Source organism: Hoylesella timonensis S9-PR14 (assembly GCF_000762405.1).
GTDB classification, from domain to species: Bacteria; Bacteroidota; Bacteroidia; order Bacteroidales; family Bacteroidaceae; genus Prevotella; species Prevotella timonensis_A.
The window spans coordinates 1-57,671 of sequence record NZ_JRPQ01000279.1 but is presented as its reverse complement, the minus strand read 5'-3'; the positions used below and the strand labels follow the sequence as shown (position 1 = coordinate 57,671).

Genomic DNA, 57,671 nt, shown 5'->3' with positions numbered 1-57,671 from the left:
TAAGCCTATCTTTTTCATATTAATTGTTATTGATGTTTTTGAGCTGATACATAGCCTCTAAGAGTTGGATTTCATGGATGCTTTTTTGCTGACGTGCCTCATTCACAGCATTCACATCACGCAACATTTCATTGATGGTTTGAATGCCATTTTGAACCTTTGTGACGGATACGTTATGAATATTTTCGCGCAAACGGATGATTTCATCATCCTGATTGAGTTTTTCACGCAAATCTTCGACAACACTTTGCTCTTTTTCATTTTGTAGATGAATATTGAATAAGAAGGTTTCACGCTCTTGATCAATCATAGACTTCTTGGTCTCTATGCTTCTCAAATCATTCTTACGCGTATAGAAAGGAGAGATTTTCCAAGAGAGCGTAATACCTCCAGCCAACATTGCAGGTTTCATCATATCCAATACTTTGTTGTGATACATGCCCATCGCAAAAGCACTTAATTGAGGTAAGAGACGAGCGGTCAACGACTTTCGCTGTGTATCGAGCAAGTTTTGCTGTGCCGCATAATAAGATAGTTCAGGACGCAGCACACCTTGAGACTTGGAAATAGGTAGCGGGACTGGCTTTTCCAATGTCGTTTTCTCATCAAGAGCTTTACCAATAAACAAACCAAGCATCTGGATATAGGATTTCCGAGATGTGCGCAAGCTACTTTCCTGTTGAGCTGCCCGCAACTGTTCTACCTTTACTGCATCCACATCCGACTGATTAGCAAGTCCTCCATTCATCAAGGACTGAACCGTATTCAAACTTAAAGTCAAATCGTTTTGCAACAACTTCAACTGTTTGCTTTGTTCATCTATCATCAAAATGCCAAAATACAATTGATTGACACGCTGGTTAATTTCGTACAAGCGCACATCCAATTGTTTCTTATCTGCCTCTGCTTGAGCCTTTATGAGTTTTCTTTGTGCTGAAATAGCACCTCCGTCATAAATCAATTCGCTGATTTGAATACTTCCATTCAGCAGGTAATTCTTCATATCTCCCATCCCCATAGCATCTGTCTTGGGCGATGAGTTGGTAGGATCGGTAAAACCATTGGCACCAAAACTGAATTTTACTTCTGGTAAAAAGGCTTTCATCGCATTAGATAATGTATATGCTTCACTCTTTTCAAGCAGACCATATTGCTTAATGAGTGGGTATTGCTGTCGTGCCATGTCATGACACTGGTCGATATCCAATTGTGCTAAACATGGAGAAATCAGAATAGATAAAATAAAGACTAAAATTTTCCTTTTCATCTTTGACTTACTTTTATTGATTGCAAAATTACATATAAAACAGTTGATAATGCTTACCTATCAGGTTTAAATTATGTCCTTTTTGTACAGTTATTATAAATAAACATGGTAAAATAGGTTATTATTATTATCTTTGTGTCATATTTATATTTAAAAGATGAAACTCAAACAACCGCATCATATCAGTTTTGACAATTTTGAAGATATACTCAAAAACCATGTTGACTCATCCTCACAACCTCCCTATACAGGTCGAACATTCGCCATGGTTAAAAATGTTATCCCTGCACTAAAGAAATCAGGATTTGCTAATAATCTCCTCCAATTTTCTGACATTCGCTTGGGTTACATCAAAGAAGGTGAAATAGAAGGAATTATTAATTTGCGTCATTATCATTTAACCAAAGGCAACATTGTTTGTTTAACGCCTAATACCATACTTGAATTGACAAAAGTAAGTCCAAACTTTAATTTAATGGGCTTAATGCTGAACTCTGAGCAACTGGCTATTTGGCACAAAGAACCATTACCCACTTTTCTTATAAATCAGATGAGCGAAATCGTTCTAAAGCCTGATTCTAAAGATTTAAAGATTTTCTTCCAATTATTCAACCTTCTTTGGAATACGGCACATCTTTATGGTGATGATTGTAAAATGGTTTCAGACCTCATGAGCTGTATCCTCCACCATGTACAATATATCATCAGTGCATATAGCAAAGAAAACAACAGGACGGAAAAGCGAGAAAAAAAGATTTTCCAAACGTTTATTCTACTCGTCAATCAATCTAATGGAATAAAACGTAAACTATCGTATTACGCATCGTGCATGAACCTTACACAACGTTATTTGGGAACTGTCGTCAAACAAGTAAGTGGTATCACTGCAAAGGAGTGGATAGACCGCTCTACTATTCAACGCATCAAAGTTATGTTACGTCACAGCGACAAACAAATAGCTCAAATCTCTTATGAACTTGGATTTCCTAATGAAAGTTTCTTCTGCAAATATTTTAAGCGTATCACAGGCACTACACCAAAAATATATCGAGACGAGACAGTATGACAGTTATTCAATTACGCACAATATCTTTCTTGAAAATAAGCCTTATAATGAACACACCTAATAACCTTATGTTAAATTTTATTCTACAAAATACTTGGGTGACGCACCATATTTATTGGTCTTGGGCTGACTATCCAGCAAACAAAGTACAAATGTGACAAGAACAGTTATGAGTGCAACGGAAAGTGTGGTCATAAAAACAGGGTCTTGGTAAACGTTCGTCAAATGTGTTGCGCTGGAATTAATGTTCACCAACGCCTCGCCAATCCCGCTACCATATATATATAAGGTGTAAATCGTTATTGATAGATAGTTAACAATCGCCCACCATTTACTGGATCCATGGTCTTGTAAGCGTCGCACGGTGATGGCGAGCGCAAAAAACATCATGCCCAAGTCGAAAATAGCAGCGAGCATTAGTGGAAAGAAAGCTTTCCACACATTGGTCAAGAAGAAATAACAAACGGTATACGCCAACATGAACCACCAAAAACTCGAACGGCGTGTTCGCCCTGTAAAGTCGAAAATGCGCTGGCATCCCTCTTTTACAGCTTCAGGAAAGGTAGGTTGTGGTCGTACTAATAATTTATTCATCATAGGTTATAGATTTTTGGATAACAAAGGTTTAGGTGTTTTCTAATAGGTCGGGACGTAAGCGTTTGGTTCGTTCCAACGCCTGTTCCATTTCCCAACTCTTGATAACAGCCTCGTTACCGCTCAATAATACTTCTGGAACTTTCCAGCCCTTGTAGTCGGCAGGACGTGTATAAATAGGTGCGGAGAGCATGTTGTCTTGAAATGAATCGCTCAATGCACTTTGCTCATCCCCTATCACTCCAGGAATAAGGCGCACAATGGTATCGGTCATTACAGCTGCAGCCAGTTCTCCACCCGTGAGCACATAGTCGCCAATGCTTATCTCTCGCGTAATGAGATGGTCGCGTATGCGCTGGTCAATGCCCTTGTAATGTCCGCAAAGTATAATGATATTGCCTTTCAGAGACAAGTCGTTAGCCACCGATTGTGTAAATTTTTCGCCATCGGGAGAGGTAAAGATTACCTCATCGTAGTCTCTCTCCGCCTTCAAAGCCGAGATACAACGGTCTATAGGCTCACATTGCATCACCATACCAGCAAAACCTCCGTATGGATAATCGTCAACTCGTCGCCATTTGTCTGTGGTATAATCGCGCAACTGATGCAAACAAATCTCCGCAAGACCTTTCTTTTGTGCACGTGCTAAAATGGACTCGTTCACAAAGCCCTCAAGCATCTCGGGCAGAATGGTAATAATGTCTATTCTCATAGTTATACAAAAGTAGACAAAAAAGATTAATATTTCTATGCTCTATCTCTTAAATAATGTGAAAGATTTTGTATCTTTGCCGTTGGAAAAGTAAAGTTTCAAATCAAGACATTCAGTCTGTTAATCATCCTTTACCAACTCGTTCACTAAAAATTATAAATAAAATAACAACAATGAAAAAGAACTGTTTAACAACATTACTACTGGCAGGATTCAGTTTATTGGCTACAGCACAAAACATTCAGCTGCACTATGATTGGGGGCAGCAGCTCTACAACGACCTAAGTAGCAGACCTGCAGCAACCGCTACCATTGAAATGTTCAAGCCCGACAAATGGGGAAGCACCTATATGTTTACCGACCTCGACTTACAATCCGATGGTATGACGGGAGCATATTGGGAAATATCGCGCGAGTTCAACATCTCTACTAACAAACAATGGGCTATCCATACTGAATATAATGGCGGATTATCGTCAGGCAGAACGAACAACTCGTATTTTGCTTCGCGCTTTCAACACGCCGCATTACTGGGTGGTGCATGGAATTGGCACAATGGAAATTTCTCCAGAACGTTTTCTGTACAGGTGCTGTATAAATACTTTTTCAAAAACAATCATTTGGGACAGGCGTCCATCAACAGCTTTCAGCTCACCGAAGTATGGGGCATGAATCTTGCAAAAGGGCTACTTACGTTCAGTGGCTTCTGCGATGTGTGGTATCACCCAAATGCCAATGGTAAGCTCATCTTCCTGTCCGAACCCCAATTGTGGCTGAACCTAAACACCTTAAAAGGTTGGAACGATATCAACCTAAGTATTGGTGGAGAGGTTGAGCTAAGCAACAATTTTGTTTGGAATGCCAAAGGACAAAACAATAAGTTCTATGCTATTCCAACCTTAGCTGTCAAGTGGACATTTTAGCCTATAACAACAGCACAGCTATCTCATCCATACCGCTCTACAAACTCATCTTCGGATATGATAGAAATGCCTAAGTCTTTGGCTTTTTTGTTTTTACCAGAAGTGGAATTGACATCATTATTGATAAGATAGGTGGTAGACTTACTCACACTACCTGTTACCTTGCCGCCCTGACTTTCGATGTAACTTTTCAGTTCGGCACGGTTTTTATAATGATGTACATCGCCCGTTATCACAAAAGTCATGCCTTGACAACGAGCACCTTGTGGCTGCAATGACGGTTCTTCGATTTGAACTTCATTCAACAAATCATTGACGATTCGTTGATTTGCTTCGTCTTGAAACCAAGTAACAAGCGACGCAGATTTTTCTGGACCAATGCCTGGAATGTGGGCAAAAGCCTCTAAAGAGCTGGCGGTGGTGGCAACACTTATCAATTCTGCTAAAGGATAAGTCTCTAACAGTCGTTTGCAAACATCTACACCGCATAAAGGAATGGATAGCGCATACAGGAAATGGCGTGCTTCTACTATCCTCGACTTCTCTACAGACTGCATTATGTTGCGCATAGACTTCTCACCAAAGCCTTCTAACAATGCCAATTCAGCAGCATGTGCCGACAAACGATAAATATCCGCATAAGTTTCTATCCAACCAAGATTGATGAATTTGTCCAACGTTTGCTCAGAGATTCCGTCTATATTCATTCCCGCCTTGGACACAAAACGGTCGAACTTTTTGATTTGTTTTGCAGGACATGCCTCGTTGGTGCAGTGTAAAGTAAGCGTACCACTCACAACACTCTCCCTCACCACAGCTTCATGATGACACACTGGACAACTCTTCGGTATATCGAATGTACCAACCGACTGGATGACACGTATCACCTTTGGGATAATTTTATTGGCTTTGATGACCGACAGCGTACTACCAGGACCCCCTATCCCCAAACGTTTACACTCGCTAATGTTGCAGAGCGAGGCGCGTTGCACGGTTGTTCCCTCTAATTCCACGGGAACGAACACTGCCACTGGCGAAATGGTGGAGGCAGCACACGACCACTCTATATGGCGAAGTGTCGTTGTCGCAGCTTCGTCTTGCCACTTAAAAGCCAATCCAGCACGTGTGGCGTGATGCCCTGTTATCGACCCTGTTGCAGCAAAAGAAATATCATCGAACACCACTACCAATCCATCAACAGGGAAAGGATTTCTTTTTTGGGTTACTTTCTCAGTCCAACGCTCAATCACCTGTTCAACCACAGGCAGGGAAGGTTCATTGATGCGCTCTCGTTCCACAGGATGAAAACCTTGTTGTTCAAGCCAATCCATTTGCTCGCCCCATGTTTTGATTTCTTGCTCTACAAAGACCAATGTAAACGGAATCCATTGTATGTGGCGTCGTTCCACCTCCTTGACATCCTTCAACGTAAGAGAACCAGAGGCTAAATTGCGAGGATTGGCATACGCATCGTCAGATTCAAGATTAAAAATTTCAAAATCGGCATACGAAATGACAGCCTCACCGCGTATTACCGTATGACCTTGGAACGGTATGGTGGCAGGCATGCCGCCAATCGCCTTTGCTAAATGCGTGATGTTGGTACCAATATGTCCATTTCCTCGTGTTACTACCTTGGACAATCTTCCGTCATCGTAAGTAGCAACTAAGGTCAGACCGTCTAATTTCCACGACAACCAAACAGGCTTTCCTTCTGCCCACTTCACCAAGTCAGCAGGCTGTTTTGTCTTTGCGAGAGAGAGTGCAGGAAACTCATGTGCCTCTTTTTTACCATTCATTGCGCCATCAGAAACTTGATTGGTAGGACTATCAGGCAGTACTACCCCACTCGACATTTCCAATTGCTTCAGCTCATCGAACAGGGCATCCCACTCATAGTCGGTCATTAGTTCAGGCTTACCACCATAATAATTATCTGATGCGAGGTTGAGCTTGTCAACCAATTTGCGCATGCGCTGCTGAATATCCATATAAGTTTCGTGTTTTATAAGTTTCTTTGCTGACGAGTCATACACAAATAAGTGAACACGGCAAAGCGCATCAACCATACTGGCGGAGTCGCAACCATGCAAACTCGTCTCTTCTCCATTTGCAAAGATAGCAAATTATTTTGTACCTTTGCCAACATGGAGATAATCGTTTCAAAGGAAATAGAACAAGTGTGCCCTGATTTTGTAGGCGCCTGTGTTGAAGCTACGGTGAAAAATTCAGCGTACAGCGAAGACTTATGGCAAGAAATTCATCATAAAGCCCAGCTATACAAAGACACACTGAATACAGAATCACTCAAAGAAATGAGTGGCATACAAGCTACGCGGAAAGTATATCGACGATGTGGCAAAGACCCCTCACGTTATCGACCAGCAGCCGAAGCTCTTATTAGACGGATATTACAGGATAAGCCGCTATATCAAATTAACACCCTCGTAGACTTAATCAATTTGGCGAGCATTGCATACGGCTACAGCATTGGCGGATTTGACGCCGACCAGTTCAAGGGAGATACGCTGACGTTAGGAATAGGGAAAGAAGGAGAGCCATACGAGGGCATTGGGCGAGGAGTGATAAACATTGCTGGACTTCCTGTGTACCGTGATGCCTTGGGAGGTGTGGGTACACCAACCTCAGACCATGAACGAACAAAAATCACACTCAGCACTACACATCTCGTCGTACTTATCAATGGCTATGACGGCAGCGAGGAGCAAGTGCGTGCCAATGCGACATATATACAAGAGTTGCTCAAACGATTTTCTCTTTCCTCTGACAGTAGTTACTATCTGTACAAATAGCATAGAAAGCAAGAAAGTGATGCTTTTTGCTGCATCACTTTCTCGCAAAATCGTCAAACTGTCAACTTGTTGGCCCATCAGTCGTACGATGAAACCAACTTGGCAATATGTTTTAGGCTGGCTCTAAACATGAGCTTTGGTCATTTTAGAGCCAACCTTTAAATTCCAGCATTCTAATCCGTTGCCATTACTCATCATCTGGATGAATATCTGTTGCTTTCAACATCTGGGCAACTTCGTTGTTAATGCGTGCAATAAATTCATCTACACGGAGGGTAGCCTGTTCGCCTCCTCCACGTTCACGCATGGATACAAGCCCATCTGCAGCCTCTTTTTCACCGACAATGACCATATATGGAACACGTTTGAGTTCGTTATCACGAATCTTGCGACCTATCTTCTCATTACGGTCATCAATGGTTGCACGTACTTGTTGCGCTGCAAACTGCTTTGCAACCTGTCGTGCATAGGCATTATACTTTTCAGAAATTGGCAGAATGGCAACCTGATCTGGCGTGAGCCACAATGGGAAGTGTCCTGCGGTATGTTCTATCAAGACAGCCGTAAAGCGTTCTAAAGAGCCAAACGGAGCACGATGCACCATCACTGGCGTACGCTTACTGTTATCTTCGTCTGTATATTCAAGTTTGAAACGCTGTGGAAGATTATAATCAACCTGAATAGTACCCAACTGCCAACGACGCCCAATGGCATCTTTCACCATGAAGTCGAGCTTAGGTCCATAAAAGGCAGCCTCACCATATTCTACTTTTGCGTCCAAACCCTTTTCCTTGCAGGCATCAATAATGGCTTGCTCGCTCTCAGCCCAAACTTCATCAGAACCGATATATTTCTCTTTATCCTTAGGATCTCGCAAACTGATTTGAGCCTCAAAGTTATCGAAGTTAAAGATTTTGAACACAGCTTGGATAATATCCATGACGCGTAAAAACTCATTTTTTACTTGGTCAGGACGACAAAAGATATGTGCATCATCCTGTGTAAACGAGCGCACACGTGTCAATCCATGCAACTCTCCGCTCTTTTCGTATCGATAAACGGTACCAAACTCAGCAATGCGCAATGGCAAATCTTTGTAAGAGCGTGGCTTATAAGCAAACACCTCACAGTGGTGAGGACAGTTCATCGGCTTGAGCATGTATTCTTCATCCTCTTCGGGGGTGTGGATGGGCTGGAAAGAATCTTTGCCATAGTGGGCATAGTGTCCACTGGTGACATAGAGATTCTTGCTACCTATATGGGGCGTAATTACCTCTTGGTAGCCATATCTACGCTGGATATTTCGAAGCATATCTTGCAGGCGTAAGCGTAATTCTGTACCTTTGGGCAACCAGATAGGCAATCCTTTTCCCACACGTTCTGAGAACATGAAGAGTTCCATTTCTTTTCCTATCTTTCGGTGGTCACGCTTCTTGGCTTCTTCCAACATGGTAAGATATTCATCCAGCATTTTTTTCTTGGGGAAAGTAATTCCATAAATACGTGTCATCTGTTCACGTTTTGCATCACCTCGCCAAAAAGCTCCTGCTACACTGGTAATTTTTACAGCTTTGATAAGTCCCGTGGATAACAAGTGAGGTCCACGACATAGGTCTGTAAAATGACCTTGGGTGTAGGTGGAAATAGTACCGTCTTCCAAATCTTGGTCAATATGCTCGCATTTGTAATCTTGTCCATCTTCTTGAAACTCCTTCAAAGCATCTGCCTTCGATATGTTTCGTCTGACCACTGGCTCATTTTTCTTAGCCAGTTCCATCATTTTTGCTTCAATTTTAGGAAAGTCTGTTTCGCTTATCGTCGTTCCTTCCTTGGGCATTACATCATAGAAGAATCCGTTTTCAATAGCAGGACCAAACCCAAACTGTATACCTGGGTAAAGTTCTTGTAACGCCTCTGCCAATAAGTGAGCCGAAGTATGCCAGAAAGTATGCTTACCTTCCTCGTCCTCGAATTTGTATAAGGCAATAGTAGCATCATTGTTAATTGGGCGATTAAGCTCTACTGTCTCACCATTTACACCGCAAGATACAACGTTGCGAGCGAGAGCCGGTGAGATGCTCTCGGCGATTTGTAACCCCGTGACACCCTGTTCATATTCTCGAACAGAACCGTCAGGAAATGTGATTTTAACCATAACAAATTAGTTTTTTATCTGAATCAACTACAAAAGTAATATTTTCTTTCGAGTTGAGGTCATATTTTTCTAAATTCCATATAATTTTCAAATTATTTGGACGCTCGATTTTTCTTCATCAAGCTATACGCATCATAGATTCCAAGTTCGCCAGCTTTACTTAAATTCGCCATACCTGCCGCTCGATCACCTTTCTTCATGTGTACGATTCCCAAGTTATAATAAGCCTCTGCCAACCTATTGTCAAGGGCAATAGCTTTGGTATAATCTTTGATTGCCAATTGGTCATCATTCCGAGTGGCATACAAATTAGCTCGATTATAATATAGATAGGCGTTTTGAGGATCCAATTTAATGGCGTGATTCAAATCGTCTAAGGTCTTGGCTGCTTTCAACTGCGTATCTACACCTTTAGAAGCGTTAAAATCATTCATCATAAACTGGCACACCGCACGTTGCCAAAAAGTAACGACAGAGGTACTGTCCTCGCTGATACAGACTGTCAAATCTTGGATAGCAGCATCATAATTTTGTGTTACCGTGTAGGCTACAGCTCGCTGAAACAATAAGCTCTTCACAGATTTTATGTTTTTAGCATCTTGTATCTGGGCAGACAACTGATCGATGTTTGCAAAATACATCTTCGATTGCTCTGCCGTGAGTTGCTTCGGGCGACAAGTCAACATGAGTTTGTGTTGAGGATGATGCTGCAAATTGAACTCCTCCAGGTCTTTATAAAATGCTTGATACGAACTTATGCCATTCTGATAAGGCAGATATGATACCTCGTACATCGGCATCAGTTCTACTTCTACTTTTCGATGTTGTATCTGTCCGCGATATTCGCTATCATACTCATGCTCAACAGTATTCTCATCGGCAACGACAATTTGGTTGTATTTCTCTGGATCTATCTCGCTTCGCTTGCGCATCTCTTTGAGTTTGTTTCTACTCCAGCGCTTTTGTACACCCACGTGTTTATTCATCTGCGCCTTGAAGATACGAAATTCGTCAAGCTCCGCCTTGGCTATCATTCCTAATCGTCGATAGCAATGTGCCCGATAAGATAAACCTGTCCAGAAGTTAGGAAATTGCTCTATCACCGCCGAATAGTCTCGTATAGCGGCTCGAAGATTTCCTGTCCTATCCAACAACAATGCTCTGTTGAAAATTGCCATGACATTTTTGGGCTCCAGTTTAATGACAAAATCAAAGTCTTCAATGGCACGATTATCGTCGCCCAACTGCATACGCAGCAGACCTCTATTATAATGAGCTAAAAAATCTTGTGGATTCAAGTCCAGTGCCATGTCATAATCGCTCATAGCTCCTCGCAAATTGTTGTAATTCAAGCGCGCCAAGGCTCTATTGACATAGTTATTCGCCTGATTCGGCTTGAGATGAATGGCTTGTGATAATTCCTTGTCTGCCTCTTTCCACTGCTGACGTGCCAGACTGATGTAGGCTCGCATGGTCCAAGTGCTACCATCGTATGGATCAACCTTTAAGCTCTTATCCAGCCACTTGGCAGCCGAAGTGGTGTCCTTTTGATGCAAATAGATTTCTGCCTTTAAGGTATAGGCATTGGCATTCTGTGACCATTTATGAATAATCGTATCCGTTTGCAACTGTGCCTTGGCATACTGCTTATCGTTCATCAAACAAATGGCTCGATTCAACCAATAATTTTGCTGTTGAGGTTGTAACCTTATGGCGTGGTTATAATCGTTAATAGCATCCTCAAAGCGTTCTTGCTTGATGCGAGTAATGGCTCTTAAATCAAAAAACTGGTGAATATAAGGATTCAATTCGATAGCTTTAGAGATGTCGGACTCGGCACCTGTAAAATCATCTAAATAGAATTTCGCCACAGCTCTGTACTGCCATGGCTCGTAAAGATAAGGCTTGAGCGAAATAATCTGATTGAAATATTGTATCGAAAGCACATAGTCTTCATAATGAAGGGCCACCTGACCATTCCTTAACAGCTTGTCAACATTGTATTGTGCTTTTGCTGCAAGGGATAGACAAGCCAAGAAGATGAGGACCTTGATGCGATACATACATTCTATTTGCGTACAGGCTTGGTACGATAATGACATTCGTACTTGCCCTGTGTCATCGCTTTTAATTTATTCTTGATAAGTTGTTTGCGAAACGGACTTACTCTATCCACAAACATTTTACCTTCCAAATGGTCGAACTCGTGCTGCATCACACGGGCTAAATAACCCTCCACCCATTCATCATGCGGCTGAAAATCTGAATCCATGTATTGCACACGAATGCGTGTATGGCGTGTTACCGACTCATGGATGCCTGGGATAGATAGACACCCTTCTTCCATGGACGATACAGGAGAGTCTTCGTCAATCTCGATAATATGAGGGTTGATGTAGGCACGCCTAAAGTCTTTGTACTCGGGTAATTCGTCAGACAATACATTTAAGTCGATTACAACGACCCGAATCGACTTGCCTATCTGTGGGGCAGCTAAGCCTACGCCATCCGAAGCGTCCATGGTTTCAAACATATCTGCGATGAGTTGCTGCAGATTTTCATACGCTGGGGTAATATCTTGTGCTACTTTACGCAACACGGGCTGTCCATATATATATATAGGTAATATCATTATTTCTTTATTAAATAAGAATCTAAGACAAACATTCGTTATTTACGTCTCGATTCCATATAGCTCTGCAAAATAATAGTAGCCGAAACTTCGTCTACCAAAGCTTTGTTTTGACGGGCTTTCTTTCCAATACCACTTTGCAAAATTGCTTGATGTGCCAACACTGATGTAAAGCGTTCGTCGTAAAATTCGATAGGAATTTGCGGCATCGCCTTACGCCATCGGTTGACAAACTGCTGAACCCTGGCAAAGTTTTCGCTCGGTTTTCCATTCGTCTGCATCGGTTTGCCTATCACAATCCGTTCCACCTCCTCTTGCGCTACATAGGTCTTGAGAAAGTCGAAAAGTGCAGATGTAGCAACAGTTGCCAACCCATTTGCAATAATTTGCAATGAATCGGTAACTGCTATGCCCGTACGTTTCTTTCCGTAATCTATCGAAAGGATACGCATGGTGAAAAGATACCAAGAGCGACATTCTTATGCCACCTCTTCTGAAACGAAGAGATGGCAGACTGTCGCCTCATGGTTGATTATTTCTTATACAGCAACCAAGCGTCAGGATACTGCTGACGGAACTGATTACGAGAGCGTACTGCAGAGGCTTTGTCAGCATGTGTAGAAGCGACTACACGATACATGTTGCGTCCTGCGTTGTAAGCAATCTGAGCTGCATAGCCAGCTGCATTCAATGTGCGCTGCAAACTTTCGGCGTTAGCCTTCAAGCCAAACGAGCCAACTACTACACTAAAGGCGCTCAAGCCATTACCGCTAACCACCGTAACGTCTTCTGTGCGGAACGTTGCGTTATCTACATTGTCCTGAACAGTTGTCTCTGTTACAGGAGCTGGCGTCAGAGGTGTTACTGTAGGCACTTCTGCCTCAGTCTCAGTCTTTGCCTGTTCTTGAGCTTGCGCCCTCTCATACATCTTCTTATAAGCACTCTCGCTCGACTTACATCCAGTCAGTGCAAGTGCTGCACATAATCCTGCGCATAAAACAATTCTTTTCTTCATCATCTTGTTGTCGATATTATTAATTAAACTTTTTTGATTCTATACATTTATCTATCAAGGGCGAAATTACAAAATATCTGTCAAAAAGAATGAATTGTACTCACTAAAGTTTGTTAAATCAATAGAATACAAACTTTTTAACACAAAAAACATCGTTACACGGTTGCTCGTTTGTAAAAAAAATCGTATATTTGCGTTATGACATTTGGAAGAGTATCCAATGCTAAAAAAGTTAACAAACAATATTCACATTAAAATTTAGAAACATGAGAACAGTTAGTTGTATTGGCGCATTCTTAGGAGGCGTCCTTGTAGGAGGATTAGTAGGCTTGTTGGTTGCACCACAAAAGGGACAAGATACTCGTAATAAAATCAGTGACACGATTGACGATTTTTGCAAAAAGCACGATCTCAAATTGTCTAAGAAAGACGTAGATGATTTGGTAGATGACATCAAGGATGCTGCTGCTGATATCGTAGATTAAACATTATTATATGTTTTCAAACGACAGAAACGTAGAAACCATTAGCCAACTGGTTGATGTATGCAAACATTACATCGGGCTTCAGACAGAGTATGTCAAGCTCGATGTAATTGAAAAGGTGGTTCGTCTTATTACCGTTCTCACACTGGCACTCTCATTAACCATTGTATTGGTATTAGCGCTCATATATGTTTCGTTTGCCGCTGCTTATGCACTCGAACCCCATGTAGGGCTTCCTTTTGCCTTCCTCATCATTGCGGGCTGTTATTTATTCACTTTTGTGCTGTTTTTCCTGTTCCGCAAACAATGGATTCAGCGGCCAATTGTCAAGTTCTTGGCAAGTTTATTGATGGAGAATTAGTGATGACAAAGAATAATTATGATACACCTCAGACGAAATATACGTCTTTGTCAGAGATTCGAGAGCGCAAGCAAGCACTATTGGATAACATCAGAAACGATGATTCACAGATGAAAGCTCTATGGGATCAGCTATTTGGTACGTCACCATCTTCATTGACCACCAATTTGCCATCCAAGCGATTTTCAGGATTGTTGAGCACAGGAGCTGGTGTTTTTGACGGTATAGTGTTAGGCTGGAAACTATATAGAAAATTTAAAAAGAGGAGATAAACTCTCTCTTCACTTCGCAAAAAAAGATAACTTTGATAGAAGGTTGTCTTTTTTTTATCCGCCCCCACTGTTGATTTCTTATAACAGGAACACTGACAGAATGTCTCCAAAAACCACAGTACAAATCCGTTACGCTCCATAAACGTGTAAAACAATATATACTTTACACAGAACATAAACCCACAATCCTTTCATTTGAAGACTGAGATTTTTACAAGGAAGAACACCCACAAAACTGCATCTGTAAAATTAGTGACACACTCCATGGAAGGATAATAAATGCCGAATTTTCTTTACAAAGTGTCTCTCATAACTCGCGTGAAAACAACCAACGGCAAAGTTGGTCGCAAATATGCGAATTTTGAGAAACATTCGTAATTCATTGTTATTTAGACTGTTACACTTCATCCTTCTCTTTTCATTCGCATTTTTACCATTTTTTGGCGATTGAAGCATTGAGATAAGCTCGCTATTTGCATGCTTTAAGGGCGCTGAAGCATGTGAATAACACCTCTAATACATGTTTCCAAGAGGGTAAACTCAATGTTTTAGCTTCAATCGATGTTTTATTTGTTAAAATCAACACATTTTTGCATGTCGTTTGCCTATTGATTTTTTCTATTTTGAAGATTTTTAATGGCCGTTTTTTGGTAAAATGATAGGACAAAAACAAGAATGCCACCACCACTTAACTCATTGAGTTCATCATTGAAAAAACATGAGTCAATGCCATTAAGGCTTACAAATATCACCTCTATCTCCAAGCATCAACTAAGCAACAAACTCCATTTGCAGAATTGGTGCTTACAGAACAGCCTATACAAGGGCGATTACAGAGTTTGCAATACCCAAAAAAGAGTGTTGCAACAAAAGAGACTAAAGCGCCCTACCCCAAAGGATTGTGCAGGAGTGTTGATGCGCCTTCTATTCCTTTTCTGACAGAAACCGCTCAATCAGCACACGATCTGCCTCGGTCCAGTTGAGTGATTCCAGTTGGTCGAGGGGTAGCCATTTGTCATCCAGATGCTCCAATAATTTGTAATCCTCATCGCCTCCTTTGCAGAGATAGGCTGTAATAGAGACCTTGAAATCAAGATAAGCATGCGTCACCTCTCCAATTTTTCGTCCTACAAATACATCCCAATCCATTTCTTCTTTAATTTCTCTGACCAATGCCTCGTGATCTGATTCGCCTTCTTCTACCTTTCCACCAGGGAATTCCCAGTGTTCGGAAAGATAAGAATATTGTGAACGACCTCTTTGCATACATAGATAGCGCTTGCCACGTTGGACGACAGCAGCCACTACACGCGTAACTTCTGTTTTCATGTGATTCATATTATTATGATTCAAATTTACAAATAATTATTGATAATGTTGTATATTTGCAGAAGATTCGCTTCGCCTCAACATAGAAAGTAAACTTTCTCTGTCTTCGGCTTGCGCAATCTTTACAGAAGATAGGCTGCGCCTCAACAAAGCAAACAAGCTTTCTTTGTTTTCGGCTTGCACAATCTTTGCATAAAATAGGCTGCACCTCAGCAATTCAAACAAGTTTGATTGCCTTCGGTTTGCACTATTTTTGCAAAAAATTAGTACTAATAATAGAAGAAAATGGCAATAGTTATAGGCATTGACGTGGGGATTAGCACCACCAAGATTGTAGGTATCAATGACGACGGAACAGTAGTAGCTCCTATTCGCATCAAGGCTACCGACCCCGTGACGTCGCTCTATGGTGCATTTGGTAAGTATTTGCATGACAACAATATACAACTGAACGATGTTGAACAGGTGATGTTGACAGGTGTGGGCGCTGCCTATGTCGACAATTCTGTTTACGGTTTGCCGACAGCCAAGGCAGAAGAGTTTATCTGCAACGGTTTGGGAGCCCGATTTGAGACCGACTTGGAGGACATGATTGTTGTGAGCATGGGTACAGGAACCAGTCTTATACAATGTAAGGGCAATGACATTAGACACATAGGCGGAATGGGTATTGGGGGTGGAACCCTCATCGGCTTGTCACGCATCATGTTGAAAACGGATGATATCCGACAAATTTCCTCACTTGCCATGCGAGGCGACGCCTCAAATATTGATGTTCGTATCGGAGATATCAGTCCTGAACCGCTCCCCAATCTACCTAAGACGGCTACTGCTTCGCTCTTTGGAAATGCCAAGAGCAACGCTACGCGTGAGGACATTGCATTGGGCATCATCACCATGGTGTTACAGACCATTGGCAGCAGCACGATTTTAGCATCTTTGGGGTCGGGTATCAAAGATTATGTACTCATTGGTAACCTTACTTTACTCCCTCAATGTAAAATGGTATTCAGTGGGTTAGAGAAAATGTATGGCGTGAACTTTATCAATCCCAAATACAGTGAATTCTGTACAGCCATTGGGGCTGCGCTGTTTTATCTAAACGAAAAAGAGAAATAGACAAGTGCGCAGCTTTCTTCAATGGGATAAGGTTGTCACCACAAAGAATGATTCTTGGCGTTTGCAGTAGTGCTTTTGACGAAGCATGGACGAACGCTCATTTCATTTTTAACTGACCTGAGATTGACAGAAGTCGTCTCCCAACATATATCCCTCTTGATATAACCGCTCCAGTTTGGCTGTATCTTTTTCCATACGTCCTACCTTCACTGGGTCTTGTGGACGTATGCAGACAATTTGTCCAGCCGCTTCCAACTGGTCGACTAACTCCAACTGTTCGTTATATGCCGCTACTCTACGACTAAGAGCCACACGTAGACGCGGATATTTCTTGTAAATGAAATGGGGAATCTTTCTATCTCGCTCAGTACTACGATAGCCTTTTTGACGCGTTAGAATAACAACATTTTTATGATGACCTGTCGCCATGGAGCGAATCACAGGGATAGAATCTGTGATTCCGCCATCAAGCATGGGGATTTGGTCTATCTCTACAATCTTACTTACAAAGGGTAAACTACTCGAAGCGCGCACAATATCCAATGCTCGTTGCTTATTATGTTGTTCTCTCAGGTAAGCTGGTAAACCCGTTAAACAATTCGTTGTGACCATTTCAAAGGTAGAGGGAGACGAGAAATAAGTATCAAAATCGAATGGTACGTATTCGTTTGGAAATTTATCGTACAAGAGTTTTTGATCAAAAATACATCCTTGAGTCACCAAATGACGCAATCCTATGTAATCATATTTGGACAACAAATCGATATTAGAAAAGCGTGCGCGACGTGGTTGTCTACTGATATAAGACATACCATTACAAGCTCCCGCCGACACAGCAACGACATAGCGAAAATACAAATCATGCTTCATAAAGGCATCTAAGACACCACAGGTAAACACTCCACGCATCCCTCCTCCTTCGAGTACTAATCCTGTATTTCTATCAATTTGCATAAATTACTTATTAATTGAGACAAAGTTATATATTTTTCATCAGTTTTTATTATCTTTGCATGAAATAGTGGAAACCAAGCACAAACAGATTTGAACTGTTCACCTTGGAATCACATCTATATCATCATAATGATTGCTGCTAACTGACTATGACAGACACATTTACAAACAGTATTCAGCATGATTAGAAACGATTAATTCTATAAAATATTATTATATGTTCGACAAACAAACTTATATAAGACGCCGCACACAACTTAAAAAAGAAGTTGGTCATGGCATCATCATTCTCTTTGGTAACAACAACTCTCCTGCTAATGGTCCGTACAATGGGTATCATCCTTTTAGGCAAGACTCCTCTTTTTTGTACTATTTTGGACAAAATAGAGACGGATTGGTGGGGGTTATTGATATCGATAACGATCAAGAAAAACTGATTGGAGACGATATAGACATTGAAGATATCGTTTGGTTCGGGTCAGTTGATAGTGTTAAAGATATGGCAGCGCAGGTTGGAATAGAGCAGACAGCGCCCATGAAGGAACTCGCTACTATCTGTAAGCGTGCGCAGGAGAAGCAACAAAAGATACATTTTCTCCCACCGTATCGGCATGACATCAAACTCCAAATATACGACTTGTTGGGCATTCATCCCAATCAACAGCAAGAAAAGGCGTCCCTCGACCTTATTCATGCGGTTGTCAAGATGCGCTCTGTCAAGGAGGAACAAGAAATAGAAGAGCTGGAACGTGCTGCCAAGATAGGCTATCTCATGCATACCACAGCAATGCGCATTACCAAACCGGGTGTAACAGAAAAGTTTGTGGGTGGACAAGTGGACGGCATTGCCAACTCGTACGGAGCCATGGTGAGCTTCCCAACTATCTTTACTCAACATGGAGAGATTATGCATGGCAGTCCTTCGCTCAACTTACTGGAATCTGGAAGGTTGGCATTGTGTGATGCTGGGGCTGAAACAGTGAACAATTATTGTTCTGACAACACCCGAACATATCCCGTTAGTGGCAAATTTACCCAACGACAATTAGAGATTTACAGCATTGTAGAGGCTTGCCACGACCACGCACTCGAAGTTGCAAAACCAGGAGTGAAATACATGGACGTACATTTCTCTGTATGCAAACTCATGACGGAGCGACTTAAAGAAATAGGACTCATGAAAGGTGACACCGAAGAGGCTGTCAGGGCTGGTGCTCATGCCATGTTCTTACCTCACGGACTGGGACACATGATGGGAATGGATGTTCACGACATGGAGGCTTTGGGACAAATCTATGTGGGATTTGACGATGAAACTCGTCCCAATCTCGAACAGTTTGGCACCAATGCCTTGCGCATGGGACGCCGCTTGGAAGAAGGCTTCGTGGTAACAGACGAACCGGGCATCTACTTTATTCCTGCCCTCATTGATGAGTGGAGAGCATCTGGACACTGTAAAGAGTTCTTGAATTTTGAACTTTTGGAAACCTACAAAGACTTTGGAGGTATTCGTATTGAAGACGATATCCTAATTACCAAAAACGGATGTCGTTTCATTGGTGAACAGCGCATACCCTACCATCCGAAGGATGTAGAAGCATTTATGGCTAACAATTCAACTAAATAATTTATTAAAACTATTCAAAAACATGAAGAAAATTTTGATGTTCGCCCTCTTGGCCATCATGGCAACGGGCGCACAAGCAGCGAAGAAAAAGACTGCCCCAAAAAACAACCAGCCAGTATTTACTGTTGTAAAGCAAAACAAGATTACAAGTATTAAAGACCAAAACCGTAGCGGTACGTGTTGGGCTTACTCTACACTGAGTTTCTTGGAAAGTGAAATCTTGAAAAAAACGGGGAAAACTTACAACTTGAGCGAAATGTTCGTAGCTCATAAAACATACGAAGACCGAGCAGAAAAGGCTGTACGTATGCATGGTGATGTTAGTTTTGCACAGGGAGGTAGTACCTACGACCCCATTTATTGTTGGCAACGCTATGGCATGGTACCCGAAACAGCGATGCCATTGCCTGGTACAATGACAGGTGACTCATTGGCAAACTTCAGCGAGTTCTTCGCTGTCTTGACGCCTTATGTAGAAGCCATTGCCAAGAGCAAGCAGAAAAAACTTTCTCCAGCATGGAAAAAAGGAATGATGGGCATTCTTGATGCTTACCTTGGCAAAACTCCTGACACATTTACATACGAAGGAAAAACCTATACGCCACAATCGTTTGCAGCAAGCTTAGGCTTGGATATGAACGATTATGTACACTTCACCAGCTACACACATCATCCTTTCTGGACACAATTTGCTGTTGAAGTACAAGACAACTGGCGTTGGCCTTTGAGTTGGAACGTTCCTATTGAAGAGATTTGCAACATCATTGATAACGCCATCAACAATGGTTATACCGTAGCATGGGGCGGAGATGTTTCTGAAGATGGATTTACACGCAATGGTTTAGGTATTGCTTACGATTTGAAGAAAGCACGCGATTTGTCTGGAACAGATGCTGACCGCTGGGTGAAGATGTCCAAATCCTCAAAGAAAGCCAAAGCAGATTCATTGGGTATCAATGCGCCTGAAGTTGTTCCTACACAGGAGATGCGCCAAGAAGCATTCGATAATTGGGAAACAACCGATGACCACGGCATGCACATCTTTGGTATTGCCAAGGACCAAAACGGTAAAGAATATTACATGGTAAAGAACTCTTGGGGCGAAAGTGGCAAGTACAAAGGTATTTGGTACATGACAAAAGCTTTTGTAGCTTACAAGACGATGGATTTCATGGTGAACAAGAATGCTGTTCCTGCAAATATCCGTAAGAAATTAAATATCTAAATAACGCTTCAAGTTGATCTTGAAACCACGATAAGAAAAACCGTTTTTCTATACAGGAAAAACGGTCTTTCTTTTTTATACCTTAGCCCTTTGAAGAAAACAAATAAGCACTGCGCTCATCAGCTTTCCAAAACATACCTTCACGATGCAGATAGATGAAGACTGCATCAGGCACCTCCATTAACAAAACAGAAGAAAGCGACATTTTCTTATTACCTTACTAAAAGTGTAATTTTCAAAAGAAAATCGACCGCCAAAGGCGGTATTTATGAGCGGGCTCTTTGAAAGGGCCCGCTCAAAATAAAACTATCGGAAAGACTCGAAAGGCTGCGCCGCTACACACCCGTAGGAGCGATTGGTGCGTTGCAACGATACGGAACCTTGGGAAAAGAACATGCTGTATGCCTGCATCGGATCGTCGTCGGAGACGGTACTGGACGACCAATAGAAACCGGCGGAAGAGAATGCCTGAATACAGCCATTCTCGTCGTAATTGCCCAACGCAGGGAGGAAGAAGTAATTATTAATTTCACTATCAGTTGGCTTGCCATCAGTTACAGAATTATTAGCAGATACATATGCACCTCTCGTCGTCCGCTGGTCAACACCATTGGGATCTGCCTTCTTTAAGTCGGCAAGCGTCTTACCGGCACCATTAGCGATGACGCTGAGCTTCTTAAGCCATATACCACCTGTGCAATTCTTCTTACCTAAAGCCTCCCAATGGGTGGTATTATCCCAATGGGCATCACCCTTCAGAATGTACCAAGCCATTTCGTTGGCATTGGGAAGCTGCTTGAAGAGGTCATGGGAAGCCTCGAAAGGACCAACACCTTCGTGATACCAACGATCACCAGCGTCATCCTTAGACTGAGGATAAAAGGGTGGACACATATCTTTTTCTGTTGGCTGCCAACAGTCAGAAACAGAAGTGTCCCACTCGTGGCCATACCAACAGTTCTTGGCAGCATCCCACATATAATAATTGTAACCGCTGTAAAAATAGGCAGAACCAAGACATACGGGAATATCACAAATCTTATTGGCACCAAAGGTATGATTTTCTTTATAATATTTGGTAATTTTCTTTTCCTCATTTGTCTTAGTGTCGAAGACAGTATAATCCACTTTCAAGGAATAGGTGCCGGGAGCTATAACTGCATAAAGCGAGTTCTCAATACTTTTCGCTCCTGTAGTTTTATTAGCAAGCATAAGACCATCAGTTCCTACTTTGAGCGTAATTTTATTTGTCTCATTCGTACCCTTGGAAAGACCATTTTGAGTAAGTTCATAAGTACCAGCAATATTGCTACCAGACTTTATCACTATGCTCTTGATCTTATAGGCATTGCGCTCATCCTGAGTAGGTATATAGGGAAGGAAGCAAAGATAGGATGCCTTGTGCGCCAAGTCGAAACTATAGCCGCTCTCGCCTTGATTTGTAGTTTTCTTTGCCGTTGCCACACCGCAATCACCGGCGGCACCAAAATGCTGGATGTTGTTAAAGCCTTCCAGGGTCTGATTGTTGGCGATAACAACTTTCTTTTCACTGGCACCAGAGTTAGTACCATAATAGTACACATTGCATTCCTGTTTGGTGTAAGAACCATCTACCAAGAATGTTGTGCGAGCTATAGCATCAGTGATAGTACTCTTACCCTTACGTAACTGATTATTATCGTCCTCTACATAAATCACGTCTTTAGGTTCCCAAAGGAAGGTTCCTTTTTCACCGATGCCTTGACGCTTCATAGTGATGCGAGTGAGAAAGCCAGGGACTTCTGTTGAAATTTCAGGAGTACCAATCTGTTCACGCTCCATAGGAGCCTCTGTTACGATACCTCCTGTAAAGGCAGTAAGCTGACCATTACTATTACTATTATTATTACTATCAGCACTCTCTTCGTTAGAACAGCTGCACATCAGCACAGATGCAGCAACGAAAACAGCAAATGAGATAAATAATTTTATTTTCATCTGTTTCAATTATTTATAAATTTAATTCAGTAAAAATGGTTATCTAATTCATGGGGATCTCTTTCTGTTCGTCTTCTTCAAGAAGACCATCGTAATCAGCTGTCCCGGCGCCACCACCAATTGGGCTTGCGGCACAAAGCGAATACTCTACTGCAATGCAAACGATCTTAGGACAAATGTAAGCCGACTTTCTACGTGCGGCAGTGATTTCTGTTTTACTCATAACGATACAATAAATTTTTATTTGACTTTTAATTTCTGAATATACAACCATACAAGGATGGCAAAGAATTACCTTCCAAAAAGAGACACAAAGCTTCGCTACGCACTAAAACATAATGCGCAGAAAGAGGTATAGTATAAGAGAAGATATACCTTATATATTTATGAGAGAGAGAGAGAGAGAGAGTACAAAATTATTTGGAACTACCAAATAATTTGCGTTAAAAGAAAGAAGAAAATTGTTCTTTCTTTGAAGCACCCCTTGCATCAAAGAATATTTGGTACAATAGGGTAAGTAGCTATGTGAAAAATCTATTCTCACTCTATATGATGTTTAATTTTCTGCAAAGATTGCGCAAGCCGAACACAAAGAAAGCTTGTTTTCTTTGTTGAGGCGCAGCCTATCTTCTGCAAAGATTGCGCAAGCCGAACACAAAGAAAGTTTACTTTCTTTGTTGAGGCGAAACCAATCGCCTGCAAATATAATATATCTTTTCGTTCATTGCAAATTTTTAAAGAAAAAAAATAATTTATTGACCTATTTTTCCAACCAAACATAGACAGGCAACTAATTTCTTCTATAAAAACATGAACCGAAAAACACAAAGCAGAAAGGTTAGATTGAATAAGAATACGCATTACCAGACACTTTTTTAAGAATTGCTGGGGAAGGATACAAATTATTTGTGACATTTACGATGCATTATGGTAAATTATTTGTAACTTTACACACAAATAAGTCTTCATCTTTATGAAGGCCATCACTCGTATGACCGCATGCGAGTACGACTCGACAAAAATTAAAAACAATATAAATGCATTTCAAATGGAATTATGTACCACCTACATCAGAAGAAACAAAGGCAGCTAAGGAGTTAGGAGATAAATTAAATATCAACACCATACTCGCTTTGTTGCTTATCCGCCGAGGCATTACTACCGAGTCTGCGGCAAAAAGGTTCTTTCGTCCACAACTGGCAGACCTCATTAATCCTTTCTTGATGAAAGATATGGACGTGGCGGTAGACAGACTCAACGATGCTATGGGGCGCAAAGAACGCATTTTGGTGTATGGCGATTACGACGTAGATGGGTGTACATCTGTAGCTTTGGTGTACAAGTTTCTCCAACAGTTCTACTCTAATATAGACTATTACATCCCAGATCGATACGACGAGGGTTATGGTGTCAGCAAAAAGAGTTTAGAATATGCACGAGAAACAGGTGTTAAACTGATTATTATTTTAGATTGTGGAATTAAAGCAACGGACGAGATTGCGTATGCAAAGAGTTTAGGTATTGACTTTATCATTTGCGATCATCACGTACCAGACGAAGTAATGCCGCCTGCTGTGGCTATTCTCAATCCCAAAAGACCCGATGACACCTACCCCTTTAAGCATCTCTCTGGATGTGGAGTGGGCTTTAAGCTCATGCAGGCGTTTGCCAAAAACAACAACATTCCCTTCTCTCGACTCATCCCACTGCTTGACTTTTGTGCAGTAAGTATATCGGCTGACATTGTACCTGTGGTAGATGAAAATCGTATCTTGGCTTTTCATGGATTGAAACAACTCAACCAAAACCCGAGTGTCGGTCTGAAAGCCATTATAGACATCTGCAATTTAGGCAACAGAGACATCTCCATGAGCGATATTGTCTTCAAGATAGGACCGCGCATCAATGCCTCTGGACGCATGGAGAATGGAAAAGAAAGCGTTGACTTGCTGGTGGAAAAGGATATTGCGAGTGCTATACGACAAGCCAAACACATTGACGAATATAACGAGCAACGAAAAGATATCGATAAGCAGATGACCGAAGAAGCTAACCTTATCGTCTCTAAATTAGAAAACCAAAAGCATCATTCTTCTATTGTTCTCTATGATGAGAATTGGAAGAAGGGCGTTATTGGGATTGTAGCTTCACGGTTGACAGAAATTTATTTTCGACCTACCGTCGTTCTTACACGTGATGGAGAGTTTGCAACAGGGTCTGCACGCAGCGTAACAGGCTTCGATGTCTATGCAGCTATTAAGAGTTGTCGTGACTTGCTGGTGAACTTTGGAGGACACACCTATGCAGCAGGACTGACCTTACGTTGGGACGACATCAAAACATTCCGCACTCGTTTTCAAAAATATGTAGATGAACACATTCTTCCCGAACAGACTGAACCAATTATTGATATTGATGCTATCATTGATTTTAAGGATATCACCAAGCGTCTACATCAAGAATTAAAGAAATTCTCACCTTTTGGACCTGGCAATCCAAAGCCCATATTTAGTACAATCGGTGTGTACGACTATGGTACAAGTAAGGTGGTAGGACGTGAACAAGAGCATATCAAACTGGAACTGGTTGACTCCAAATCGAGCAATGTTGTCAATGGCATTGCCTTTGGACAGAGTGCATCGGCACGATATATTAAATCCAAACGCAGTTTTGACATTGCTTATACCCTGGAGGACAACGTCTTTAAGCGCAACGCCGTGCAGTTGCAGATAGAAGATATACGACCTACCGAAGGAGAAGATTATCAAACATGACGCCATGCCTGTTCATGACAAATACTTAAGCATTCTGCAACAATACTGGGGATACAAAGATTTCCGCGGTATTCAGCGTGAAATCATTGAGAGCATTGGTCAACAACGTGACACCTTAGGTCTTATGCCCACAGGTGGAGGCAAGTCTATCACCTTTCAAGTGCCAGCTTTAGCACAGCCAGGGATATGCTTGGTCATCACGCCGCTCATTGCCTTGATGAAAGACCAAGTGCAACATCTCAAAGAAAAGGGAATTACAGCGGCAGCGATCTTTTCGGGCATGACAAGAAGAGAGATTCTCAAAACCTTAGACAACTGCATCTTTGGTGACATCAAACTCTTATATATCTCTCCCGAACGTATAGGTTCGGAGCTTTTCTTGATGAAACTTCGTCGAATGAACGTCAGTTTCATTACCGTTGATGAGGCGCATTGTATCAGTCAATGGGGGTATGATTTTCGTCCAGCATACCTGAACATTGCCGATATACGAAAAGAAAAGCCAGCAGCTCCCCTATTGGCACTCACTGCAACAGCCACACCCGAGGTAGTTGAGGACATTCAACAACAATTAGGATTCAAAGAGAAGAATGTCTTCCAAATGAGTTTTGAACGTTCAAACCTCACATACGTGGTGCGAACAGCACAAGACAAGAATCAAGAAATCCTACATATCCTGCAATCACTCCCTGGCTGTGCCATTATTTATGTACGGAGTAGAAAACGCACAAAAGAGGTTGCAACACTGCTCAACGCTTGTGATATTCCTACCACTTATTATCATGCAGGGTTAGAACACAGCGTGAAAGATGAACGGCAGCGTGCATGGCAAACGGATCAGATACGGGTCATGGTGGCTACCAATGCTTTTGGAATGGGCATTGATAAGCCAGATGTGCGTGTGGTGATACATATTGACTGTCCCGACTCATTAGAAGCTTACTTTCAAGAGGCAGGACGTGCAGGGCGTGATGGACAACGTTCCTACGCTGTCTTGTTGTATAACACCAGTGATAAGCATAAACTCAACAAACGAATCGAAGACAATTTTCCTGAAAAAGACTATATTAAAGATGTGTATCAGCACTTAGCTTATTATTTTGAAATAGGCTTAGGAAGCGGAAGTGGGCACACCTTTACTTTCGACATTGGGAAGTTTTGTGCCATCTTCCATTATTTTCCCATCCCTATGAACTCAGCTTTGCTCATTCTGTCACGTGCGGGCTACATAGAATATGATACAGATCCTGACTCCAATGCTCGAGTAATGTTTCTTCTCGACAGAAACGAATTATACAAACTCAATCAGGTTTCCCCACTACAAGAAAAGGTAATCACCAGTCTGTTACGTACATACGGGGGACTTTTCACTGACTATGTGTACATTGACGAGGCACTTTTGGCTCAACAAGCGGGCATCACCCGCGAACAGTTGTACCTCATCTTAAAAGGATTAACGCAAAGAAGAATCCTCCACTTTATTCCTCAACGAAAGATGCCCTTTATCACTTATGCGAAAGACCGCGAGGCAATTGAAAACATGGTGATACCAAAAGCGGTCTACGAAGAGCGTAAAGAACAGTTTTCCAAGCGCATCAAGTCTGTGATTCGTTATGCGGAAAACAATGAAGTATGTCGAAGCAAACAGCTATTGCGCTATTTTGGTGATGTACAAGCAAAAGACTGTTTGAGATGCGATGTTTGTTTGGAACAAGGTTTACAGCAAAATAGCACCATCACAACAAACGAAATCAAACAAACTATTCTTCATGGACTGGAAGATAAGGAAAGACATCATATCACTGAGCTTGATAAATTAGCGTTTCCTGAAAAGCTCTTAGATCAAGTTTTAGAACAGTTGGTTGCTGAAGAAATCATCGTCTTGGAGGGAAGCTATATTTATCTCGCCAACAAGGGATAAAAGCCAAAATAAATAGAGTTAACTTCTTTATTTCTTAATGAATACTGTCTATGTTGTCAACTCATTGACAAAACCATAGAAAACAAACATTGCGAGGTCATTCGGTACTCAAATTACGACCAAAAGAATCAACCTTTTGTTGTAGAAGCATCATCCACAATAGATACGATCTCCGACAAAGAAGTTAAGATATAAGTTGGAAGGGTTTCATCGTACTGCTTTTCTATCCATCCCTCACCTTTGAGCCAAGCCGTTTGGCACCCCAACTTCGAAGCTGGTTCTACATCTTTATAAAAGCTATCACCAATCACCAACACTTCTTCAGCAGGCAGTTGGAGTGCATCAAGTGCCATCTTAAAGATGCGTACATCAGGTTTGCGTATGTTTACCGTAGCCGATTCTATCACGGTTTCGAATATATCGCTCAACGAAAACTCTTGCAACACCGCATTCATGTTACCATAAAAATTCGTTACCAACCCCATTGGAAATCTTTCTTTCAAACACTGTAACATCTTCCGATGTTGCTCTATGATCTGCGTCACATGTTGATAAATTTCCGATAACAACAACTCTTGGGTGTGTAGCAGTTCCGCTTCGTCCACATTCCACACTCCCATCATGCACAGTTGTTCCAATTCCAATCGTAACTTCACTTCTATTGTCCTGCGCAAAGTGTCCGTTGGCTTCACCAAAGGACTTTTTTCTAACATTCGTTCTCCGTAGACATACGCTTTACGAAAATCATCCTCACACACGGGAACACCTATTTTTTGATACATCTGCCATAACATTTTTCCCCAATGTTGACCATTCGTATCAATAGTTCCACCAAAATCAAAGAGTAAAGCGTGAATAGAAGGCATAGCATCTGTTATCATGATTGGTTGGTTTGTTGCGTTGTTGCTGTTTTTGAAAGTAATGAAATCTTCTCTGTGCACAATTTTTCGTGCCGCTGATGCATATAAATATAAATCAATTGTAACACCGTAATTTCAAAAATAAAATACAGCCACGGACAGTTCAACAGACAAGTAACGTACAAACAAATAGCTCGTGTGTTGAAGGTAAGAATGTTAGTGTACGGCATGAGAGGTCTGCTTCCATCTATGAATTGCTGCCTTACAGTGTTATCTGGATGTGACTTAAAACGCTGAAAGAACATTTGAAATGCAGGAGTTCTTCGCTCTTGACTTCGACAATAAGACGTATAGTTGAGATAAAAGAGACGTTTCAGCCAATCACCCTTATCCAAATGCTTATATATAAGGTATTGCTGTTTGGAGTGCCCCAGTTCGCTACCACCTTCACCTTTAAGGAAATACAAGTGTATCTGTCGGTAATAATCGCCCAATGAGCTTTGTGTAGTATGACACAGCACACCTGCCACGAGTGCTAATGTCCATATTCCAGCACCCCATGGCACTGTCGTACCAGGCATTAACTGGTGTTGCATCCGTAAGGCAAGTGCCACATAGATGCCCACAAACCATAGTCCACTGGCAAAACCATCCAACATACGACCGATAAAAGTGTGCTTCCCAGTGAGCCGTGCCAACTGTCCATCGGTGCTATCGCAAAAGTTGGCAAACATGAGTAACAACACTCCGCACACATTATGCCACACATCTACGAAATAAAAACAATAAGCTGCCCCTATTCCAAGAAAGATAGAAAGAATAGTCACAGCGTTAGGATGCACACCAAGACGTTTCCATAGCAATGCAAAGACCAACCCTATGGGGCGTGTAAAGTGTACATCGAGCCACTCTTCGGTATCTTTCGACTTCATCGAAGCCTTTAACAATTCCTTAAATCTTCCCATTTCTGCTTTACTAATTGTGCAATGGCCTGCGCTGCCTCTTCCTTACAAGCGGCAAAACTTGGCCAATCGTTAAAGTCGATAATACTAATTTCTCCTTCTCGGTTCACCACACAGTCGCCTCCATACACATCGATGCCGATGATACGAGCCAGTCTAACTGCTTCGGCTTGCAACAAGTTTGCATCGAAATCATAGCCCTCTGTCTTGACACTGCGATAAAACCATTTGAAAAAATGCTGCCCTATCCCGTAGAATTTGATTAAGTCGCCTTCTACATGTGCGCTTTCTATGCTTGAACAAATACCTCGTTGTCGCCATTCTTCTTTTCTGGCAGCCAATTCGTTTTCATCTTTGCAATACACCACATCACTATCCAATTGCGCTTTTGAGTCACCCCTTTTGAGCCAATAGCCATGCTTTCCCCGCTGCGGTGGCATGGGTATGTGGTTTTCTCGCATAACCTGCGCCACTTTTTTCCGCGCACACAACTCCACTGCATCGGGACAGTTGATGACAAGAGCACCACGCTTTTCACACGCACGAAGTAATGCCAAAGTGGCTGGATGACGTCCCATACTTAGGTAAATATCAGCCTCATCCTGCGCAGTGAGTTTCAATTCATCAACCATTCGAATGTCCCCACCAAGCTGTTGTATCACTGCAACAAGGATGTCCCTATCCTTCTGTTCTGCTTCGAGCGAATAAATGTAATCTCGACGAATGGCTATGATATGTTGATGTTTCATTGTTATTCTAAATCTTTTTCAAATATACCTATCCAACTCTTGATATTTATCCTTTGTTTGGCTTGTTGATTTCCGAAGAAACGCCTCAGCTTTTGCAACATCCGACAGATGGTCGATATCCAACACCTGTCCCATGTCGTGCGCCATTACAGTACATTGCTCGCCAATGAGTGCTCGTTGAAAATTACGCATGCGTTGTTCGCCACGCTGAATGCAACGCTGTAAGATGTCGAAGATATGCGGATGCAGTCCGTAAATGCCTGCCGAAACATATTTGTAACGAACACTACCCTCATCATGAAAGCCCAATACACGCATTGACTCATCGGTTTCTACAAACAACGGCTTCTCATCATCTACAAATTTAGTCACACCCATATAGGCATCTACACCCTGTTGCAAGGCTTTCTTGAACCCCTGAACATAGGTCATGAATGTATTTTCTTCGAAAATGGCATCTACCGTAGTTAAACAAAAGGGCGCATCTTCTAATAAAGGGCGCATCTCAGCCAAACTGTGCATAGAACTTGGTGTACTTCTTATCACTATTTTCAGCGCAATAGGCTCACCATTTAGTCCTTTTTGTTGTATCGATCGTAAATGAGTTTGCACGTTGGTCATCTCCTCGTTGCAAATCACGATGATTTCGTCCGCATGGTTTGCTACAAAGATACGTAGCAGTCGGTCTATCAAACATTCGTTTCCCACCTTAACGAGTGGTTTAGGCAAGAACACACCCTCACTACTTAACCTTGACCCTTGACCTGCTGCTATGATAGCATATTTCATTTTTTCTATTTTAATACATGTACAGAGAAAGTTTACTTTCTTTGTTGAGGCGCAGCCTATCTTTTGCAAAGGTAGCGCAAGCTGAAGACAGAGAAAGCTTACTTTCTTTGTTGAGGCGCAGCCTATCTTATGCAAAGGTAAGATATATAATTGAAAAAAGGGCGGAACTTTCAATTATTCCGCCCTTTTCAGCTTTGCTTTTCTCTATTTAGAAAGGATGTGCAGGTCATCGGTGTCAATACTACCTGTGCCTTGTATTTTCTCTTTATATGTGTTAACCGTCCCCGACACATCAATATCTCCTGTGCCTTGCAAACTACACTGTGCCCACTGACATTTTTCAAAATGCACCTTAATGTCTCCTGTACCCAAGAGCGAAACAAACGCTTGTGATGTAATTACATTTTTAATGTTTATATCGCCCGTACCTTTTAGATTGACCTTCACCTTATCACAAATCAAATCCTTTATATCAATGTCTCCTGTACCCATTAATGAGACAGACAACGTATCCGTATCTAAACGCTTATGAACCTCAAATTCGCCCGTACCTTTTAAGTAAACAGAAACCAAATCGGGAGATGTGATGTAGATATCAACATCCTCTTGGTTGCAAAAATTCAACCATTTATCTTTTTCTTTCCTCTTAATATCCAACGTGTTACCATCACATGTGATTCTTAATTGCTGAATAGCTTTCTCACTTCCCTTAAAACGAATGCTTGCTGAATCGGCTTGCTCAAAATAAACATTATAGCAACCCTCTATGTTCACATTCTTAAAATACTTGATTTTACTCGACTGTGTGATTTTCCGTTCGCTCTTCCTATCTCTTTTTGTGCAAGCACACGAAGCAAATAACAAGAGTGTGAACACTGCTAATATACAATAGATTTTTCTTTTCATACGGTTCGTATTATGGATAAACAATAAATATTACTTGTCTTATTTTTTTTATTTTATGCGATAAATTCCTCATCACATTCAAACATAAGACGCAAACAATATTCACAAAGTTGCAAGCGTGTCACTTTTTGATGCAACACACTTGCCGCTTTTTGGGGTTAGCTCACTCCACTATCACCTCGTCTACGAACAAGAAGGCGGTCTGTCCATAGCCATAATGCCATTGAGGCATACTGTGTTCGGACAACACTTTGATGCGTAGATACCGTGCTTTTACGTTTTCAAGCGTTATTTTCTGCGTGTTTACACTGGGTGGCACAACGTGCGGAAGCGATTGTTTAGTATCCGCAAACACCTCCTTGAAATGCTCTCCATCGTCAGACACCAATAAGGAAACGCCTCGATCGGGGAATATCCAGTTAGATTGTTCGGTGAGTGTGCGTACCGATACACTCTTAATGGGCATCTTGCGTTGCAGATCGATGATGATGTCCATATCATTTCCCACAAATCCTACCCAGCGTCCAGAGTGAAACGAAGTGTTGCCCAGCAATCCGTTCACCAGCTCTTGTGGACTATTTCCTTGATAAGCATGGTTAGGTGGCGTGCAAAAACGAACGGGTTTCATCATGGCTTTGTGAACAATGATTTGCTCCTTGGTCACATCACTGTGCAGACTATCGCTATAAGCTATGGCTTTAATGGTGGCAGATCGCTTGAGGTAAAAGGGCTTTTTGTACGGTTTGCTTTGCTCATTTGGCTCACTTCCATCAGTGGTGTAGTAGATTTTCGACTTCCCCGGTGCACTGAAAGCCACCTCCATGGCTTGCCCTTTGGGCGATGGTGTCAGCACGGTGCTCACCGTGAAATAATGTTCAGCATACCGATAGCCGCAGGCTTTGTAGAGTTGCAGCATGTGAGGCAATCGCTGTAAGAAGCTACCATAATCCTTCTCCTGCTCGCTCGACCACTGCACCTCGCACGCTGCTGCCAACCGTGGCAACATCATATATTCTATGTGCGATAGCGTTTTTACCTGCTCTGTCCACAGATTGGCTTGCACACCAATGATATGTTTTGCCTGTTGTGGCGTCAGCGAGGTGGGAACAGGCTGGAAAGCATACACCTTCTCAATGGGCAGATAGGCATTGAAAGCCACAGGCTCGTTGGCTCTGTCTTCGGTTTGGTAATAATCGAAATACATGTTCGAGGTAGGACACATAATGGCATCGTGTCCCAAGCGTGCAGCCTGTTCAGCTCCTTGAATGCCTCGCCACGACAACACCGTTGCGTTAGGTGCCACACCACCTTCCAAAATCTCGTCCCAGCCACACACTTTTCGTCCATGCTGGGTGATAAAATTCGCCATTTCGGTCATGAAGTAGCTTTGCAAACGTTGCTCTTTGGTGTGCTGTGCATCGGTAACAAGTCCCAAACTTTGAATCTTCGCCTGACATTTGGCACAGTTTTGCCACGATTTCTTTGGACACTCATCGCCTCCAATATTGATATACGGACTGGGAAAGAGCCGCATCACCTCGGCAATCACGTCTTTGGCAAACTGCAAAGTGCTGTCGTTGCCGGCACAAAGTACCTCCTCTGCAATGCCCCACTCTGTGCGTACGCTGTACGGACCGCCCGTACATCCTAACTTGGGGTAAGCCGACAAGGCCGCCACCATGTGTCCCGGCATATCTATCTCGGGCACGATGTTGATGTGACGCTCGGCAGCATACTGCACTATTTCTTTTATTTGTTGCTGCGTGTAATAACCTCCATGGGGTTTGCCATCCTTCTTATCCGTGTGTCCGATAGTCGTTTCGGGTCGGAATGCTGCTTTCTGGGTCAGCAACGGATATTTTTTTATCTCAATGCGCCAACCCTGATCATCGGTCAAATGCCAATGAAAGTTATTGATGTTGTGCAAGGCAAGCATGTCGATAAAGGTTTTGACAGCATCTACCCCAAAGAAATGGCGTGCCACATCGAGCATCGCACCCCGATAAGCATATTGCGGATAATCTATTATCTCGCCGGCTGGAAACACCACTTTTCCCTCTCCATTCAAAGGAATTGCCTTTCGCAAAGTTTGTATGCCATAAAAAGTGCCGGCGGCAGACGCCCCCTGAATGGTTATTTTTTGTGCGGAAACACGCATGCTATACGCCTCCTTATTGGGATGTGGCAATCCCGTACACAACTCAATATTGTGTGCATCGGTAGCACTGGTCGCCACTTTGAGTTGCAAACCCGTGAGTTCAAAGATGTAAGATGCCAATAATTCGGCATCTTTCTTCAACACACTGTCACATGCTGGGTACACAATTCGGGTTTGAGGGGTCAGCACAAAGCCCTTACTCTTCACCATATTGATTTGTCGTGGCAAAGGAATCACACTGTAATTTGCCATGTTTGGCGCACTTTGCGCATATCCCATGGCTGCAAGCAACCACAGGCATACGCTCATCAAGATTGTTTTCTTCATATCGAAAGATTGTTCAAATTTAGTCTTCTGCAAAGATAACTAAAACAAATCACAAACGAACAAATTGACAAGCGCATTTGCACAACCCCACCCCTATCAACAACTCGCCACCCGAAACCATGATATTTCAGGTGGCGAGTGTGAACATTTCAGGAAGGTTGCGTTACGATAAACGCCCTATCCCTTTCGAGTTGCCTTATTGGTAGTCGAACACCATGCCCGTAGCTCCTACTCCTATTGCCAAGGTGTGCAGCAACTTGCCCGATGCGTTGTACACATTTACATAGCCTGCACCGCCATAATCAGCACGATGGGTCTCTGGATTCAGTTTGTATGACATGATGTAGACATAGCCCGTAACTGGGTCTACCGCTATCGCCGATGGTGCGTCCACCTTAGTGGTGGTAAAGGTAGCGGTCTTTCCCGTACGCACATCGTACACATTGTAGGTCACAGGAGTGGCTGGGTTGGTGTAGGGCGCATTGATGGTGTAGATTTTTTCTGCCCCTCTTTTGTCATTCACTGCCATTAAGGTAGCATCGCTCACCTTGGTGACCTGCTTGCCAACCACTTTCATGACACCTGCTCCTGTCTGATTCCAATTCTTATCGTAGCTCCCGGCATGCAATACATAAAGATCGGATCCGATGAACTTGGCTGCTACAGGATTGGTGAGATGCTCGTTGACAATCATCGTTGTATCGCCCGATGCCACATCAATCACCGACAGATTGCCTTTTCCCTTGCCATAGTCGCTGTTGCAGACATACAATTTGCCGTTGTGATAGGCAATGCCATCAGGGAACGAACCAGCCTGATAGGTCTTCTTCAGTCCAAGACTCGCGGTATCAATGGCTGCTACCACACCACCAAAGGTGGTTACATACACACTACCGTTGGCTGCCACGGCACGACGAGGCGACTTGCCCTTATTGTCGCGTAGGAGTTTTTGCAACTCAATGCGCTTGATGGCGTGAAGGGTATTTTTGTCAACTACCTCTACCGAGCCTTCACCATCTACCACGATGTACATTTTCGAGCCATAGATAATAGCATCGTTAACCGTTACTCCAAGGTTGCGCCCATTCACCTGACTAAACACATTCTGTGCGGTAGTCCACGTTTCCATGTCCACGCGTGTGAGTGTTCCTGTAGAACCTGCCGACTGCAGACCAGCATTCACAACATAAGCCGCATGGGTTACTTTTTTCAAATCCCGTGGATTTACGTCATCATCGTCATCCTCACACGAGGTAAACAAACTAACTCCCATGAGGAGTACTGCCAAACTTAATAAATACTTTTTCATTTTTGAGTGATTAAAATTGATAATTCATTGTTATTTCTGCATGGATGCCAGGCATTGGATAGCCTGCCACAATTTGATATTGCTGATTAAAAATATTCTTGAGGTCGGCTCGCAACTGCAATGGATACTGACACACCCGAAACGTGCGGTATGCCGTCAAGCTCCATTCCTGATATCCTTTCAGGTACGACCCGTCATGGTGTTGGTTGTTGAGCCATTTTCCACCTACCCCCACCCATTGCAACGTAAGATTGAGCCAGCGGTTTTGCGCATTGAGCGAACAACCGCCAGCGTGCAGAGGCACATAGGCTATCTGATAATTATAATAAGGTGACGATGCCAAGGTGCGATTGGCAGCTCGCTGATAGCTGTAGTTGGCCATCAACATCAAGGTGTGCTGGGCATTGGCACGCCATGTGGTTCGCAGCATGGCATCGATGCCCACAATGCGCACCTTGCCCACATTGACCGTTCGCCACACAAACAAATTATAAGGCACTGCCACTATTTTATCGGTTACATGGTTCAGATAGCCGTCCAAAGTAGCCCACAACTGTACATGCGGCAACGACTTGTCAACGGTAACTCCCACGTTCAACTGGTCGGTCTGCTCGGGTTTAAGGTCTTTGCTGCCATATCTGAAGAAGTAATTTTCATTGAAGGTAGGCATTCGGAAGATGTTTTTATACGATGCCCTCACATACAGAGGTTGATGAGGAAATGGTGCCCATGACAACGACAACGACGGACTGAGTCGCTTTTGGTTGTCGGCAGCCGTTCCTGCACGTGCGCCGTTCTGATAAAACGAGCCTAACAGACGAGCTTGCGCTGTCAGTCTTTGCAACTGATATTTTGCGGTTAAACTTTGCCACACACTGTGTCGATAGGGCTGTATGTCGTTCGTCAAACTGCTATGCAACTGGTGATAGGCATAATCGGCGGCATAACTCAATGCCCAATGCTTGTCAGGACTGAACAACAAGCAAAGCGATGTGTAGGCTTCGCCTTGATGATAATCGGCATCCATAGGACCACTATGCGCTCTACTCTCCCGATACGAGATGTTTGACTTATCCCACTTGCCCAGCCATTTCATCCTAAAAAAGCGGTTGACCTGCCACAGATACTGTGCTTGCACAAAGTAGTTGCGGGTATCAAGCAGCTCGCTACTCTCGTTGGCGTAATAGCGCACCACTCCAGGTAGCTGCTGGTGGTTGTCATAGTAGTAAGCCTTGACCTTGAGCAGTTGGTTAGTTTTTGGCATCCAAGCCACATTTCCTTCGACATGTCCACCCTGCATCCTGCTGTTGCTGCGTGTCTGTCGTGTTTTCAACGTGCCATTGCGCAAGGTATAAGGATAATTGTTGTTGGCAGAAACATAATCGGCAATGACTGAAAAGCGCAAAGGCTGCGACACGTTTTGTTCGTAGCGAAGCGACGGATGAAGATAGCCAAACGACCCTACCCCAAGTTGTGCGTCGAAATGCGGACGACGGTCGGCACGACTGCCACCCATGGTTTCTATGGACAGCACGGCAGGCGTTGTGACTTGTCGGGCAGGGATAAAAATATCCGCATTGTCACCTATGGTGAGCATGATTTGCGACACGTGTGCCAACGAATAGCGCGAAAGGTCGATGTCGCCTGTCTGCATGTTGCTGAGCATCACGCCATCGTAGCTCACTCCCGTGTGCTGTGTACCGAAGCCACGCACCGACACCGTCTTCATACCACCCGCTCCACCGTAATCACGCAAGGTAATTCCCGGTATACGGTGCAAGGCATCCGCCATCGTGGATACCCCCATGCGCTGCAAATCGCTGTGCTGCAATACGTGTTCGGGCGATGTGCTCTGCATACTTCGTATGCGTCGCCCCTCGGACACGATGACTGTATCCAACGTATGCACCCGATGCGTCAACGAATCGGTTTGGGCATTGGCATGCAAACACACAACTGAACAAATCAGTATGATAATTATTCTGGGCATGGAACCTTACTACATCAACAATGCACTATTGGCTTTCCGCGAAACACAATAGCGATGAATAGCAACGGCAGGTCTTCTGACTCGCAGCTGGACATACACTTGCCTTCCCGAAAAAATGTCAGTGGCAACACGATGTGATGTCCAAAAAACGACTGCTCACAGCAGCGGGACTGTTCGGGATTTGCACCCGATTCCCTTTTCGTCTGATTCATTCAGAACCAATTGCTGCTACAAAGATACGGCTTTTTACGCAAGAGACCGAATATCTACACTGAAAGTTGCAACATAAACAATGAGCCAACCGTTGGGGAGCAACGGAGGATGCCTTTATGTGTTTGGAGAAATGTCAAGAAAAAGTGCCAAAATTTAACACTTCTGAATGTGCTGTTTTAGAAAAAATATGGGGACAAAAAATCGTAAAATATCGCTTTTTTACCTTGGAAACATGACTTCGACTAGCTATATACATGAGTTAATGGCGCTATAACATGCAAATAGAGGCACAAAGTGCATGTAACAAATGGGCTAAAAAGCTGTGATAAGGCACAAAAACAATGAGTTTTTAGGGCTTTCTCAACGATATATCCTTGTAACTCATTTATTGACTGCTACTTAACAAACTTCCAAAATACCACGATATTTTGCAACAAGTGAGACTCTGTTCAGAAATATGCGAAATATGGAGAGCCATTTGTAAAAATTATTCTGAAAAAATAAGTCCTCAACTACAGCTTTTTTGGATGGAGTGTTTCGGTAAATTGCACCTTGCATCGGCAGACCTCCTGCTCCATAGTCTGCTCCTTTGCTTGCCTTACAATGCGCACCGCATAGGAGAGCTCGTCCAACGTCTCGACATCGAAATGTAAAGTATCGCCTCCATAGGCTTCAGCGACATACGCCACATCAATGCGCTTGATGGGGTGCGTGGCATGAAAGGTCATGGACCAAAGATTTAACAAATGCTCGATGTACTTTACACTGTTGATGTGTCCATTCATGTCCACATCGCTATACGTTGTAACGAGAGTATGCCATCGCTGAATATTGTCGGTCATTTTGACTCTCGAAACAACATCAATAGGACACAGTTTTTTGGCATTTGTACTCTGTTTGACCCGTCCGTCATCAAAGGCAAGAATGTCAGTAGGCTGTCGTGTGTCGGTATCTATTAACGCCCAGACGCTTCGACCATATCCATACACCTTGCCACCTTTGCCAAGAACAGAAAAATTACGATAGGTAAACCACTTCATCGTCTGCTCTATCCACGTTTCCACCTCAAACTTGTCGTATGCCAAAGGTATTTCGTTCATCTCAATAGCTAAGCGCGACAGCACCCAAGTTTTGTGCATGGGCTGCAAAACTGTCATGCTGAAACCTCGTTCGTGGGCATGAAAGTCGGCTGCATTGAGCAGGTGATTGCCTAAATGCGAAAGGAATAATCGACCAGAGAAATCGCAATGGAAAGGTTCTGCTAAGAAAGTGTAACGACCAACAGTATCAAGATGGTTCATATGTAGGATGTTAATGGGTTGTGGATATACGTCTTTGCCCTCCAAAAGTTGGTAGACAGCACAAAGATAAGAAGAATTCGGGACTCGCAAGCACGGTAAAGATTAAAAAATCCCGATACTCACAGAGAGCATCGGGATTTGTACTATAAAATGAATGCAAATGTTATTCTACATTGGTGTCATCGTTGAATGTAGCCACACGGTTGAAGTCAAGTTCCTTGAACAACTTGTTGGTCTCACCCATGCCTACCGTCTTGAGACGATTAGGAGCAATTCTGTACTTGTCTACCAACAGGTTCTTCACATTCTTGGCACGATTTTCTGACAATCTTTGGTTAAGTTCTGTTGGACCTTCGGGTGAAGCATATCCCTTAATGGTGACAGTAGCACTCTTGTGATTCTTCATATAGTTGGCTATCAGCTCTATATTAGGCATCTGCGAACGATCTACAACGCTCTGTCCCTGACGGAACAATACTGTTGGTTGCAGGTTGGTAGCGGTAGCAGGCTTTACATAAGCCTTGCGTTTGTTGCAATCATCAAGTGCTTTTTGCAAGTCAGAAATCTGACGATCTTTGTCGGTGAGCTGTGCATTCTTACCACTCAAGTCGTTACGCAAGCTGTTGATTTGGGCGTTAAGACCGTCAATTTCAGACTGGTCGCGCAGTTTGGCAATGGTAAAGTTATTGGTTCCGTTAGAGTTAGGGAACTTGTAAACGAAACCACAGTTGAGCTGTGTGAATGATTTATTCAAGTTATACTCAATAGGTTGTGTACCATCTCCATTGAGAGCCCATACAATAGCTGGCTCTACATAGAACTGCCAAGCCTTGTTTGAACCCAAATTGAATACAAAGTCGATAGCTGCTTTCGAAGTCAAGTTATCGTGGTTCATTTGGTGGTAAGCCTCTGTATTACCAAAGAGGTGTCCCCATCCATAACCAAAGAGTCCTACAACCTCAAATCCACGTGGCTCTCCAGGATAACCACCAAACCAGTTGCTGAGATTGACAGTACCCAATAAACTGGTATTTAATACTCTGACAGCTGTGCCAGTAGATTCGTAGGGCTTATTTGAGAAGTAAGCATTGCTCTCTGCTGTCAATCCAAATACAGGTGTGAAATAACGACCTAAACGGAGACCCGCATTGGGGTTAAGATTATCCATCCAACTATGACCCGTTGATTTTGTTGCTACACCACCATTAATGCCAATGTAAACATTGTCATACGATTTGCTTTCTGTCACGGTCTGTGCCGAAACAGATGCTGCCACTGCAGCTGCTGTTAAAAGTAATCCTAATCTTTTCATCTTTTAAAAATTAAAGTAAATAATGTGTATATCTTGATTATACTATTTACAAAGTAAAGAAAAAAAACGTAAATAAACAAATAATCAGGAAAATATTTTACATTTCAAGGGATTAAATTGACATACATTCAGAAATTAAGCCCTATTTTAAGTTCTTTTATTCTTTAGTTTTTAGTTAGTTCAAAAAGAATTGGCTTTGTCATATTTTGAGCCTACAGTCATATAAACCAAACTCAAAATCTGACAAAGCCAATGGATAGTCTCCGCTTAATAAGACTAAGCTAGAGCAACGATTATCGGTAATATTCTTTCTTTCCAGCTGCCAAGGTATTCGTCATCAATGAACAAATAGTCATTGGACCTACGCCACCAGGCACTGGGGTGATATAACTACATTTAGGAGCCACTTCATCAAACTTTACATCTCCATTGAGTCGGAAGCCACTTTTGCGTGTACTATCAGGCACGCGTGTGGTGCCTACATCTATCACCACGGCACCTTCTTTAACCATATCGGCTGTCACAAAGTTAGGAACGCCTATTGCTGCAATGATAATATCGGCATCTCTACACTCTTGTTTGATATTTTTCGACTGACTGTGACAAACGGTAACGGTCGCATTACCATACGCTTTCTGCATCATCAACTGTGCCATAGGCTTTCCAACGATGTTGCTTCGTCCAAGAATGACGCATTTTTTCCCGTTTGTATCAATATTGTAATGCTGTAATAATGTCATGATGCCTAACGGAGTGGCAGAGATAAAACAAGGAAGCCCTATGGACATTCTGCCTACATTAATGGGATGAAACCCGTCTACGTCTTTCTTATAGTCCACAGCCATCACAATTTTCTCTTCATTGATATGTTTTGGCAGAGGCAATTGAACAATAAAGCCATCGACATTATCATCATGATTGAGCTTATCTACACACTTCAGCAATTCTTCTTCTGTGACATTTTCCTCATAACGGATAAGCGTAGACTCAAAACCGCATTCCTCGCAAGCCAACACCTTATTTCTTACGTAAGTTTCACTACCTCCATCATGACCTACCAAAACTGCTGCTAAGTGTGGTCTCTTGCCTCCTTTGGCAACCAGTTGTCTTACTTCTTCAGCTATTTTTGCCTTGATAGCAGCAGCTGTTGCTTTTCCGTCAATCTTTTGCATCGTTTTACTATTTATTTCGTTCTTTGTTATGATCACATTTTAGGCATACCCTTCATTCGATTCATCATGCCAGCCATTTTGTTTCCAGTCACCATTTTCATCATTTTACGCGTCTGGTCAAATTGCTTAATTAATCGGTTCACCTCCTGAACATTGGTGCCACTGCCCTTTGCAATGCGCTGTCTGCGAGAGGTATTGAGTATTTCTGGATTCGTTCTCTCCTTGGGAGTCATACTCTTGATGATAGCCTCAATGCCTTTGAAAGCATCGTTATCAATATCAATATCTTTGATTGCCTTCCCAACTCCTGGTATCATGGCAGCCAAATCCTTGATGTTACCCATCTTCTTGATTTGCTCTATCTGCTTGAGGAAGTCGTTGAAATCAAACTTGTTCTTTTGTATTTTCTTCTGCAAGCGTTTCGCTTCTTCTTCATCAAACTGCTCTTGAGCACGCTCTACCAAAGAAATGATGTCGCCCATGCCTAATATTCGGTCTGCCATACGATCAGGGTGGAACACGTCGATGGCATCCATTTTCTCACCAGTTCCTACAAACTTAATGGGTTTGGTAACCACTGTACGAATAGAGAGGGCTGCACCACCTCGCGTATCACCATCCAACTTGGTAAGAACCACACCGTCAAAGTCCAGTCGGTCATTAAACTCTTTGGCGGTATTTACCGCATCCTGACCTGTCATTGAGTCAACAACGAACAAGGTTTCATCAGGATGAATGGCATTTTTGAGTTGAGAGATTTCATTCATCATCTCCTCATCGACAGCCAATCGACCAGCCGTATCGACGATAACGACATCGTTGCCTTTGGCTTTGGCTTGCTGAATGGCTTGCTGTGCAATAGCTACAACATCTTTATTATCAAGCTCGCTGTACACTTCTACACCCACTTGTTCGCCAACAACCTTTAACTGTTCAATGGCAGCAGGACGATATACGTCACATGCTACCAACAGAGGATTCTTCTTTTGCTTCGTCTTTAGCATGTTCGCCAACTTACCTGTAAAGGTTGTCTTACCCGAACCTTGCAAGCCAGACATCAAGATAATGGCGGGTTTGCTATCTAACTGAAGTCCTACAGCTTCACCGCCCATCAGCTCTGCCAACTCATCATGCACTATCTTGACCATCAATTGACCAGGCTTCACAGCCGTTAGCACATTCATACCCAAGGCTTTTTCCTTCACCTTATCGGTAAAGTTCTTTGCTACCTTATAGTTCACATCGGCATCCAACAAAGCTCTACGGACATCTTTCAAAGTCTCTGCAACGTTAATTTCAGAGATTTTTCCCTCACCTTTCAGTATTTTGAATGATCGTTCTAATCTTTCACTTAAATTCTCAAACATAGCTTTATTTATCGTTTTCTGTTATTCCTCTTCATTTCTATGCACAATTCTGCATCCATTTTGTATGACTATTGGAGAGGATGAATTTATTTTCTCTTGGAACAAGCGCTACAAACCACAGGTATCTGTTCCCACTATACGCTACAAAAGTAATACTATTTTTTCATACAACAAGGGAATAAAAATAGAAAAACGCCAAAAGAGGTACACCACAGCCTTTACTTTTGCCAGTTGATACGCATCACTAAGGGCAGATGATCACTAAATCCATTGAGATAACGGGGTCCTTGATAATTGCGACGGGGCTTCACTCCTCCATATTTTTCATCCTTCTCTAACAAGAATGGCGCATCGTGAACATAACATTCTTGTACCAATGCCGCAGAAGACTTATCCAAAAAGATATGGTCTAAACTACCCCACTCGCCCCGAAAGCGATAAGTTGCTTTTGCTCCGTGTGTGCCCTTCGCATTTGCCGACACTTCAACAAGCCCACTTTGAACAAGCCTCAAGATATTCTCATCAGATGAATAATCGTTGAAGTCGCCCATCACCAAGATGCGAGGGCGAGTAGATACTGACCGTATGGAATCAATCGCTTGCAACAAAATATTGCCCACAATTCGTCGATGACTTCGGGTAAAGGTTTCTCCTCCCATCCTACTGGGTGCATGAACTACGAAGACGTGCAACGTATCACCCGTCACAACCCTTCCTTTCGCATACAATACATCTCGTGTAGGGCGCATATCCTTAACAGGATGAATAGGAATGGCATGCCAATCAAGCAATTGGAACGAGAATGGACTATACAACAATGCCACATCAATGCCACGCTCATCGGGCGAATGTGTCATCACATACTCATATCGAGCATGACGTAAAAGCGAACGGCGTGTCAATGCAACGAGGCAACTATCGTTCTCTACCTCGCACAAACCCACCATATCGGGCAGCGACCACTCGTTGGTAGACTCGCCACAAGAAAGAATGGTTTGCCCTATACGGTTTACCTTAGTCCAATAACGATGTGGTGTCCAATGATAATCAGAAGTAGGCAGAAACTGTTCATCATGTTTCAGACTGTCGTGTTGACAATCGAAAAGGTTTTCACAGTTCAGTTCCACCACCGTGAATACACCTAACAACAGGCTCAGCACATACGTCATCGCAACTCCGTTATATGGATTTTCCGAAACGTAAAGGTTGTTTTCGACTACTTAGATACAAACCCGTTAATATCAATGCCGTTCCCACAACAAAATAAACAGTTATCTCCTCGTGTAATATCCATGCTGCAAAGATAATTGTAGTAACAGGGTTCACATACACATAATTAGTAGCCTGCAATGCTCCTAAGCGCAACATCACCCACGTCCACAACCAGAAACAGAGCATAGAAGCGATTGCTCCAAGGAACAAGAGATTGTACAAAATCTTAGGTTGCATCAATGTCTCAATACTGGGAAAGCCAGGTTCGAAAGCATAATAAGGCAACACGGTGAGCAAACCATAAAAAAATACCTTACGGGTAATGAAGGTGGTTGGATATTTCTCATTGGCTTTTTTGAGCAATAGCGAATACACTGCCCAACTGATACAAGCTAACAAAGCCAAAGAATCACCGAGTGGAGAAAGATTAAGCACCAATTGACCGTTGAGAACTACGGCTGCCATTCCCACAAACGAAAAGGCTGTACCAATGATTTGCCACTTGCCAAGCGGTTCACTTCTGAACCATATCCGATGAAGCAGCATGGTAAACAGCGGACACGAACACACAATGAGCGACACGTTCATAGCTGTCGAATAACCCAGCGCCACGTTTTGTGCCAAAAAGAACACCGTTCCGCCTGTCAAACCCAGTCCTGCCATCAGCAATTCATCTTTCCATGTACGTGCAAAAATATGCTTATGAAAAAACAATAACATCAGCACATAGGCTATTAAGAAACGCAATGTGTACACTTCTGCTGGTGAAATGCCACTTTGTATCAATACTTTGGTGGATATGAAAGTAGACCCCCATATCGCTACCGTTAGGAAAGCAACAACGTGATAGAACCACATGATATAAATATATTTAAGCTTTTAAGTTAATTTGCGATACAAAGTTACTACAAAAAAGTGAAATGCGGAAAGATATAGTGATAGAATTGAGTTACAAGGGTTTTAGTTGAAGTGGCGATAATTCGTGAAGCCATTACAATCCCTGCCGAAGCCAAATCCTGACGCCGCAACGTTACTTGTTCGTAACCATGCCCGAAAATGCGACAAACGGGCACGGAGGGCGAAACAAGACACTAAGGAATAGTGAGTTACCGACAACTCACGCGAAAAATCCGGTTACGGAAAAAGATTGCGCCGTTCCTCTCCGTTTTGCGTACCGACACCGGACTCTTCACCAACTAATTTTGAAACCAAAAAATTAAGGACGATGAAGAGTACATTTTCAGTAATCTATTACCTCAAGCGTCAGGTAGTGAAAAAGGACGGGACAGTACCCGTCATGGGACGCATCACGGTGGACGGCAGCCAGACGCAGTTCAGCTGCAAGCTGACAGTCGATCCGAAACTGTGGGACACCAAAGGTGGACGTGTCACAGGCAGAAGCGCGGCGGCACTCGAAACGAACCGTATGCTTGACAAGATGCGGGTGCGCATCAATAGGCACTATCAGGAAATCATGGAACGTGACAACTTCGTCACGGCTGAGAAGGTGAAGAACGCTTTTCTCGGACTGGAACACCGCTACCACACGCTGATGCAGGTGTACCGTCGTCACAATGAGGACTATGAGAAACAGGTGGAAGCAGGCATGAAAGCAAAAGGTACACTGGAAAAGTACCGTATCGTTTACAAGCACCTGCAAGAGTTCCTCGACATCCGCTACCATGTGAAGGACATCGCACTGAAAGAGCTTACCCCCGCTTTCATCTCCGACTTCGAGATGTTCCTGCGCACGGACAAACACTGCTGCACCAATACCGTGTGGCTGTACGTCTGCCCGCTACGGACGATGGTGTTCATCGCCATCAACAACGAGTGGCTGACACGCGACCCGTTCCGCGAGTATGAAATCAAGAAGGAGGAAACAACACGCAGTTTTCTGACCAAAGAGGAAATACGCCTGCTGATGGACGGGAAACTGAAAAACGCCAAACAGGAACTGTACCGTGACCTCTACCTGTTCTGCGCTTTCACCGGGTTGTCGTTCTCGGATATGCGCAACCTCACGGAAGAGAATATCCGCACCTACTTCGACGAACACGAGTGGATAAACATCAACCGCCAGAAAACGGGCGTGGTGTCCAACATCCGCCTGCTTGACATCGCCAACCGCATAATCGGCAAATACCGTGGGCTGTGCGAGAACGGCAAGATATTCCCCGTCCCGCATTATAACACGTGCCTTGCCGGTATCCGTGCCGTCGCCAAGCGTTGCGGCATCACCAAGCATATCACGTGGCATCAGAGCCGCCACACGGCAGCCACGACGGTATTTCTCTCTAATGGCGTACCTATCGAAACCGTCAGCTCCATGCTCGGACACAAGAGCATAAAGACGACGCAGATTTACGCGAAGATAACCAAAGAAAAACTCAATCAGGACATGAAGAACCTTGCCGCAAGGTTGAACAGTGTTGAGGAATTTGCAGGTTGCACCATCTAAAAAAGAGAAGCCATGAAACGTGACATAATCATCATAGAGGACAAGGCGGTCAGCGTAACCGGTAACGACGTGTGGATGACCGCCACCGAAATCGCCGGACTGTTCCATACGACCGTCCCGGCAGTGAACGCCGCCATCAAAGCCATCCGCAAGTCGGACGTGCTTAACGACTACGAGGTGTGCCGCTACATGCAACTTGAAAACGGACTGTACGCAGATGTGTACGCGCTTGAAATCATCATCCCCGTCGCCTTCCGGCTGAACACCTACAACACCCACCTGTTCCGCACATGGCTGGTGGGAAAAGCTCTCGCCAAAGAGAAACGGCAGGCATACGTGATGTTCATACAGAACGGAAAAGCCGGGTACTGCTGATTGCGCATACCACATAAGACAAGGAAACGGGCAGCACCACAAAAAGTGTCGCCCGTTTCCTTTTTTCTTGCCAACCGCGCTCACTCCAGCGGCTTGCGGTAATTTGCTTCCAGCACTTCACGCAGCCCCGTTTCCGGGTAAAGCACCTTCCCTCCCAAAAGTATGAAGGGCAACACGCGGTTGTTGCGGTATTCCTGCAATGTGCGTCGGCTTACGCGGAGCAGTTCCGCCACCTCGCCGTCCGTCAGGTAACGTTCCCCGTCCAGCAGAGGACGGTAACTTTCCAGAAAGGCGGACAGCCATTTCGAGCCTTTGCGCATATCCTGCACCACAGAGGCTATCGGCTCGTCTTCCATCGTAAAAACATCGTTGTTCTCGTTCATCATAACTTCGGATTCAGTGGGTGAATAAATCAAATCATCTGCCGTGCGGATAGAGCGTGCCGATAAGCGGTATCAGCCGCTTCACCTCCTCCGGCTTGTAATAAAACCTGCGGTTTATCTGCGAGTAGCCGATAAGCCGCCTGTCGCGCAGCGTCTGCAACGTGCGCGAACTTATTCTCAACTGCCTACAGACTTCCTCGCCCGTGAGCCATCTTTCCATGCGCCTCGTGTCGCTTTTGCGCCTCAGGGCGGCGACCTTCTCCGAGAGTGCGCCGAATGCCGCCACCATCATCTCGAAAGTCTTTTTCTCGATAGATACTATTTCCATATTCATGCAATTATCGGTTTGCCCGCAAAGGTAACGGTACGGTCCTGAACACGTGCCGTTTTCCGCTGAAAGGCTGCCTGTTGCGCCGTTTGACCGGGTTACGGAGCCATCTTCCGTAAAAATCTTACGTGAGTCACGTAGTGAGTTGTTAAAGCCCCTTTTGTTTATTGCCGATTTTTGCTGCAGAAACAAAAAGAAAGGACTGAATATGAAAGTGATAACGATGGAAAGTTCTGCCTTCCGGTCATTGACGGAACAGATAGCGGAGATTGCGGCACACGTCCGTGCCGCCTCCGGCGACAAGAAAGCGGCATCGCCCGACAGGTTGCTCACCACACGCGAGGCGGCGCACCTGCTTAACGTGAGTACCCGCACCCTCCAGCGTATGCGCAGCGAGCAACGCATCGGTTATGTCGTGCTTCGCGGTAAATGCCGCTACCGGCAGTCGGAAATAGACCGCCTGCTTGAAGCGTGTGCCGTCAACGAGGACGCGGCGACACCGCAGGAATTGAAACGCAACCACACGCTGCGCACTGGCGGCAAACCAAAAGGAAGGAGGACATAGGTCATGGAACTGCTCACACGAAACAACTTCGAGGGCTGGATGCAGAAGCTGATGGAACGGCTCGACCGTCAGGACGAACTGCTGCTGGCGATGAAGGCTGAGGGGAAACAGCCTACTATCACGGAAAGCATCCGCCTTTTCGACAATCAGGATTTGTGCATGCTGCTCCAGATAAGCAAGCGCACACTGCAACGCTACCGCAGTGTCGGCGCATTGCCCTACAAGACACTGGGCAAGAAAACCTATTACAGCGAGGAGGATGTGCTGACATTCCTTTCCAACCATATCAAGGACTTCAAAAAAGAAGATATAGCCTTCTACAAGGCTCGTATCCATAATTTCTTTCATAAATAACCCATTAAAACATTTTTCAAATGGCAAAGAAAAAAGACGAAAAGGACGTGCTGGTAGTCCGTGACGAGAAGACGGGCGAGATCAGCGTGGTAGCCGGGCTGAATGCAGACGACACACCCAAGCGTACCCCTGCGAAAGCTGAGAACGCGCAGAGTTTCCTGCAATTCGACCGACACGGCGACGTGCTGGACAACTTCTTCAAGAACTTCTTCCGGCAGTGCAAGGAACCCAGCCGCTTCGGTTTCTACCGCATCGCGGCAGACCAAGTGGATTCCATGCTTGGCGTGATGAAAGACCTGCTTCAGCATCCGTACCAGAACAAACAAATCCTTGCACCGCACAAAATCGACACCTTCCCTTATCAACAGCAGGTGCAGGAAGAGATGGCGGCACAAAAGACAGAGAAACAAGAACCTCAAAAACAGGAAAACATGGAACAACAGAAAGAACAGCAGGAAAGCCCGCAACAGACGCAGGGCAGACAGGGCTACCAACCCATCAACGAGAGCAAAATCAACTGGCAGGAGCTGGAGGACAGATGGGGCGTGAAGCGTGACGACCTTGAAAAGTCCGGAGACCTTACGAAGATGCTCCACTACGGCAAGTCCGACTTGGTAAAGGTCAAGCCCACCTTCGGCGGCGAATCATTCGAGCTGGACGCCCGCCTCTCCTTCAAGAAGGACGGCGAGGGAAATGTCAGCCTCGTGCCGCACTTCATCCGCAAGGAGCAGAAGTTAGATGAGTACAAGGAACACAAATTCTCCGACGATGACCGGAAGAACCTGCGCGAAACGGGCAACCTCGGCAGGGTCGTGGACATTGTGGACAGGGAAACGGGCGAAATCATCCCCTCCTACATCAGCATCGACCGCAAGACGAATGAAATCACGGACATTCCGGCAAACAAGGTGCGCATCCCGGAGCGCATCGGCAAGACGGAAATCACCAAACAGGAGCAGGACATGCTCCGCGCCGGACTGCCCGTGCGCGACAAGCTCATCGAGCGCAACGACGGCAGGAAGTTCGTCACCACCCTTCAAGTGAACGTGGAGCAGCGCGGCGTGGAGTTCGTGCCGGGAACCGGAAGGTCGCCCCGTACCGCACAGACGCAGGAAGCCAAAGGTGACACCTCGAAAAGTCAGGCGCAAGGCGGGGAAAATGCCGCACAGACCAAGAAGGAGCAACGCCGCAACACGTGGATGAACGAGGACGGCAGCATCCGCCCCATCAGCAAATGGAGCGGCGTGAACTTCACCGACAAGCAGAAAGCCGACTACGTGGCGGGTAAAGCCGTGAAACTGGAGAACGTGACCGACAAGCAGGGCTTCCATGCCACGATGTATATCAAGTTCAACCCGGAGAAGGGCCGCCCGTACCGCTACGAAACGAACCCCGACAACGCCCAGCAGGTCGCCCCGTCCAACGAGAGCCGCACACAGGTGGCGGTGAACAACGAGGGCAAAACCAACGAGGCGACAAAGAACCTGAAAGAGCCTTTGCAGAAAGGTCAGACCGCCCCAAAGGACGACCGCCAGCAACAGCAGCAGGAGAAGCCGAAAAAGAAGAACAACAAAGGCATGAAAATGTAATCCCGTGTCCGCCACTGAATCCAAAATAAAATCCAAAGTATCAACAAAAAAGCAAGAAAACATGAAGACAATCATTGCAGAAAAGCCCTCCGTGGCACGTGAAATCGCCCGCATCGTGGGCGCGACAAAGAGAGAGGAAGGATATTTCGAGGGAGGCGGCTATGCCGTGACATGGGCATTCGGACACCTTGTCCAGCTCGCCATGCCCGATGGCTACGGCGTGCGCGGTTTCGTCCGTGACAACCTCCCGATTATCCCCGACACCTTCACGCTCGTCCCCCGTCAGGTCAGGACGGAGAAAGGCTACAAGCCCGATAGCGGCGTGGTGTCGCAGATAAAAACAATCAAAAGGCTGTTCGGCACCAGCGACCAAATCATCGTGGCAACCGATGCCGGACGCGAGGGTGAACTTATCTTCCGCTACCTCTACCACTACACGGGCAGTACCACTCCTTTCGTGCGCCTGTGGATAAGCTCGCTCACCGACAAGGCTATCCGCGAGGGATTGCGCAACCTCGAAGACGGCGGCAAGTATGACAACCTATACCTCGCCGCCAAAGCGCGAAGCGAATCCGACTGGCTCGTGGGCATCAACGGCACGCAGGCTCTCTCCATCGCCGCCGGACACGGCACATACTCCGTGGGGCGGGTGCAGACACCAACGTTGGCTATGGTATGTGAACGCTACTGGGAGAACCGCCGCTTCACGCCCGAAGCCTTCTGGCAACTCCATATCGCAACGGACGGTTGCGACGGCAAGGTCGTGAAATTCTCATCCTCTGAAAAATGGAAGTCGAAAGAACCGGCAACGGAGCTATATAATAAGGTAAAGGCGGCAGGCTTCGCAACGGTAACGAAAGCCGAGCGCAAGGAGAAAACGGAGGATACCCCGTTGCTGTACGACCTGACCACGCTTCAGAAAGAAGCCAACGCCAAGCACGGCTTCACGGCGGAGCAGACGCTTGAAATCGCGCAGAAGCTCTACGAGAAGAAGCTGATAACCTATCCGAGAACGGGTAGCCGCTACATCCCCGAAGACGTGTTTGCCGAAATTCCCAAACTGCTCGCTTTCATCGGCACACAGCACGAATGGAAAGACAAGGTGCGGGCAAAAGCCATCCCGACACGCCGCAGCGTAGACGGCGGCAAGGTGACAGACCACCATGCCCTACTCGTCACGGGTGAGAAACCGCTCTTCCTCTCCAAAGAGGACAATACCATCTATCAGATGATTGCCGGGCGCATGGTCGAGGCATTCTCTGAAAAATGCGTCAAGGACGTGACCGCTGTCATGGCGGAATGTGCCGGAGTGGAGTTTACCGTGAAAGGCAGCGTCATCAGGCAAGCCGGATGGCGTGCTGTCTATGGCGAGGAAAACAAGGAGGAAACCACCATTCCCGGCTGGCAGGAAGGCGACACGCTGACACTGAAAGCCTCTTCCATCACAGAAGGGAAGACCAAGCCCAAGCCGCTACATACCGAAGCCACCCTGCTGTCCGCAATGGAAACGGCGGGCAAGGAAATCGAGGATGACGCACTGCGGCAGGCGATGAAGGACTGCGGCATCGGTACTCCCGCCACACGCGCCTCCATCATCGAAACGCTCTTCAAGCGCGATTACATGGAACGCTGCAAGAAATTGCTTGTCCCCACCGAAAAGGGGCTTGCACTCAATTCCGTGGTGAAGACGATGCGCATCGCCGATGTCGCCATGACAGGCGAATGGGAGAAGGAACTGGCACGCATCGAGCGTGGGGAGCTGTCCGCCGATACCTTCCGCAAAAAGATAGAGGCGTACACGCGGGAGATTACCTCCGAACTGCTCTCATGCGACAAACTCTTCGGCAGCCGCGATTCCGGTTGCGCGTGTCCCAAGTGCGGCACGGGCAGGATGCGGTTCTACGGCAAGGTGGTACGCTGCGACAACACGGAGTGCGGGCTTCCCGTGTTCCGGCTGAAAGCGGGACGCACCCTGTCCGACGATGAAATCAAAGACCTGCTCACCGAAGGGCATACCCAGCTGCTCAAAGGCTTCAAGAGCAAACAGGGCAAGAGCTTCGATGCCGTCGTCGCCTTTGACGGGGAATATAACACGACGTTCGTGTTCCCGGAGGCTAAAAAGGGCAAGAAATTTTCAGGACGGAAGAAATAGTATTAACTTTGCCACTTGTTCAGAGTAATGAATTGTTCTTCGATACCGGATTACACTCATACTTTGGATTTAGTGGCGGCACTCGGAGGGATACCGAGTGCCTTTTTCTTCCTTTTTTCCAACCGATTATCCCGTTAAATATCAATCCACTAAACTCCAAAGTAATGAACAACAAGAAGAACAACGAAGGGCAGTCCGACTTTTCCTATTACGGTCTGTACCTGATGGACTACCTCCGCACGAACAAGTTTGAACAGGCTACCGACACCGCTTTCATACGGGAACGCGCCGATCGTGCCGCCGAAACGTATGAAAAGGCGCGGATTGAAGGCTATCCCACCGACGGTGCGCAGGAACTGGCGATGGAAACACTGCTGCGCGGGTTGCACTATTCCCGGTACGCCATGCTCCACGAAGTCGTGGAGAACGAGTTTGCCAACGAAGTGCCGGAAGAGAAACAAGAAGCCTTTATCCATAAACTCCTGCCGCTTGTCGGCAACGTGTTCTCCGTCTATGACCTTTCGGACGACAACTTCGCCCTGTCTTCCGATTACGACCTGCTCTATACGGAGCTGACGGGGGCAACCGTCCTTTACATCGGGGAATATGGCGTTTAACCGCAAACAGAAACTACGGGACAACATCGAGGCGATACGGACGGCATTCATCCTTGACAGGGAACAGAGAGCGGCGACAACCGAAGAGCGTGCCATACTTCAAAGGTACTGCGGTTTCGGCGGTCTGAAATGTATCCTGAACCCTGCCAAGGAACTGACGGATGCCGTCCGGTGGGCGAAATCCGACCTCGAACTGTTCGCCCCGACGGTGGAGTTGCACAGGCTCATCCGTGAGAACAGCAAGGACGAAACGGAATACAAGCGGTTTGTGGATTCGCTGAAAGCATCCGTGCTGACCGCTTTCTACACCCCAAAAGAGATAACTGACACCCTCGCGGACATGCTGGCGGATTACAGCGTCCGCCCCGCCCGTATGCTCGAACCGTCGGCAGGTGTAGGCGTGTTCGTGGATTCCGTGCTGCGGCACAGCCCCGATGCGGATGTGATGGCTTTCGAGAAGGATCTGCTCACGGGGACAATCCTGCGGCATCTATATCCAGACCATAAAATGCGCACCTGCGGTTTTGAGAAAATTGAAAAGCCTTTCAACAATTATTTCGACTTGGCGGTATCTAACATCCCGTTCGGTGACATCGCCGTGTTCGACGCGGAGTTTCAGCGTAGCGATTCCTTCGGCAGACGCTCCGCCCAGAACGCCATACACAACTATTTTTTCCTCAAAGGGCTTGATACCGTGCGTGACGGCGGTATCGTGGCGTTTATCACCTCGCAGGGGGTATTGAACAGCACCAAGACCTCCGTGCGTAACGAACTTTTCCGGCAGGCTAATCTGGTATCCGCGGTACGCCTGCCCAACAACCTGTTCACGGACAACGCGGGCACGGAGGTGGGCAGCGACCTGATTGTCCTGCAAAAGCACCTGAACAAGAAGGAAATGTCGCAGGACGAACGGCTGATGACCGTGATACAGACGGATACGAAAACCGACCTGACGGACAACGCCTATTTCATCCACCACCCGGAACGCATCGTGCATACGACGGCGAAACTTGACACCGACCCCTACGGGAAACCCGCTATGGTCTATCTGCACGAGGGCAAGACCGCAGGCATATCCGGGGACTTGCGCCGTATGCTTGACGAGGATTTCCATTACAGGCTCGCCATGCGTCTGTATTCGGGAACAATCCGGCAGTCGGGAACGGAAGAAAAAGTTACCGTTCAAAAGGAGGTAGAGCGTCCTGCTATAAAATTGGAAACGGTATCTTCGGCGCAGACGGTGGAAACTCCGACAGAAAAGCCGCAACCCGTTGAGGAAAAACCGGAGATAGAGCCACGTCCGAAATATTCTGACGGTGTGCAGCTATCCTTGCTCGACCTCTGGGGGATGACGGAAGAAGTCAGTCAACAACCGAAAACCGCCAAAAAGAAAAAGGAGGCGAAAAAGGAAAGCCCGACAAGGCGCATTCTACCCAAGCCACAGGTGCATGTCACACAAAATGTTACGGCTGTGCCGACGGCTACCACCCCTAAGACTGTAACAGAGAACAAGGAGGCTAAAACGGAGAACACCGCCAAGCCTGCCGACCCGGACGACATCTATGCCACGTTGGACTGGGATACCAATCCTCCCATCAACGGCTTCTACGAGATGATGATGGATTTGACGCCGGAACGCAGGAAGGAACTTCGGGAACTGGCAAGGCAGCATAACGAGAAACAAGCGGCGGCGGAAAAGATGGAAGTGAAAGCCGTGCCGGACACTCCCCGTGAGCAACCACGGCAGGAGGAAACACAGCCGGAAGCAGTCACCGCACCTGCCGTTACAGATACCCCACCGGAAGCGGTGGCGACCTCCCTTTTCCCCGACATCGAAGCGGAGAAGCCGAAGGAAGAAGTCGTGGACCTTTCGCCGCGTGCCTACCACCGCACGCCGGAGATGCACCTGCGCGAAGGGTCGCTGGTGGCTGACAGGGGGCGTCATAACATCGGCTACCTGAAGGACATCACGCCATACGGGGCGACATTCCAGCCGCTCGACCTGAAAGGCTACCAGAAGGAGAAGGCGTTACAGTATGTTTTACTCCGTGACGCCTACGAGCGGCTGTACCGCTATGAATCGAACCTGCATGAAGCAAATGTCCCGTGGCGAGAGCATCTAAACACCTGTTACGATGAGTTTGTCATGCGCTACGGCAACCTCAACGCCAAGCAGAACGTGAAGTTAGTGATGATGGACGCGGGCGGGCGTGACATCCTTTCGCTGGAACGGGCGGAGAACGGGAAGTTTGTCAAGGCGGACATCTTCGAGCGTCCCGTTTCCTTCTCCGTGGAGAGCCATGCCAACGTCGGCTCACCCGAAGAAGCACTGTCCGCGTCGCTCAACAAGTTCGGCACTGTCGATCTCGACTATATGCGGGAGATAACCGACAGTACGGCGGAGGATTTGCTCACAGCCCTGCAAGGGCGCATCTATTACAATCCGCTCGTAACCGGTTACGAGATTAAGGACCGCTTTATTGCCGGAAACGTGATAGAGAAAGCGGAACGCATAGAGGCTTGGATGGGCGAAAACCCCGAAAGTGAACGTATGCCGGAGGTGAAGCAGGCGTTGGAGGCTCTGAAAGATGCCGAACCGCCGCGCATCGCTTTTGAAGACCTTGATTTCAATTTCGGGGAACGCTGGATTCCGACGGGTGTCTATGCCGCCTACATGAGCCGGCTGTTCGACACGGAGGTGAAAATCGCCTACTCCGCCAGCATGGACGAGTTTTCGGTGGCGTGCGGCTACCGCACCATGAAAATCACGGACGAGTTTCTGGTGAAGGGGTATTACCGTAACTATGACGGCATGCACCTTCTGAAACACGCCCTGCACAACACCTGTCCCGACATGATGAAGTCCATCGGCAGGGACGAGCATGGCAACGACATCAAGGTGCGCGACAGCGAGGGAATACAGCTCGCCAACGCCAAGATTGACGAGATACGAAACGGCTTCTCCGAATGGCTCGAAGAGCAGTCGCCACAGTTCAAGGAGCGGCTGACGACGATGTATAACCGCAAGTTCAACTGTTTCGTGCGCCCGAAGTATGACGGCTCGCATCAGACTTTTCCCGACCTCAATCTGAAAGGGCTGGCAAGCCGGGGCATCAGGAGCGTCTATCCCTCGCAGATGGATTGCGTCTGGATGCTGAAACAGAACGGCGGCGGAATTTGTGACCACGAGGTTGGAACCGGCAAGACGCTGATAATGTGCATCGCCGCGCATGAAATGAAGCGTCTGAACTTGGCGCACAAGCCGATGATTATCGGGCTGAAAGCCAATGTTGCGGAGATTGCCGCCACCTATCAAGCGGCATATCCCAACGCGAGGATTCTGTACGCTTCGGAGAAAGACTTTTCGACCGCCAACTGCGTGCGTTTCTTCAACAATATCAAGAACAACGACTACGATTGTGTCATCATGTCGCACGACCAGTTCGGCAAGATACCGCAGTCGCCGGAGTTGCAGCAGCGCATCCTGCAAGCGGAGCTTGACACGGTGGAGGAAAACCTCGAAGTGCTGCGCCAGCAGGGAAAGAACGTGTCGCGGGCGATGCTGAAAGGATTGGAGAAGCGCAAGCACAACCTTGAAGCGAAGCTGGAGAAGGTGGAACACGCCATAAAGTCACGCACGGACGACGTGGTGGATTTCAAGCAGATGGGCATCGACCACATCTTCATAGATGAGAGCCACCAGTTCAAAAATCTGACTTTCAATACACGACACGACCGTGTGGCGGGGCTGGGAAACAGCGAGGGAAGCCAGAAGGCGTTGAACATGCTCTTTGCCATACGCACCATACAGGAGCGCACGGGCAAAGATTTGGGAGCTACGTTCCTCTCCGGCACGACCATCAGCAACTCGCTGACTGAATTGTATCTGCTGTTCAAGTACCTGCGCCCGAAGGAGCTGGAACGGCAGGATATCCGGTGTTTCGACGCTTGGGCGGCGATATTCGCCAAGAAGACGACGGATTTTGAGTTCAACGTGACGAACAACGTGGTGCAGAAGGAGCGTTTCCGATACTTCATCAAAGTGCCGGAGCTTGCCGCCTTCTATAATGAAGTATGGGAGTAGAAAGCAGAAAATGGCATAAAAGTCATATCTGACTGAAATACAGCGGATATTGCTTGTTTCTTCTTAGGGTTGCATCATAGNAAACAGGCAGAAAAGGGAGCGAAAAGGAGGGAGTTCAGTTACCAAATCGTTCGANAAACGATGAAAGGAAAAGGACGGCTGAAAGTGGTAACTAAAACGGNGTTTTCTCTTTCATTATCANTGTTTTGCATCGNTCAAAGTTCCTCAAAGAAGTGTAATTTTGCAAGNAAAAAACAATGGAAAAAGAAAAATTCAAGCTGCTTTTCTACCTCAAGAGAGGTACGCAGGACAAAAACGGAAAAAGTCCCATCATGGGACGCATCAGCGCAGGACGCTCTATGGTACANTTNAGTTGCAAATGCTCGTGTACTCCTCGTTTGTGGGACAGTCGCAAAAACCGACTGCTGGGCAAGAGTGCCGAAGCCGTATCGGTAAACAAGGAACTTGACCGCCTNCANGTGAGCATACACAAGGTTTATGAGTCTCTTTCGGGTAAATCCGATGCTCCCATCACGGCAGAGCGAGTACGGGAGCTTGTATTCGGACTGAACAGTGAGTCACAAGGACTGCTNTATCATACNGACGAGTATATCGACCGCTTCCGTGAGCGTGTGGGCATAGACCGCAGCGAACGCAGACTAAAATGCCTGTTGCTCTTTCACAAGCATCTGGCAAACTTCGTCAGGTATCGCTACCGTGTGGAGGATATTCCCGTGCAGAAAGCCGACATCGCCTTTATCAAAGACTTGGAGGACTACTTCGCCAAAGAAAAGGGATTCAAGCTCAACACTTCGGCTGGNTATCTCTCCATGCTGGCTTCCTTGCTCAAAGACCTGNATAAACGGCACATCATTGACACCTATCCCTTCATCAACCATTCCATTCGTTGGGAAG

49 protein-coding genes, 1 pseudogene and 1 riboswitch (1 of these 51 running past the window's edge) are annotated in these 57,671 nt (G+C 45.2%); of the genes and pseudogenes, 20 read left to right on the top strand and 30 right to left on the bottom strand.

From position 1 onward, the window contains the following. Window positions 1-18: the 5' end (the start) of an HlyD family secretion protein gene (locus HMPREF9304_RS13700; protein WP_036930116.1), read on the bottom strand. Its footprint begins 876 nt before the window's first position; 18 of the gene's 894 nt are visible here — the first part of the coding sequence; its start codon is at window positions 16-18; its stop codon lies beyond the left edge, outside the window. A 1-nt stretch (window position 19) separates the two neighbouring features. Next, the gene (locus HMPREF9304_RS13695) at window positions 20-1,267 is read right to left on the bottom strand and encodes a TolC family protein (protein ID WP_036930112.1); all 1,248 of its coding nucleotides are present in this window, start codon (window positions 1,265-1,267) and stop codon (window positions 20-22) included. A 157-nt stretch (window positions 1,268-1,424) separates the two neighbouring features. On the opposite strand from HMPREF9304_RS13695, the gene HMPREF9304_RS13875 reads away from it, so the two are divergent. Further along, window positions 1,425-2,333, top strand: coding sequence for a helix-turn-helix domain-containing protein (locus HMPREF9304_RS13875; RefSeq protein WP_052046182.1), 909 nt, complete (start codon window positions 1,425-1,427; stop codon window positions 2,331-2,333). Between the two features lie 78 nt (window positions 2,334-2,411). On the opposite strand, the gene HMPREF9304_RS13685 is transcribed toward HMPREF9304_RS13875, so the two are convergent. Both HMPREF9304_RS13685 and trmD read right to left on the bottom strand, forming a co-directional pair. After that, a complete protein-coding gene (locus HMPREF9304_RS13685) occupies window positions 2,412-2,930 on the bottom strand; it encodes a DUF805 domain-containing protein (protein WP_231564550.1) in 519 nt (172 codons plus the stop codon). Window positions 2,931-2,958: 28 nt separating this feature from the next. Next, window positions 2,959-3,639: a tRNA (guanosine(37)-N1)-methyltransferase TrmD gene (gene trmD, locus HMPREF9304_RS13680; protein WP_036930109.1), complete on the bottom strand. Its 681-nt coding sequence runs from the start codon at window positions 3,637-3,639 to the stop codon at window positions 2,959-2,961. Between the two features lie 173 nt (window positions 3,640-3,812). Here trmD and HMPREF9304_RS13675 point away from each other — a divergent pair, with 173 nt between their 5' ends. Continuing rightward, window positions 3,813-4,562, top strand: coding sequence for a nucleoside-specific channel-forming Tsx family protein (locus tag HMPREF9304_RS13675; protein ID WP_036930106.1), 750 nt, complete (start codon window positions 3,813-3,815; stop codon window positions 4,560-4,562). A gap of 23 nt (window positions 4,563-4,585) precedes the next feature. On the opposite strand, the gene ligA is transcribed toward HMPREF9304_RS13675, so the two are convergent. Continuing rightward, window positions 4,586-6,553, bottom strand: a complete 1,968-nt coding sequence (gene ligA / locus HMPREF9304_RS13670) for an NAD-dependent DNA ligase LigA (protein ID WP_036930148.1) — start codon at window positions 6,551-6,553, stop codon at window positions 4,586-4,588. A 156-nt stretch (window positions 6,554-6,709) separates the two neighbouring features. On the opposite strand from ligA, the gene HMPREF9304_RS13665 reads away from it, so the two are divergent. Next, window positions 6,710-7,375, top strand: coding sequence for a B3/B4 domain-containing protein (locus tag HMPREF9304_RS13665; protein WP_036930103.1), 666 nt, complete (start codon window positions 6,710-6,712; stop codon window positions 7,373-7,375). 187 nt (window positions 7,376-7,562) lie between these two features. On the opposite strand, the gene thrS is transcribed toward HMPREF9304_RS13665, so the two are convergent. From thrS to HMPREF9304_RS13640, 5 genes are all read right to left on the bottom strand, one after another. Beyond that, window positions 7,563-9,530 carry a threonine--tRNA ligase gene (gene thrS, locus HMPREF9304_RS13660; protein ID WP_008126085.1) on the bottom strand — a complete coding sequence of 656 codons (1,968 nt, stop codon included), beginning with the start codon at window positions 9,528-9,530 and terminating at the stop codon, window positions 7,563-7,565. 92 nt (window positions 9,531-9,622) lie between these two features. Further along, window positions 9,623-11,593, bottom strand: coding sequence for a tetratricopeptide repeat protein (locus HMPREF9304_RS13655; protein ID WP_036930100.1), 1,971 nt, complete (start codon window positions 11,591-11,593; stop codon window positions 9,623-9,625). Between the two features lie 5 nt (window positions 11,594-11,598). Further along, the gene (gene def / locus HMPREF9304_RS13650) at window positions 11,599-12,162 is read right to left on the bottom strand and encodes a peptide deformylase (protein WP_036930097.1); all 564 of its coding nucleotides are present in this window, start codon (window positions 12,160-12,162) and stop codon (window positions 11,599-11,601) included. A gap of 38 nt (window positions 12,163-12,200) precedes the next feature. After that, window positions 12,201-12,614 carry a Holliday junction resolvase RuvX gene (ruvX, locus tag HMPREF9304_RS13645; RefSeq protein WP_008126091.1) on the bottom strand — a complete coding sequence of 138 codons (414 nt, stop codon included), beginning with the start codon at window positions 12,612-12,614 and terminating at the stop codon, window positions 12,201-12,203. Between the two features lie 80 nt (window positions 12,615-12,694). Then, the gene (locus HMPREF9304_RS13640; RefSeq protein WP_008126092.1) at window positions 12,695-13,177 is read right to left on the bottom strand and encodes an SPOR domain-containing protein; all 483 of its coding nucleotides are present in this window, start codon (window positions 13,175-13,177) and stop codon (window positions 12,695-12,697) included. Window positions 13,178-13,443: 266 nt separating this feature from the next. Here HMPREF9304_RS13640 and HMPREF9304_RS13635 point away from each other — a divergent pair, with 266 nt between their 5' ends. From HMPREF9304_RS13635 to HMPREF9304_RS13625, 3 genes are read left to right on the top strand one after another with little or no spacing between them, the layout of a single operon-like run. Beyond that, on the top strand, window positions 13,444-13,662 hold the full coding sequence (locus tag HMPREF9304_RS13635) for a YtxH domain-containing protein (RefSeq protein WP_008126094.1): 219 nt from the start codon (window positions 13,444-13,446) through the stop codon (window positions 13,660-13,662). A gap of 10 nt (window positions 13,663-13,672) precedes the next feature. After that, window positions 13,673-14,023, top strand: a complete 351-nt coding sequence (locus tag HMPREF9304_RS13630) for a phage holin family protein (RefSeq protein ID WP_025071658.1) — start codon at window positions 13,673-13,675, stop codon at window positions 14,021-14,023. 2 nt (window positions 14,024-14,025) lie between these two features. Continuing rightward, window positions 14,026-14,295 (top strand): hypothetical protein, encoded by a 270-nt coding sequence (locus tag HMPREF9304_RS13625; protein ID WP_025071657.1) that lies wholly within the window; start codon window positions 14,026-14,028, stop codon window positions 14,293-14,295. A gap of 924 nt (window positions 14,296-15,219) precedes the next feature. Here HMPREF9304_RS13625 and HMPREF9304_RS13620 read toward each other — a convergent pair. Further along, entirely contained in the window at window positions 15,220-15,624 is a 405-nt protein-coding gene (locus tag HMPREF9304_RS13620) for a (deoxy)nucleoside triphosphate pyrophosphohydrolase (RefSeq protein ID WP_036930146.1), read from the bottom strand. Window positions 15,625-15,909: 285 nt separating this feature from the next. Between HMPREF9304_RS13620 and coaW the strand changes: the two genes are divergently transcribed. Then, entirely contained in the window at window positions 15,910-16,743 is an 834-nt protein-coding gene (gene coaW / locus HMPREF9304_RS13610; RefSeq protein WP_036930093.1) for a type II pantothenate kinase, read from the top strand. A gap of 108 nt (window positions 16,744-16,851) precedes the next feature. On the opposite strand, the gene HMPREF9304_RS13605 is transcribed toward coaW, so the two are convergent. After that, the gene (locus tag HMPREF9304_RS13605; protein WP_036930090.1) at window positions 16,852-17,697 is read right to left on the bottom strand and encodes a patatin-like phospholipase family protein; all 846 of its coding nucleotides are present in this window, start codon (window positions 17,695-17,697) and stop codon (window positions 16,852-16,854) included. 217 nt (window positions 17,698-17,914) lie between these two features. On the opposite strand from HMPREF9304_RS13605, the gene HMPREF9304_RS13600 reads away from it, so the two are divergent. Beyond that, on the top strand, window positions 17,915-19,324 hold the full coding sequence (locus HMPREF9304_RS13600; RefSeq protein ID WP_036930088.1) for an aminopeptidase P family protein: 1,410 nt from the start codon (window positions 17,915-17,917) through the stop codon (window positions 19,322-19,324). A 22-nt stretch (window positions 19,325-19,346) separates the two neighbouring features. Next, window positions 19,347-20,549 (top strand): C1 family peptidase, encoded by a 1,203-nt coding sequence (locus HMPREF9304_RS13595; protein ID WP_036930086.1) that lies wholly within the window; start codon window positions 19,347-19,349, stop codon window positions 20,547-20,549. Window positions 20,550-20,855: 306 nt separating this feature from the next. On the opposite strand, the gene HMPREF9304_RS13590 is transcribed toward HMPREF9304_RS13595, so the two are convergent. Next, on the bottom strand, window positions 20,856-22,526 hold the full coding sequence (locus tag HMPREF9304_RS13590; protein ID WP_036930084.1) for a hypothetical protein: 1,671 nt from the start codon (window positions 22,524-22,526) through the stop codon (window positions 20,856-20,858). A 43-nt stretch (window positions 22,527-22,569) separates the two neighbouring features. Beyond that, window positions 22,570-22,749 carry a hypothetical protein gene (locus tag HMPREF9304_RS13585; RefSeq protein ID WP_156104835.1) on the bottom strand — a complete coding sequence of 60 codons (180 nt, stop codon included), beginning with the start codon at window positions 22,747-22,749 and terminating at the stop codon, window positions 22,570-22,572. 814 nt (window positions 22,750-23,563) lie between these two features. Between HMPREF9304_RS13585 and recJ the strand changes: the two genes are divergently transcribed. Both recJ and HMPREF9304_RS13570 read left to right on the top strand, forming a co-directional pair. Then, a complete protein-coding gene (recJ, locus tag HMPREF9304_RS13575) occupies window positions 23,564-25,300 on the top strand; it encodes a single-stranded-DNA-specific exonuclease RecJ (RefSeq protein ID WP_036930076.1) in 1,737 nt (578 codons plus the stop codon). 4 nt (window positions 25,301-25,304) lie between these two features. Next, the gene (locus HMPREF9304_RS13570; protein WP_036930073.1) at window positions 25,305-27,221 is read left to right on the top strand and encodes a RecQ family ATP-dependent DNA helicase; all 1,917 of its coding nucleotides are present in this window, start codon (window positions 25,305-25,307) and stop codon (window positions 27,219-27,221) included. Window positions 27,222-27,349: 128 nt separating this feature from the next. Here HMPREF9304_RS13570 and HMPREF9304_RS13565 read toward each other — a convergent pair whose 3' ends face one another. From HMPREF9304_RS13565 to HMPREF9304_RS13500, 14 genes are all read right to left on the bottom strand, one after another. Then, window positions 27,350-28,102: an HAD family hydrolase gene (locus HMPREF9304_RS13565; protein ID WP_081953732.1), complete on the bottom strand. Its 753-nt coding sequence runs from the start codon at window positions 28,100-28,102 to the stop codon at window positions 27,350-27,352. Beyond that, window positions 28,099-29,046 carry a CDP-alcohol phosphatidyltransferase family protein gene (locus tag HMPREF9304_RS13560; protein WP_036930070.1) on the bottom strand — a complete coding sequence of 316 codons (948 nt, stop codon included), beginning with the start codon at window positions 29,044-29,046 and terminating at the stop codon, window positions 28,099-28,101. Before HMPREF9304_RS13560 ends, HMPREF9304_RS13565 begins: the two co-directional genes overlap by 4 nt. Further along, window positions 29,022-29,792 (bottom strand): ATP-grasp domain-containing protein, encoded by a 771-nt coding sequence (locus tag HMPREF9304_RS13555; protein WP_008126121.1) that lies wholly within the window; start codon window positions 29,790-29,792, stop codon window positions 29,022-29,024. The genes HMPREF9304_RS13560 and HMPREF9304_RS13555 overlap by 25 nt, the downstream gene beginning before the upstream one ends. An 18-nt stretch (window positions 29,793-29,810) precedes the next feature. Further along, window positions 29,811-30,581 carry a nucleotidyltransferase family protein gene (locus HMPREF9304_RS13550; RefSeq protein ID WP_036930067.1) on the bottom strand — a complete coding sequence of 257 codons (771 nt, stop codon included), beginning with the start codon at window positions 30,579-30,581 and terminating at the stop codon, window positions 29,811-29,813. 204 nt (window positions 30,582-30,785) lie between these two features. Then, on the bottom strand, window positions 30,786-31,487 hold the full coding sequence (locus tag HMPREF9304_RS13545; protein ID WP_036930064.1) for a GIN domain-containing protein: 702 nt from the start codon (window positions 31,485-31,487) through the stop codon (window positions 30,786-30,788). 163 nt (window positions 31,488-31,650) lie between these two features. After that, window positions 31,651-33,972 (bottom strand): glycoside hydrolase family 20 protein, encoded by a 2,322-nt coding sequence (locus HMPREF9304_RS13540; RefSeq protein WP_036930062.1) that lies wholly within the window; start codon window positions 33,970-33,972, stop codon window positions 31,651-31,653. Window positions 33,973-34,168: 196 nt separating this feature from the next. Further along, on the bottom strand, window positions 34,169-35,281 hold the full coding sequence (locus tag HMPREF9304_RS13535; protein ID WP_036930059.1) for a YncE family protein: 1,113 nt from the start codon (window positions 35,279-35,281) through the stop codon (window positions 34,169-34,171). A 10-nt stretch (window positions 35,282-35,291) separates the two neighbouring features. Beyond that, window positions 35,292-37,271: a TonB-dependent receptor gene (locus HMPREF9304_RS13530; protein WP_052046180.1), complete on the bottom strand. Its 1,980-nt coding sequence runs from the start codon at window positions 37,269-37,271 to the stop codon at window positions 35,292-35,294. 49 nt (window positions 37,272-37,320) lie between these two features. Further along, a riboswitch (cobalamin riboswitch) is annotated at window positions 37,321-37,510 on the bottom strand. A gap of 486 nt (window positions 37,511-37,996) precedes the next feature. Beyond that, complete coding sequence (locus HMPREF9304_RS13525; RefSeq protein ID WP_036930137.1) at window positions 37,997-38,785, bottom strand: acyl-[acyl-carrier-protein] thioesterase; 789 nt, start codon at window positions 38,783-38,785, stop codon at window positions 37,997-37,999. 163 nt (window positions 38,786-38,948) lie between these two features. Continuing rightward, on the bottom strand, window positions 38,949-40,097 hold the full coding sequence (locus HMPREF9304_RS13520) for an OmpA family protein (RefSeq protein WP_008126135.1): 1,149 nt from the start codon (window positions 40,095-40,097) through the stop codon (window positions 38,949-38,951). Window positions 40,098-40,390: 293 nt separating this feature from the next. Beyond that, complete coding sequence (gene folD, locus HMPREF9304_RS13515; RefSeq protein ID WP_036930134.1) at window positions 40,391-41,269, bottom strand: bifunctional methylenetetrahydrofolate dehydrogenase/methenyltetrahydrofolate cyclohydrolase FolD; 879 nt, start codon at window positions 41,267-41,269, stop codon at window positions 40,391-40,393. 32 nt (window positions 41,270-41,301) lie between these two features. Continuing rightward, window positions 41,302-42,636, bottom strand: coding sequence for a signal recognition particle protein (gene ffh / locus HMPREF9304_RS13510; RefSeq protein ID WP_036930058.1), 1,335 nt, complete (start codon window positions 42,634-42,636; stop codon window positions 41,302-41,304). Between the two features lie 218 nt (window positions 42,637-42,854). After that, on the bottom strand, window positions 42,855-43,805 hold the full coding sequence (locus tag HMPREF9304_RS13505; protein WP_036930057.1) for an endonuclease/exonuclease/phosphatase family protein: 951 nt from the start codon (window positions 43,803-43,805) through the stop codon (window positions 42,855-42,857). Window positions 43,806-43,815: 10 nt separating this feature from the next. Next, window positions 43,816-44,706 (bottom strand): DMT family transporter, encoded by an 891-nt coding sequence (locus HMPREF9304_RS13500; RefSeq protein ID WP_036930055.1) that lies wholly within the window; start codon window positions 44,704-44,706, stop codon window positions 43,816-43,818. Window positions 44,707-45,073: 367 nt separating this feature from the next. Here HMPREF9304_RS13500 and HMPREF9304_RS13495 point away from each other — a divergent pair, with 367 nt between their 5' ends. Next, on the top strand, window positions 45,074-46,309 hold the full coding sequence (locus tag HMPREF9304_RS13495) for a site-specific integrase (protein WP_004348478.1): 1,236 nt from the start codon (window positions 45,074-45,076) through the stop codon (window positions 46,307-46,309). A gap of 12 nt (window positions 46,310-46,321) precedes the next feature. Next, the gene (locus tag HMPREF9304_RS13490) at window positions 46,322-46,684 is read left to right on the top strand and encodes a hypothetical protein (RefSeq protein ID WP_004348477.1); all 363 of its coding nucleotides are present in this window, start codon (window positions 46,322-46,324) and stop codon (window positions 46,682-46,684) included. 80 nt (window positions 46,685-46,764) lie between these two features. Here the strand turns inward: HMPREF9304_RS13490 and HMPREF9304_RS13485 are convergent, their stop codons facing one another. Next, window positions 46,765-47,070 (bottom strand): helix-turn-helix domain-containing protein, encoded by a 306-nt coding sequence (locus HMPREF9304_RS13485; protein WP_004348476.1) that lies wholly within the window; start codon window positions 47,068-47,070, stop codon window positions 46,765-46,767. 31 nt (window positions 47,071-47,101) lie between these two features. Continuing rightward, window positions 47,102-47,401 (bottom strand): helix-turn-helix domain-containing protein, encoded by a 300-nt coding sequence (locus tag HMPREF9304_RS13480; protein ID WP_004348475.1) that lies wholly within the window; start codon window positions 47,399-47,401, stop codon window positions 47,102-47,104. 202 nt (window positions 47,402-47,603) lie between these two features. On the opposite strand from HMPREF9304_RS13480, the gene HMPREF9304_RS13475 reads away from it, so the two are divergent. The 7 genes and pseudogenes from HMPREF9304_RS13475 to HMPREF9304_RS13445 all read left to right on the top strand — a co-directional run. Further along, complete coding sequence (locus tag HMPREF9304_RS13475) at window positions 47,604-47,960, top strand: helix-turn-helix domain-containing protein (protein WP_002561004.1); 357 nt, start codon at window positions 47,604-47,606, stop codon at window positions 47,958-47,960. A gap of 3 nt (window positions 47,961-47,963) precedes the next feature. Beyond that, on the top strand, window positions 47,964-48,314 hold the full coding sequence (locus HMPREF9304_RS13470) for a helix-turn-helix domain-containing protein (RefSeq protein ID WP_004291454.1): 351 nt from the start codon (window positions 47,964-47,966) through the stop codon (window positions 48,312-48,314). 20 nt (window positions 48,315-48,334) lie between these two features. Then, window positions 48,335-49,903, top strand: a complete 1,569-nt coding sequence (locus HMPREF9304_RS13465) for a DUF3945 domain-containing protein (protein ID WP_002561002.1) — start codon at window positions 48,335-48,337, stop codon at window positions 49,901-49,903. Between the two features lie 61 nt (window positions 49,904-49,964). After that, the gene (locus HMPREF9304_RS13460; protein WP_036930050.1) at window positions 49,965-52,055 is read left to right on the top strand and encodes a type IA DNA topoisomerase; all 2,091 of its coding nucleotides are present in this window, start codon (window positions 49,965-49,967) and stop codon (window positions 52,053-52,055) included. A gap of 164 nt (window positions 52,056-52,219) precedes the next feature. Further along, window positions 52,220-52,672 (top strand): DUF1896 domain-containing protein, encoded by a 453-nt coding sequence (locus tag HMPREF9304_RS13455; RefSeq protein WP_004371702.1) that lies wholly within the window; start codon window positions 52,220-52,222, stop codon window positions 52,670-52,672. Beyond that, window positions 52,662-56,747 (top strand): annotated as a pseudogene (locus HMPREF9304_RS13450) (helicase-like domain-containing protein); the annotation flags it as partial. The gene HMPREF9304_RS13455 and the pseudogene HMPREF9304_RS13450, both read left to right, overlap by 11 nt. Window positions 56,748-57,013: 266 nt before the next feature. Continuing rightward, the coding region (locus HMPREF9304_RS13445; protein ID WP_036928221.1) for a phage integrase SAM-like domain-containing protein at window positions 57,014-57,671 on the top strand (658 nt) is incomplete at its 3' end.

Excerpts from the sequence above, each read along its gene's own strand:
- HMPREF9304_RS13640 (WP_008126092.1), bottom strand. The coding sequence starts at position 13,177 with ATGAAGAAAAGAATTGTTTTATGCGCAGGATTATGTGCAGCACTTGCA.
- HMPREF9304_RS13455 (WP_004371702.1), top strand. The coding sequence starts at position 52,220 with ATGAACAACAAGAAGAACAACGAAGGGCAGTCCGACTTTTCCTATTAC.
- HMPREF9304_RS13550 (WP_036930067.1), bottom strand. The coding sequence starts at position 30,581 with ATGAAATATGCTATCATAGCAGCAGGTCAAGGGTCAAGGTTAAGTAGT.
- HMPREF9304_RS13655 (WP_036930100.1), bottom strand. The coding sequence starts at position 11,593 with ATGTATCGCATCAAGGTCCTCATCTTCTTGGCTTGTCTATCCCTTGCA.
- coaW (WP_036930093.1), top strand. The coding sequence starts at position 15,910 with ATGGCAATAGTTATAGGCATTGACGTGGGGATTAGCACCACCAAGATT.
- HMPREF9304_RS13665 (WP_036930103.1), top strand. The coding sequence starts at position 6,710 with ATGGAGATAATCGTTTCAAAGGAAATAGAACAAGTGTGCCCTGATTTT.
- HMPREF9304_RS13585 (WP_156104835.1), bottom strand. The coding sequence starts at position 22,749 with ATGAGTAAAACAGAAATCACTGCCGCACGTAGAAAGTCGGCTTACATT.
- HMPREF9304_RS13545 (WP_036930064.1), bottom strand. The coding sequence starts at position 31,487 with ATGAAAAGAAAAATCTATTGTATATTAGCAGTGTTCACACTCTTGTTA.
- trmD (WP_036930109.1), bottom strand. The coding sequence starts at position 3,639 with ATGAGAATAGACATTATTACCATTCTGCCCGAGATGCTTGAGGGCTTT.
- HMPREF9304_RS13625 (WP_025071657.1), top strand. The coding sequence starts at position 14,026 with ATGACAAAGAATAATTATGATACACCTCAGACGAAATATACGTCTTTG.
- HMPREF9304_RS13520 (WP_008126135.1), bottom strand. The coding sequence starts at position 40,097 with ATGAAAAGATTAGGATTACTTTTAACAGCAGCTGCAGTGGCAGCATCT.
- HMPREF9304_RS13620 (WP_036930146.1), bottom strand. The coding sequence starts at position 15,624 with ATGAAAACAGAAGTTACGCGTGTAGTGGCTGCTGTCGTCCAACGTGGC.
- HMPREF9304_RS13540 (WP_036930062.1), bottom strand. The coding sequence starts at position 33,972 with ATGAAGAAAACAATCTTGATGAGCGTATGCCTGTGGTTGCTTGCAGCC.
- HMPREF9304_RS13590 (WP_036930084.1), bottom strand. The coding sequence starts at position 22,526 with ATGAAAATAAAATTATTTATCTCATTTGCTGTTTTCGTTGCTGCATCT.
- HMPREF9304_RS13685 (WP_231564550.1), bottom strand. The coding sequence starts at position 2,930 with ATGATGAATAAATTATTAGTACGACCACAACCTACCTTTCCTGAAGCT.
- recJ (WP_036930076.1), top strand. The coding sequence starts at position 23,564 with ATGCATTTCAAATGGAATTATGTACCACCTACATCAGAAGAAACAAAG.
- HMPREF9304_RS13505 (WP_036930057.1), bottom strand. The coding sequence starts at position 43,805 with ATGACGTATGTGCTGAGCCTGTTGTTAGGTGTATTCACGGTGGTGGAA.
- HMPREF9304_RS13560 (WP_036930070.1), bottom strand. The coding sequence starts at position 29,046 with ATGGGAAGATTTAAGGAATTGTTAAAGGCTTCGATGAAGTCGAAAGAT.
- HMPREF9304_RS13630 (WP_025071658.1), top strand. The coding sequence starts at position 13,673 with ATGTTTTCAAACGACAGAAACGTAGAAACCATTAGCCAACTGGTTGAT.
- HMPREF9304_RS13605 (WP_036930090.1), bottom strand. The coding sequence starts at position 17,697 with ATGCAAATTGATAGAAATACAGGATTAGTACTCGAAGGAGGAGGGATG.
- ruvX (WP_008126091.1), bottom strand. The coding sequence starts at position 12,614 with ATGCGTATCCTTTCGATAGATTACGGAAAGAAACGTACGGGCATAGCA.
- HMPREF9304_RS13460 (WP_036930050.1), top strand. The coding sequence starts at position 49,965 with ATGAAGACAATCATTGCAGAAAAGCCCTCCGTGGCACGTGAAATCGCC.
- HMPREF9304_RS13495 (WP_004348478.1), top strand. The coding sequence starts at position 45,074 with ATGAAGAGTACATTTTCAGTAATCTATTACCTCAAGCGTCAGGTAGTG.
- HMPREF9304_RS13600 (WP_036930088.1), top strand. The coding sequence starts at position 17,915 with ATGTTCGACAAACAAACTTATATAAGACGCCGCACACAACTTAAAAAA.
- HMPREF9304_RS13535 (WP_036930059.1), bottom strand. The coding sequence starts at position 35,281 with ATGAAAAAGTATTTATTAAGTTTGGCAGTACTCCTCATGGGAGTTAGT.
- HMPREF9304_RS13530 (WP_052046180.1), bottom strand. The coding sequence starts at position 37,271 with ATGCCCAGAATAATTATCATACTGATTTGTTCAGTTGTGTGTTTGCAT.
- HMPREF9304_RS13485 (WP_004348476.1), bottom strand. The coding sequence starts at position 47,070 with ATGATGAACGAGAACAACGATGTTTTTACGATGGAAGACGAGCCGATA.
- HMPREF9304_RS13475 (WP_002561004.1), top strand. The coding sequence starts at position 47,604 with ATGAAAGTGATAACGATGGAAAGTTCTGCCTTCCGGTCATTGACGGAA.
- ffh (WP_036930058.1), bottom strand. The coding sequence starts at position 42,636 with ATGTTTGAGAATTTAAGTGAAAGATTAGAACGATCATTCAAAATACTG.
- HMPREF9304_RS13675 (WP_036930106.1), top strand. The coding sequence starts at position 3,813 with ATGAAAAAGAACTGTTTAACAACATTACTACTGGCAGGATTCAGTTTA.
- HMPREF9304_RS13570 (WP_036930073.1), top strand. The coding sequence starts at position 25,305 with ATGCCTGTTCATGACAAATACTTAAGCATTCTGCAACAATACTGGGGA.
- HMPREF9304_RS13555 (WP_008126121.1), bottom strand. The coding sequence starts at position 29,792 with ATGAAACATCAACATATCATAGCCATTCGTCGAGATTACATTTATTCG.
- HMPREF9304_RS13490 (WP_004348477.1), top strand. The coding sequence starts at position 46,322 with ATGAAACGTGACATAATCATCATAGAGGACAAGGCGGTCAGCGTAACC.
- HMPREF9304_RS13635 (WP_008126094.1), top strand. The coding sequence starts at position 13,444 with ATGAGAACAGTTAGTTGTATTGGCGCATTCTTAGGAGGCGTCCTTGTA.
- HMPREF9304_RS13480 (WP_004348475.1), bottom strand. The coding sequence starts at position 47,401 with ATGAATATGGAAATAGTATCTATCGAGAAAAAGACTTTCGAGATGATG.
- HMPREF9304_RS13565 (WP_081953732.1), bottom strand. The coding sequence starts at position 28,102 with ATGATAACAGATGCTATGCCTTCTATTCACGCTTTACTCTTTGATTTT.
- HMPREF9304_RS13470 (WP_004291454.1), top strand. The coding sequence starts at position 47,964 with ATGGAACTGCTCACACGAAACAACTTCGAGGGCTGGATGCAGAAGCTG.
- thrS (WP_008126085.1), bottom strand. The coding sequence starts at position 9,530 with ATGGTTAAAATCACATTTCCTGACGGTTCTGTTCGAGAATATGAACAG.
- HMPREF9304_RS13595 (WP_036930086.1), top strand. The coding sequence starts at position 19,347 with ATGAAGAAAATTTTGATGTTCGCCCTCTTGGCCATCATGGCAACGGGC.
- HMPREF9304_RS13465 (WP_002561002.1), top strand. The coding sequence starts at position 48,335 with ATGGCAAAGAAAAAAGACGAAAAGGACGTGCTGGTAGTCCGTGACGAG.
- folD (WP_036930134.1), bottom strand. The coding sequence starts at position 41,269 with ATGCAAAAGATTGACGGAAAAGCAACAGCTGCTGCTATCAAGGCAAAA.
- HMPREF9304_RS13875 (WP_052046182.1), top strand. The coding sequence starts at position 1,425 with ATGAAACTCAAACAACCGCATCATATCAGTTTTGACAATTTTGAAGAT.
- HMPREF9304_RS13525 (WP_036930137.1), bottom strand. The coding sequence starts at position 38,785 with ATGAACCATCTTGATACTGTTGGTCGTTACACTTTCTTAGCAGAACCT.
- HMPREF9304_RS13500 (WP_036930055.1), bottom strand. The coding sequence starts at position 44,706 with ATGTGGTTCTATCACGTTGTTGCTTTCCTAACGGTAGCGATATGGGGG.
- ligA (WP_036930148.1), bottom strand. The coding sequence starts at position 6,553 with ATGGATATTCAGCAGCGCATGCGCAAATTGGTTGACAAGCTCAACCTC.
- def (WP_036930097.1), bottom strand. The coding sequence starts at position 12,162 with ATGATATTACCTATATATATATATGGACAGCCCGTGTTGCGTAAAGTA.
- HMPREF9304_RS13695 (WP_036930112.1), bottom strand. The coding sequence starts at position 1,267 with ATGAAAAGGAAAATTTTAGTCTTTATTTTATCTATTCTGATTTCTCCA.